Genomic DNA, 57671 nt, shown 5'->3' on the forward strand with positions numbered 1-57671 from the left:
TAGAATATATGCCAAAAACGTATTTATAATTGTTTCTATATTTATGGAGCAATTATGAATTTTAGAAAGTTGGTGTTGTAGTGCTCTATTCTTATCTTGTTTAACGACCCTCTGTTCAACGTTTTGTATCTTGTTGATATTTAATTTATTAAAATTATCTTAATCATATCACATGAAAAAAGCCTCATACAAAATGAACAAGGCCTTTTATTTTACAGTAAAAATTTATTAGTATTTACATCTTATAAAGAGGGAAGCCATGAGTCAATGAAAACACTTCTTTATTCATTTCTTCTACATTCAAATTCTCTTTATTTACAATACATCTATCTATGATGTCTACGATCTTGATCATTTCACTCTCTTTGAAACCTCTAGTAGTGATTGCTGGTGTACCTATTCTTATACCACTTGTAACAAATGGGGATTCGGTATCAAATGGGACCATATTTTTGTTCACCGTTATATGTATTTTACCTAGTAACTCTTCTGCTTCTTTACCTGTGATATTTTTGTTCCTTAAATCAATAAGCATCATATGATTATCTGTCCCTCCAGAAATAAGGTTATAATCTCTTTTTACAAATTCTTCAGCCATTATTTGTGCATTATTTTTGACTTGAATCATGTAGTGCAAAAAGTTTTCTGATAGAGCCTCCTTAAATGCTATGGCTTTGGCTGCTATTATGTGTTCTAAAGGACCTCCTTGATTACCAGGGAAAACACCACTATTTAAAAGTGTTGACATTTTTTTTAACTTTCCATTCTTCAATTTTTGACCAAACGGATTTTCAAAATCTTTACCCATTATGATTAATCCACCACGAGGACCTCGTAGCGTTTTGTGAGTGGTAGTGGTACATATATGTGCATGTGGCACAGCATCTGCCAAAACTCCTTTAGCAATTAGACCGGAGGGATGTGCAATATCTGCCATTAATATAGCGTTGACCTTATCTGCTATCTCTCTAAATCTTTTGTAATTAATTTCACGACTGTAGGCAGACGCTCCTGCTATAATCATTTTAGGCTTTTCTTTTGTAGCTATTGCTTCGATTGTATCATAGTTCAATCGTCCAGTTTCTTTGTCAACTCCATAAAAGCAGTTTTTATATAACTTTCCAGAGAAATTTACAGGTGATCCGTGCGTTAAATGACCACCATGTGACAAATCAAATCCTAGGATCTTATCACCTGGATTCAAGCAAGCATGATAAACAGCAGTATTTGCTTGGCTACCAGAGTGTGGTTGCACATTTACATATTCCGCATTAAATAGTTCCTTTGCTCTTTCAATAGCTATGTTTTCAATCTCATCAACAACTTCACAACCTCCGTAGTATCTTTTACCTGGATACCCTTCAGCATATTTGTTGGTAAGAATTGAGCCAGCAGCTGCCAGAACGTCATCGCTTACATAGTTTTCACTTGCAATAAGTTCTATACCCTTCGTTTGACGTATTCTTTCTTTTTCAATAAGGTCAAATATTTCTTGATCTATATTAGCCATTTGTTTAGATTTAGATCACAAAAATAAGTTACAGATGCATTCATACCATACTATTATGATATATTTGAATATACTTTTTAACAAGAAATCAATACAAGATGCCTAACAAAACAAATGACCCTAAAAGAAATTCATGGATAGGATACAATAGAGATACTCATTTCCCTATTCAAAATATTCCATTTGGTGTTTTTCTAACAAGAGATAACGTTATTACAATCGGTACAAGAATCGGTGATTATGCTATAGATTTAGGTGCGCTTCAAGAAATGGGGTATTTTAGTTCTGTACCATTAACTGATGACATGTTCATGCAGGATACTCTAAACGATTTCATATCAGACGGAAAAAAAACCTGGAAATTAGTTAGAAATAGAATCGGAGATATATTTGATAAAGATAATCCAGAACTACGAGACAATAAAGAACATCGCGATAGGATCATTTTTGCTATGGATGAAGTAGAAATGCAACTGCCAGTTCTTATCGGAGATTATACAGATTTCTATAGCAGTAAAGAACATGCAACAAACGTAGGGACGATGTTTAGAGATCCAGATAATGCACTTCTTCCTAACTGGTTACATATGCCAGTGGCTTATCATGGTAGATCCAGTTCAATAATTCCTTCCAATATTCCTATTCATAGACCGCAAGGACAGACTTTTCCTGCGGGAGCAGAAAAACCTTCTTTTGGACCTTCAAAATTAGTCGACTTTGAGTTGGAAATGGCTTTCATTACAACAGACGCAAATAAATTAGGTCAACCTATTCCAGTAAATGATGCAGAAAAATACATTTTTGGTATGGTAATGCTTAACGACTGGAGTGCAAGAGATATACAAAAGTGGGAATATGTGCCGCTAGGCCCTTTTCTTGCAAAAAACTTTGCAAGTTCTATTTCTCCATGGATTGTAACTTTAGATGCTCTAGAACCGTTTAGAACTCAAAGCCCTAAAAGAGAAAAGCCAGTATTAGAATATTTAAATTCTAAACCAGACAGTAGCTTTGATATCAATCTTGAAGTAGATATTACACCACAACAAGGAAGACCTACAACTGTTTGTAAGTCAAATTTTAAGTATTTATATTGGAATATTTCGCAGCAATTAGCTCACCATACTGTGAATGGTTGCTCTGTGAACAGCGGTGACTTAATGGGTAGCGGTACGATTTCAGGTCCCACACCAGACTCCTACGGTTCTATGCTAGAATTAAGTTGGAGAGGTGAGAAGCCTGTAAAACTTAATGACGGGACAGAACGTAAATTTATAGAAGACTTTGATACGGTAACAATGAGGGGTTATTGTCATAAAGGAGACTTGAGAATCGGATTTGGTGAAGTTTCCAATAAGCTCTTACCGTTTTATCAACCTAAGAATAAATAAATGAAACAATTCTCTATAGTTCTATTATTTTTATTGTTCTTAACCTCTTCCTGTAGTAGCCTTAAGAAAACAGAATCGGCTATTAATCAAGGAGACTTTGATCAGGCTATTAATATTGCTATAGAGAATTTAATAGATGGTAAAGATTCTAAAAGAAACCAAGAATACATTCCATTATTAGAAGATGCTTATAAAAAAGCAATGGAACAAGATCAAATGCTCTTACAGAAATGGAAATTAGATCCTAACCCTGCAGTATTAGAACCTATCTATGAGACCTATGTAAGGATGGATGCTAGGCAAAACAAAATTAGACCTCTTCTACCTCTTACAATTAGAAATGAAAATAGAAAAGCACGCTTTAATTTTAATGATTACAATTCTAGGATTATACAATCAAGAACCACTCTAAGTGATTACTTACTTGTCAACTCGGTAAATGCGCTATCTACTTCTAACAAAATTGAATCTAGAAAAATTTACAATGATCTTAATTATTTAGAAGAAATCAATCCTAATTTTAAAAACACTAGATCATTAATTCAAGAGGCGGTAGAAAAAGGAACAAATTATATATATGTTAATTTGCAAAATCAGTCTCAAACTATATTACCTGCAAGACTAGAAGAAGAACTTCTTAATTTTTCAACCTACGGCATTAATGACCAGTGGACTCAATATCATAATAATAAATTGAGCACGTTAGACTATGATTACGACTTGAGTATTATAATAGACAGGATTGTTATTTCTCCAGAACAGGTTGCTCAAAAAGAATTAATTCGTGAAAAACAGATTAAAGATGGTTTTATATATGAATACGATACTAACGGGAATGTAAAAAAAGACAGTCTAGGAAATGATATAAAGCAGGATAAATTCATTACTATAACAGCAAACGTGATTCAAAACACGCAATTAAAGGAATCTAATGTAGGGGCCACTGTTCAATTAAAAGATAATAGGAGTTCACAGACCGTCGACCGTTTTCCGGTTAACAGTAGCTTTGTGTTTTCTTACATTTATGGTTCGGTTTATGGAGATAGAAGGGCTTTAGATGCTACTTACTTAGAAACCTTAAATCCACAAGCGATTGTTTTTCCTACTAATGAACAAATGATCTATGATACAGGAGAAGATCTTAAGTTGAAAATAAAACAAATTCTCAATAACTTGAGATACAAGTAGGTGGTACGTTACGCTTTCGCGAAAGCGGTATAATTAGAGTCTTATTTCATATTTAAAATCTTAGGAAATACTTCACAATTCAACTCCTATCTTTGAGCAGATATAAAATCAATGAGTTTCAATCTTAAGCCTTATCAATCCATTAGACATTTTTCAAATTTAATGTCAGATTATTTAGATGAGAAAGAGCACCTTAAAACATTGTATCATCGATTTCCGAGGTTAGAAAACTTCAAAGATCAAGTAGAAGAGAAGCAATTAGAATGGTCTGCAAGTCAGTATAAACGCGATGTGCTAGCAGATGTTATTGAGCATCAATATCGTAATGTAGATGATAAAACAGAAAGTCTAAAGAACATTAAAATACTTAAAGATTCAAATACTTTTACAGTAACGACTGGACACCAACTCAATCTTTTTACTGGACCACTGTATTTTTTATATAAGATAATATCAACCATTAACTTGTGTAAACAGTTACAAAATAACTATCCAGATTTTAACTTTGTTCCTGTTTACTGGATGGCGACTGAGGATCACGATTTTGAAGAGATTCAATACTTCAATTATGAAGATAAGAAAGTTGTTTACAATAGAAAAGCATCTGGTGGTGTTGGAAGATTATCTACTCAAGGATTAGATAAAGTTTTAGAGGTTTTTAAAAGTTTTTTAGGTAAACATGACAATGCATTAGAAGTCATGAGTCTTTTTAAGAAGGGCTATTTAGAAAATAAGAACCTCGCAGATGCTACGAGAGCAATCGCCCATGAATTATTTAAAGTCCATGGGTTAGTCATTATAGACGCAGATGATCATCGCTTAAAGTCACTGGCTGTTCCTTATTTTAAAGAAGAGTTAGTTTCAAAAGATAGTTTTACTGCGGTAAGTAAAACCCTTGAGAACTGGCCAGATCACTATAAGGTGCAAGTAAACCCTCGAGAAATCAATCTATTTTATCTTACTGACGATTATCGCAAGCGCATTATTGAAAAAAATGGTACTTACTTTATTGATGAAATCGATCAATCATTTACTCAAAAAGAAATATTACAAGAATTAGAAAATCATCCAGAGCGATTTTCTCCTAATGTAATTATGCGACCACTTTATCAAGAAGTGATATTACCTAATTTATGTTATATAGGTGGTGGTGGTGAGATGGCTTACTGGTTAGAATTAAAGGATTATTTTGATTCTCAAAAAGTAACTTTTCCTATTTTGTTGCTGCGCAACTCTGCTTTATTAGCCACTACAAAACAATTAAATAAGGTTGGTAACCTAGAATTAGAGATTTGGGATTTATTTAAAAAAGACCATGAGCTTACAACACAATTGACTCATAAAATAAGTGAGATAGAAATTGACTTTTCCAGTCAAAAGGAACATCTTACAAAGCAATTTCAAGAATTACATGAACTAGCAATGCAAACAGATCTTTCTTTTGAAAATGCGGTCCATGCTCAAGAACGCAAACAAATCAAAGGATTGGAACACCTTGAAAAGAGATTGTTAAAAGCACAAAAGCGCAAGCATGACGATTTTCTGGAAAGAGCTTTATTGCTTCAAAAAGAGCTTTTTCCTAAAGGTAGTCTACAAGAAAGGCAGGCAAACTTTTCTTATTTCTATCAAGAACATGGTTCCACCTTTATTGAAAAAATTATGGACAGTCTAGACCCTTTAGATTTAAGATTCACAATTATTGAATTATAAGAGAATTTCTTTTTAATTCAAATTTTATATTGAAAACACGTTAACAAAAGTGTTTTTTATCCACCTTCGTTAGATTTTAAAAAAGTAAATTTGCTCATGCAACACGATAAGATATTAATACTAGATTTTGGATCCCAATACACGCAATTAATAGCGCGTAGAGTAAGAGAGTTAAACATTTACTCTGAAATCCATCCATTCAATAAAGTACCATCTAACCTAGATTCTTTCAAAGCGATTATTCTTTCTGGGAGTCCAATGTCTGTGAGATCTGAAGAAGCTTTTCATATAGATTTAAAAGAAATACGTGGTAAAAAACCATTATTGGGTGTATGCTATGGTGCTCAATATTTGGCACATTTTCACGGTGGTGAAGTAGGTGCTTCAAGTACAAGAGAATATGGTAGGGCTAATCTTTCATTTATTGAAGAAGATCCTTTTCTAGAAGGTATAGAAATAGGTAGTCAGGTATGGATGAGTCATAGTGATACTATAAAAAAATTGCCAGATAACAGTACTTTATTAGCTAGTACTAACGATGTGCAAAACGCAGCCTATAAAATAAAAGGAGAACTAACCTATGCTATCCAGTTTCATCCAGAGGTGTATCATTCTACAGATGGTAAAAAACTATTAGAAAACTTTCTAATAAAAATTGCAAATGTAACAGCAGACTGGACTCCTGACAGTTTTGTAGAAGAAACAGTAGAAAAGCTTCAAAAGCAGATAGGCGATGATCGTGTTGTTTTAGGGCTTTCTGGTGGTGTAGATTCTTCTGTTGCAGCAATGTTATTACACAAAGCCATCGGTAAAAATCTGTATTGCATTTTTGTAAATAACGGTTTGTTGCGTAAAAATGAATTTACCCAAGTATTGAAACAATATGAAGGTATGGGATTGAATGTTAAAGGTGTCGATGCTTCGGCACGATTTATGGAAGCTCTTGCTGGTGAGAGTGATCCAGAATTAAAACGTAAGGCAATAGGTCGTGTGTTTATTGAAGTTTTTGATGACGAGGCTCATGAGGTTAAAAACGTGAGTTGGCTTGCTCAAGGAACTATTTATCCTGATGTTATAGAAAGTGTAAGCGCAACTGGTGGCCCTAGCGCAACCATTAAATCACATCACAATGTAGGTGGATTGCCTGATTTCATGAAACTTAAAATAGTAGAGCCTTTAAGACTATTATTTAAGGATGAAGTGAGAAGAGTAGGGAAGTCTATGGGAATGGCTGCAGAGCTTTTGGGTAGACATCCTTTTCCAGGTCCAGGTCTAGCAATTAGAATTTTGGGCGATATTACTCCTGAAAAAGTAGCGATCCTACAAGAAGTAGATGCTGTTTTTATCAATAATCTCAAAAAATGGGACTTATATGATAAGGTGTGGCAAGCAGGAGCAATCCTGTTACCAGTAAATAGTGTAGGAGTTATGGGTGATGAACGCACTTACGAAAAATGTGTAGCTTTAAGAGCTGTAGAAAGTACAGATGGTATGACGGCAGATTGGGTAAATTTACCTTATGAATTTTTACAGGCGACTAGTAATGAAATAATAAATAAGGTAAAAGGCGTTAATAGAGTAGTTTATGACATCAGTTCAAAACCGCCAGCAACCATTGAATGGGAATAAAAGAATATGAAAAATATATTATTTATAGTTTGTATTTGTCTCGCTTTCGCGAAAGCGGAAGCTAAATACATGCAAAACTACAGACAGCATATTGTAGAACAAGGTGAGACTGTTTATACACTCACCCAAAAATACAATGTCACTTCTGAACAATTACTTGAACTCAATCCAGATTTAAAATCAGGTTTGAAATTTGGTCAGGTACTTCTCATTCCCGCAGAAAACAAGGTTCTTACGCAGCGCAAAATAACGGAATATAAAAAACACAGAGTCCGTCGTAAAGAAACACTTTACAGTCTTTCTAAAGAGTATGAAGTGACCGAGTTAGACATAAAGGAAGCTAATAAAGAACTGTATTCAAACCCATTAAAAAAAGGTGATCGCATATTGATTCCTGTTTTTGAAGAAGTAGAAATTGAGGTTCCTAATGCAAGCGTTAAAGAAATATTTATAGAGCAAAAAGAACTTTCAGATGGTAAGTACCGTGTAAAACAATCAGAAGGAATGTATGGTATCGCTACAAAATACGGTATCAAGGTCAAAGAACTTCAAAAGCTCAATCCTAGTGTAAAAGAGTTAAAGCCTGGAATGATTCTTAATGTTCCCAAGCTAGGTAAAGAGTTTGCATTAACCGATATTAAAGAGCCTAAAATTGATAACAATAAATTTATAGAACTTACTGTTCCTCAAAAAATGGGAATGTATTCTTTAAAGAAGCTAGCAGGAATTAGTGAAGACTCTTTACTTGCTTTAAATCCTAGATTAAAGGATGGACTTAAAGAAGGAATGAAGATCAACTTCCCTAATCCTGATTATGGTAAAGCGGTTTTGACTTCTAGTAATAAAGTAAAAACAGCTACTACAGCCCGACTGATTGATAGTTTGAAAAATTTTCAAAGACAACGATTAGCGATTATGTTACCTTTTTCTCTTCAAAATATTAACGAGACAACTACAGATCGTGATAATTTAAAAAATGATAAAATCATGCGCATTGCGTTGGATTTTTATAGTGGTGTAAAAATTGCAATTGATAGTGCTAACGTTTTAGGTATTCCTGTGGATTATGATGTTTATGATACTCAAAATAACTTACAGACTACAAAAAACATTCTTGATGCAACCGATTTTACTGATTACAATAGTGTTATAGGGCCATTAATGTCAAAAAATGTAGTTGAAGCTGCAAAAGAATTGAAGCCAGTTGATATTCCTATAGTTTCTCCACTTACTAATACAGATGTAAGGTTGTACCGCAATTTATTTCAAGCTAGACCTGATAATAATTTACTTAAATCTAAATTAAAAGAATATTTAGCAAAGTATGCAACTGGTAAAAATGTGATTATAGTCACAGATAATAAGAATCCAGATTTGAAGAATGAATTCACTTCTATTCTACCATCTGCTACGGTGTTGATTCCTGATACTAAGAAAAATTATATTTATAAAAATGATTACATTAATAAGTTAAAACCAGATGTAGAGAATATAGTTGTGCTTGCAGTGGATAATGTTGGTTTTATAACTGACGCAATAGTTCATTACTCTTCAAAAACAAGTACTCATCAAATTACCATGTTTGGATTAGAGAACTATGAAGAGATGGATATATCAAATACTAAATTAGCACAGTTAAATTATGTGTTTCCTAGAATGTTTAAAGAAAACAATGATAATAACTCCTTTATCAATACGTATTATGGGATACATAATATAACTCCTAACTCATATGCGACTAGAGGCTTTGATGTAGCTTTTGACATAATTTTACGTCAGGCGAGTGCATCAGATTTATATGAAAGCGCAATGAAAAATGGCGCAACAGAAATGACAGAGAACAAGTTTGACTATTCTAAAAAGTTTCTTGCTGGTTTTTATAATGAGGCTGTGTTTATTTTACAATATCAAGAAGATTTGAGCATTAAAGAGTTGGATGTCAATACAATTAATATTAAGGAATAATTAGATGACATCGATTGTAGAATATAAAGGCAACTTAAGATGTGAATCGACTCATTTAAAAAGTAGTAATTCTTTTCTTACAGATGCGCCTACAGATAACAATGGGAAAGGAGAGGCGTTTTCTCCTACAGATACCGTTGCAACGGCTCTTGCTAGTTGCATGTTGACTGTAATGGGTATAAAAGCAGCAGAAATGCAAAACGACATTACTGGAAGCGTAGCACAAATAACTAAAACCATGTCTGCAAGCCCACGTCGTATCTCAAAAATAGAAGTGCAATTAGATATGAAAGGTAATTGCGATAAAAGAGCGCAGCTTATTTTAGAGCGAGTAGGGTTGACATGCCCAGTCCACAACAGTTTACATCCAGATATTGAAAACAATATTGTTTTTAACTGGAACTAAATGAAGTTATTTACTGCTGTGTTTTTCATTTATTTATGCATTGGTAATTCACTTACTAATCTGCATAGCGATCCAGTAGAGCGATTTACTTATCAAGAACATTCAAAATTAAATTGGAGTGATTTCAAAGGAGTACCTCCTAAAAATGCTATTTATTTTGCGAGTGTAAATAGTAGTTTAGGTTATACATTTACTAGTAAAACTGTTGACGGTAAAATTAATGTAGAGATCAAAGTAGAATGTTATTTTTATCCACAATTAAGCTGGAAGAGGAATTTGAATGAAAATAATCCTGATCTCTTAGATCATGAACAATTGCATTGGGATATTTCAGAGTTATACGCTCGTAAATTAAGAGCTGCATTTCAAAAATATGTTCCCCAAAAAGATCCTAAAAAGGAAATAGATTTTATCTTTAGGAAGTTTGAAAAAGATCGTCAACAGGCTCAAAAATCTTATGATCGTGAAACACGACATGGTGTTATTAAAGAAACTCAAAAAAGTTGGGAATCTAAAATAAAAGAAGCGCTTTTTATTACTAGTGAATTTGCTGTAGATCCTTAAATTTTGAAAGTTTCTTGAATTGAGGTGATCACCTGTGGTGTTTCATCAATAACAAAGTCTAATTTTAAATGATACTTTTCGTTTGATTTAAACAGTTGTAACCTTCCTTTTTTTACAGGATATGTTCCAGTTGCTCCACGACAAAAACACATTCTGGTAAAGCTGACTTTGGCATTCTTTAAATTTTCATCTTTTAAATCTAGGTTGGTAGTAGATTTATCAATTTGTATAAAAATGCTTTCAGAATAAGCATCATCTACTAGTCTGCTATTATCATTTCTTTGATACTTAAACAAAAGCACTAGTTTTCCATCTGCTTGATTTATCTGGTGATAAGTATGATTAAATTTATCCTTCATTATTTGAACTTCTTTGTTTTTGAGTACATCAAAACTACATTTCCCATCTATTGGACAACTTATGGAATCAGTTGATTTTCTTGTAACTTCAGTTTTTGTTTTACAAGATGCAGATATGATAAATAACAAAATGAACAAAGACGTTTTATACATGGTAATCTAATTAGAGGTATTCTTAAATTGTAAGATACCGCTTTCGCGAAAGCGTAACAAATAACAGAATACTAAATAGAATTTATAGGATTCTTTAAATTTCAAACTTTATAGTACTAATAGCTGCAACTATAGAATTAATACAAATTTGTGATCTATTTCACTTATTATTGTAAAATAAAATTTTCAGTATGTTACGATATTACAAGTTTTGCGTGATAGCAATATTATTCAGTTTAACTTTTGCGCTACCTGCGAGCGCTCAGAAAAATAAATCTCTATGGAGTGCTACCTCGGTTTCAAAACTTCAAAATGAATTACAGTGGTCTAGAAAAATAGATCCAGTAGTTGCATCCTATTATACAATTGATATAAATTCTTTAAAGCAGCAGCTAGTTAATGCACCACAACGAGGTGTGTCATCAAATATATCTAATACGATTATTGAGTACCCAACATCAAGCGGTGTGATGCTTTTTAGAGTAAAAGAGGCTAGTGTAATGGCAGATCAATTACAAACTAAATATTCAGATTTTAGATCTTATGTAGGTCAAGGTGTGAATGATCCTAGTAGTCAAATACGATTTTCATTAACATCTCAAGGTTTTCATGGAATGATGTTCTCTCCTAAGATGGGAACCCAATTTGTAGATTCTTATACCATGGATAATAAAGCAGTAATAGTTTATAAGAAGAGTGATGTTATAGATGGCGGAGAACGATGGGAATGTCATGTAGACGATAATTTAGGTTTGAGTCAGCGTTTTGTAGGTCCTACCTCGCCTGTCCAAATTATGAATGCTAATGATGGTGTTTTGAGAAACTTTAGACTGGCCATTTCTACTACTGTAGAGTATTCTGACTTTCATTGGAACAGAGCAGGAATTGCAGCAGGTGCTTCAGATGCAGATAAAAGAATGGCAGTTATGGCTGCTATGGTAGTAACTATGACTAGAAATAACTTTATTTACGAGCGTGATTTAAGTATAACCATGACTTTTGTTGCTAATAATGATATTCTAATATCCTTAGGAACAGATAATTTTTCAAATACTAATGCTGGAGCTATTTTAGGTGAGAATCAAGCTGCTATTGATGCAGCGATTGGTTTTACTAACTATGACATAGGACACATATTTTCTACAGGTGGTGGTGGGTTAGCATCTCTTGCTTCTCCATGTACAAATAGAAAAGCACAAGGAGTAACGGGAAGAGGAGCTCCAGTAGGAGATCCATTTGACATTGATTTTGTAGCTCATGAAATTGGGCATCAGATGGGTGCTCCTCATACATTTAATGGAGACGCTTCTAATTGTCAAGGTGGTAATAGGTCCTCAAATAATGCATTTGAGCCAGGTAGTGGTACTACTATTATGGCTTATGCTGGTATTTGTCCTCCTCAAAATGTTCAAAATAATAGTGATGCTTATTTTCATGTAGGAAGTTTGGTAGATATTTTTAATAATGTTTCCAATGGATTGAGTACATGTGCACAGCAAATGATTACAGGTAATACTGCACCTGTTGCAATCGCTGACGGTACATCTTATACTATTCCTAGAAACACGCCATATAAATTATCTGGTGATTCAACAGATCCAGATGGTACTGTTTCTCATACGTATACATGGGAACAGTATGATTTAAGTTCTATTACTGGTCTCCCACAAGAATCAAACGTGACTGGTCCTATGGTTAGATCTTTTGAAGGTTCGTCTTCAAAAGATAGATATATTCCTAGGTTAGAAGATGTTATTGCTTTTGGAGGGAATTCTACTACTTGGGAAAAACTTGCATCAGTTTCTCGTTCACACAATTTTAGACTTACTGTAAGAGATAATGATACACGAGGTGGACAAACTAATTTTGATGAGTTAACCGTAAATGTAAATGCTAACGCGGGACCTTTCAGTGTTACTTCTCAAGGCAATTCTGGAATAGTATGGTTACCTAACTCTTTACAAACTATTACATGGGATGTTGCTGGTACAACTGGTAATGGTATTAATGCTAGTAATGTAAATATTTTACTGTCCACTGATGGTGGTCGTAACTTTGATACAACCTTAGCTTCAAATGTCCCTAACAATGGAAGTTATGTTTTAACGGTTCCAAGTGGCATTGTATCTCCTAATTGCAGATTAATGGTGCAAGGAGCAGGTAATATTTTTTATGCAGTTAACGGTATTAATTTTAACATAAATGCAAATGTTCAAGAGGTTTGTACAACATATACGTCTGGCGCATTAGGTACTGCCATTCCTGATAATGATAACAGTGGTGTTGCGTTTAATTTAAATGTACCAACAACTGAAAATGTTTCAAGGATTAAGTTAGGAGTAGATATTTCTCATACCTACATACAAGATTTAGTTATAGGAGTTGCTGATCCAGCAAGTAATAATTTAGCTCTCGCTTGGAATAGATTGTGTGCAAATCAAAATGACCTTAACGCTACATTTGAAGATGGAGGAAGTTTTGTGTTATGTAGACAACCAACAGTAGGGAATTTTGATCCATCAACATCATTCTCGGTATTTAATGGATTACCAGCAAATGGAAACTGGACATTATTAGTCGCAGACAACGCTGCTGGTGATCTTGGGACACTTAACAGTTGGACGTTAGAAGTATGTGTGGAAATGATAACTCCTTTAAGTAATGAGTCATTTGAACTAGATAATTTATCTATATATCCTAATCCTAATAAAGGCCAGTTCAATATCGTATTTGACAATGCAGCTTCTGAGCAAGTAGGGATTCAAATTTTTGATCTAAGCGGTAGATCTGTTTTTAATCAATCTTATGAAACAGCTTCTTCTTTTAATCAAAATATAAACTTGAATAATGTTTCTTCAGGGATGTATTTAGTGAATATTGTAGATGGTGACCGTACAATAACTAAAAAGATTATCATCGAATAATAATTAGAATAATAAGGAATAGTAGTTAGAATAACATATTGTAATAGTTGATAAACAAAAGCCAGTAAATACTTACTGGCTTTTGTTGTTTACTAGATTTGACTTTTCGATTAGAAAGTAGTCGTTTCTCTTATTCAAAATACCTACTTTTGCAGCTGTTTTTAAAACTCTTAAAACAGAACTATGGCACATGCAAAATACATATTTGTAACCGGCGGAGTTACCTCTTCTTTAGGAAAAGGTATTATCGCAGCGTCATTAGCTAAATTATTACAAGCGAGAGGTTTAAGAGTGACTATTCAAAAACTAGATCCTTATATAAATGTAGATCCAGGTACGCTCAACCCTTATGAACATGGTGAATGTTATGTTACAGAAGATGGAGCAGAAACAGATTTAGATTTGGGCCATTATGAGCGATTCCTAAATGTGAATACTTCTCAAGCAAATAATGTAACTACTGGTAGGATATACCAAAGTGTTATTAATAAAGAAAGAAAAGGCGAGTTTCTAGGTAAAACAGTTCAGGTAATACCTCATATTACTGACGAGATCAAAGAGCGCATTCAGATTTTAGGAAAATCTGGTGATTATGATGTAGTCATCACAGAAATAGGCGGAACAGTAGGAGATATTGAATCTTTACCTTACATAGAAAGTGTACGACAGTTACAATGGGAATTAGGTGAAAAAAACTCACTGGTAATTCATTTAACTCTTATTCCTTACTTAAGCGCTGCCGGAGAATTAAAAACAAAACCCACACAACACAGCGTCAAGACATTGATGGAAAGCGGTGTGCAGGCAGATATTTTGGTATGCCGTACAGAGCACGAACTGTCTGACGAGATACGTACAAAACTGGCTCGTTTTTGTAATGTAAAGCAAGAAGCAGTAATTCAATCTATTGATGTAGAAACCATTTACGACGTTCCTAACAAAATGCTGTTAGAAGGTTTAGATCGCGTGGTTATTAAAAATTTAGAAATAGATACCAAAGATCAACCAGATTTAAGAAGCTGGAATGAATTTGTACAACGGCACAAAAACCCTAAAAGCACCGTAACTATTGGTTTGATAGGCAAGTATGTAGAATTACAAGACTCTTATAAATCTATTCTTGAAGCATTTATTCATGCTGGTGCGGCTAATGAAGTAAAAGTGAAAATAGAATCTATTCATAGTGGTTATCTAGAAGTAGATAACATTAAGAAAAAGCTTTCTCATTTAGATGGTGTTCTAGTAGCACCAGGTTTTGGAGAGCGTGGAATAGAAGGAAAGATAGAAGCTGTGCGTTACGCCAGAGAAAATAAATTACCTTTTTTTGGTATTTGTTTAGGGATGCAAATGGCAGTAATTGAATATTCTCGTAACGTTTTAGGAATTGCAGACTCTAATTCCGTAGAAATGGATGAGAATACAGCAAATCCTGTGATTTCTTTAATGGAAGATCAAAAGAACATCATGAACATGGGTGGAACCATGCGATTAGGAGCTTGGGATTGTGAGTTAGTAGGTGGAAAGATCAAAGATATTTATTCCAGTAAAAAAATAAGTGAGCGCCATAGACATCGTTATGAATATAACAATGAATATAGAGAACAACTTGAAAACGCAGGTTTAAAAACAACAGGTGTCAATCCTAAATCAAACCTAGTAGAAACTGTTGAGGTAGAAAATCATCCTTGGTTTATTGGAGTTCAGTATCATCCAGAATACAAAAGTACCGTTGCAGCGCCACATCCTTTGTTTACATCGTTTGTAAAAGCTGCAGCAGATTTTAAATTAAATAAGAACAAAGTTTAAGATTCTGCTTTCACGAAAGCGAGATCAATAACAAATAATTACCTAGTAAATTAAACGCCCCAGTGGGCATAAGTATGGAAGAGAATAAGACGGACTGGAAAAGTATGCTAGGATTAGCATTAATTTTTGCTATTGTAGCATTTATGCTTTTCAGAAATCAAGACGAAACGAAAGAAGTTGAAGCTGCGGAAACTACAACAGAGAAAACTTCTGAAGTTGCTACAGCACCGGTTATAGTAACAAATGATTCAATAGCAACACCAGTACAAGCGCAAGGTCAAGTGATCGAGTTTAACAATGAATTGATTGATTTTAAAATCAATACTAAAGGTGCATTAATCGACGAGGCTTTATTGAAAAACTATAAAACTTATGATTCTTTACCAGTTTACCTTGTCAAAGGAGGCGACCATAAGTTTGATTTAGAGTTCATGACTAAAGATGGACGTAAACTGCGTACTAGAGACATGGTTTTTACGGCTCAAGAATCGATGAATGGTAAGAATAAAGTTTTAAGTCTTACTGCAAATCCGGCTAATGGCGCATCTATAGAGTTTCGTTATGAGTTGCAGCCTACAGATTACATGATGGATTTTAATATTCGTACGCAAGGTCTTTCACAAATAGCAGATACTTCTGAAGAAGTAGCGTTGAATTGGGAATTACAAGGTTACCGTCGCTCTAAAGGTATGGATAATGAAAGCCGCTACACTGAGGCTAAATTTGAATATGATGGCGGTAGTGACGACTATACAGGTCAAGGAGAGCAAGCAGAGGAAGAAGCAGAAAAGATTACATATATCGCTTATAAGCAGCATTTTTTCTCGTCCATCTTATTAACAGATACGCCTTTCAAAAGTGGATTGATTCAATCGTACAACAATTATTCTGCAAATGATGAGCAAACTGTTTTAACTAAAAAGTTTACTACAAAAGCACAACTAGAATATAATGGTGGCGAGCTGGCGTACAATATGGACTGGTATTTTGGTCCTACAGATTATGAAATTCTAACTAAATACGAACGCAATCTAGATGAGGTTGTAGATTTAGGCTGGGGAATTTTTGGTGTTATTAATGAATGGGCTATTCGTCCTTTATTTACCTTATTGAGTAGTCCAGAAAAAGGAGCTGGTATCCCTTATGGAATTGCGATCATCTTACTAACTGTCTGTGTAAGACTGGTTTTATCTCCTGTATTATATAAGAGTTACTTGACTCAGGCAAAGATGAAAATCCTACGTCCAGAGATCAATAAAATTGCAGAGAAGTACAAAGACAATGCAATGAAAAAGCAGCAGGAAACCATGAAAATCCAAAGTGAGGCTGGCGCCAGCCCGTTGAGTGGTTGTTTGCCCGCCTTACTTCAAATGCCTGTGTTCTTTGCGCTCTTTAAGTTCTTTCCAACTGCTTTTGAGTTGAGGCAGAAAAGTTTCCTTTGGGCAGATGATTTATCAAGTTATGATGAGATTTTTAGCTTACCATTTAAGATTCCATTCTATGGTGATCACGTGAGTTTATTCCCGATTTTAGCGTCTATATCGATCTTTTTCTACATGCAAATGACGACAGGTCAGAATATGCAAGCGACACAGCAACCAGGAATGCCTAACATGAAATTTATCATGTATTTATCTCCATTGTTCATGCTGGTATTCTTCAACAACTATGCAAGTGGATTATCACTGTATTATTTTGTGTCTAACTTAATTACTATAGGTATTATGTTAGTCATTAAACACGTGATTATTGATAAGGATAAAGTTCTTGCTAAAATTGAAAAAGCAAAAGCAAAACCTAAGAAGAAGAAAGGTAAATTTGCTAGCAAAATGGCAGAGATCATGGAGCAAGCACAAGCACAACAAGAAGAACAGAAGAAAAAGAAGAAGTAATGTTCTTTTAAGTTCTAGTTTAAAATCCTCAGTCTTTTGATTGGGGATTTTTTGATATAATATGTTTTGAAAAAGGAAGTAATTTTTAGTTTGTATTCTAGCACTGCATCAACCATTCCTGATTGCCTCGCCGCTATAGCTGTGAGGCCAATCTGTCCAGTGCATTCCTCTCGCAAAAAAGCTCGTCGGATGCAAGATCTAAGGCGAGGAGTTTTAAAAAATCTCCTTTCCTCAGTCCCTGATATTTGTCCAGGCAAATTTCTGGGATGGGAAAGGTGGGCAAAGTGAGCGGTAGCGAGCTTTGGTCAGAAAGGTTGAAAATGTTAGTTCTAGTTCAAAATATCGATTCTGATCTAAACTTCACAACTAAACAGACAATGACAACACAAATAGGCGCATATTAAATTCAAAAAAAAAATAAAAAAAGAAAAACAACTTAGCTACTGTCAACGGACAACTACCTACTTACTTCAACTCCTTCTTCAAAAACCTAGCCGTATGACTCGTCTTATGTGTAGCAACTTGTTCAGGTGTTCCTTTTGCGACTATGTTACCGCCGCCGCGGCCACCTTCAGGACCTACATCGATAAGGTAATCGCATATTTTTATCACGTCCATGTTGTGCTCTATAACGAGTACGGTATTTCCTTTATCGACCAATTTATTCAAAACATCCATAAGAACACGCACGTCTTCAAAATGTAGACCTGTGGTAGGTTCATCTAGAATGTAAAAAGTATTTCCTGTATCACGTTTTGAAAGTTCGCTGGCCAGTTTGATACGTTGTGCCTCGCCTCCAGATAGAGTAGTAGACTGTTGTCCTAAAGTAATGTATCCAAGACCTACATCCTTTATAGTTTTTAGTTTACGGTATATTTTTGGAATGGGTTCAAAAAAGTCTGTAGCTTCATTAATCGTCATATTAAGCACATCACTTATCGACTTTCCTTTATATCGTATTTCTAGTGTTTCTCTATTAAATCGTTTTCCTTGACAGGTTTCACAAGTCACATAAACATCTGGTAGGAAATTCATTTCTATAACTCTTAATCCGCCACCTTTACAGGTTTCACAACGTCCACCGACAACATTAAAACTAAAACGACCTGGCTTATAGCCTCTAATTAAGGCTTCTGGCGTTTTAGCAAATAGTGACCTTACTTCGTCAAAGGTTTTTGTATAAGTTGCAGGGTTAGATCGCGGTGTTCTACCTATGGGACTTTGATTGATATCAATTACTTTGTCACAATGATCCAGTCCTTTAATGCTTTTATATGGCATTGGTACTTTCACACCGTTAAAAAAGTGCGCGTTCATAATAGGGTAAAGTGTCTCGTTAATCAAGGTAGATTTTCCACTACCAGAAACACCGGTTACACCTATCATCTGTCCTAATGGCAAATCAATAGAAACGTCTTTTAAGTTATTTCCTGTACAACCTTTCAATGCTATTTTCTTTCCGTTTCCTTTACGTCGTTTTTTAGGAACCGCTATTTCACGCTTACCATTTAAGTATTGAGCAGTTAAAGTATCGTGTTTTAAAATCTCTTTAGGTGATCCTTCACTTATGATTTCACCACCATATTTTCCAGCTCGTGGTCCTATATCTATTACATGATCTGCACGTTCAATCATATCCTTATCGTGCTCTACAACAATAACAGAATTTCCTGTATCGCGCAAAGAAACCAGCGAATTGATCAATTTTTCATTGTCGCGCTGGTGCAATCCTATACTTGGTTCATCTAATATATATAAAACACCTACTAATTGTGATCCTATTTGTGTGGCTAGTCGTATACGTTGTGCTTCTCCACCAGAAAGTGTTTTGGCGCTTCTGTTTAAGGATAAATAATCCAACCCTACATCTAGCAAAAACTGCAATCGTTCTCTGATTTCTTTTAATAGTTCTGTAGCTATTTGTTGTTGCTTTCGCGAAAGCGTGCTATCCAGACCATCAAACCATTCTACCAGCTGTACGATATCCATATTTGCTAGCTGGGCAATGTTTTTCTCGTTCACACGGAAATACATAGACTCTTTGCGCAATCTAGATCCTTCACATTGAGAACATTCCACTTTATCCATGAATTCCTTAGCCCAACGAGTTAGACTAGTGCTATCGGCATTCTTGAATGTTTGCTCAATAAAATTAGCAAGACCTTCAAAATCAATTTTGTAATTACGTTTTATACCTAGATTCTTACTATCTATTTCTAGACTTTCCTTACCGCCATAAAGAATCATTTCTATAGCTGCTGCAGGAACTTTTTCTAAAGGATCTGTCAGTTTAAAATCAAATTTTTGAGAGATCAATTCTAGTTGCTTGTAAATCCAGTTTTTCTTATTGTCAGGATAGGGCGCAAGTCCACCTTTAGAAATCGACAGACTGCGATCAGGAATGATTTTGTGCTCGTTAACCTGATAAACAGTACCGATTCCATTACATTTAGGACAAGCACCTTTAGGACTATTAAATGAGAAGTTGTTAGGTTCTGGCTCTGGATAAGAGATTCCAGACTCTGGACACATTAATGTACGAGAGAAAAAGCGACCGTCTTTCTCGCCATGAGGAACAATCATTGTGATATCATTTCCATGATACATAGCCGTTCTGATAGATTCGTCCAGGCGTTTGATATCTTCTTCACTATCGCCCACTTGAATGCGATCGATAACCATTTCTATATCATGAACCTTGTATCGATCCAGTTTCATACCTTTCATGATATCGATTATCACGTTGTCACAGCGCACTTTTACAAAACCTTGTTTGGCAATTTGTTCAAAAAGCTCTCGATAATGACCTTTTCTTCCTCTTACAACAGGTGCAAGTATATTAATGCGTTGTCCTTTATATTCTTCAATAATTAGATCACGTATTTGCTCATCGCTATAACTCACCATTTTCTTGCCAGTGTTGTAAGAATAGGCATCACTGGCACGCGCATAAAGTAGTCTTAAGAAATCGTAAATCTCGGTAATTGTTCCCACCGTACTACGCGGACTTTTACTCGTTGTTTTTTGTTCTATAGCAATAACTGGAGAAAGACCATCAATTTTATCCACATCTGGTCGTTCCATACCGCCTAGAAACTGCCTTGCATAAGCGCTGAAGGTTTCAATGTAACGACGTTGTCCTTCGGCATAAATGGTATCAAATGCAAGCGATGATTTTCCTGATCCAGAAAGACCAGTGATCACCACCAGTTTCTCACGTGGAATATTTACATCAATGTCCTTAAGATTATGAACGCGAGCGCCTTTAACTTCAATAATTTCGTCTGAGTATGCCATAGATTTTTTGCAATCCTGCGAAGTTACTTCTAAAGCATTAGAAATAGAATTAAAGGTTACTTAAAAGATGTAAATTTAAAAACAAAAGTAAAATCAAAATCAAAACGAAAATCAAGACTAAAATGAAAATCAAAAACAATTTTGATAACCTCTGATTAAAAATACTTAGAAAAGTATCTGATTTTAAAGAATTCAACCTAACATGCCCAGAGAAATACTTTGCATGTTGGTTTTGATTTCTGTTTTTGAAAGTGCTGACAAGATTTGACATGCAACTATTTGTGCTGGGTGGTCTAAATCTGTTATCGATGATGGTTTTAGAATAGTATTTGATTTAACGGACCTCCATCAAATATGCTAAGAGAAATACTTTACATGTTGGTTGATAAAAATAGTTGATAAAAACTAGTGTACTTTCCTTAATGTAAAGTATATTTGTCATTATGATATAAATACTTTACGTTATGAAAGGTTCGATTTTAAAAAAGTTTTGTGAATATGAGAAAAAAGGTGGTTCTTTTCCTTTATTGCCTTACCAATACAGATGGGTAGGATTAGGAATATGTCTAATCGCTATTGTTGGCTTATTGTTTATAGCCACGCAAGAGATAGAGCCAGCTTCTTTTTACAAAGACCTTTCTATGCATATTGTTTTAATAGGTTTGTTTTTACTAGTTATTTCTCGAGATAAAAATGAAGATGAGCGTACTAAACAATTAAGGTATCGAGCATTTGCATTTTCTTTTGTTCTAGGAACTGTGATGTTGCTCATACTACCTTTTATTGTCATTCTTAAGTACAGTATTATAGGCAAGGCGCTAGAATGGGAATTTCAAGGTTTCTTTTTTATAATGTCTTCTTATTTGTTTTATTTTCTAATGTATTTTGAAATCTTTAAAAGACAGTTATAATGAACAATAAACAGCTAGAAAAAATTAGAAAAGGAGATTACTTACTATTACCACATTATATGAAATGGGTAGGTATTGTCCCTATAGTTTTGGGTGTAATTTTGTTTTTCACTCAACATGAATATGACTTTTTGAGTGAAGAGGTTTTGGTAGGTTGGAGCGCAAATTTGATTTTGCTAGGGTTAATGTTGATAATTTTAAGTAAAGATAGATTTCCAGATGAGCGATTATTGCAGTTAAGACATAAAGCAATGGCTTATGCTTTTATGAATGGTATGTTAGTTGTCGTCCTTGTACCACTTATCAACTTTACATCGTCCAGTTTATTACAATGGAATCTGGTCCCATATTTTACGGACTTTGGTTTGTTATCCGTATTTATTTTTCAAGTAATGTATTTAATTAATTACTGGCGTTTTAAACAAGAGTTATAATGAAAAACACCGTCCACGTGCAGCGTGCTATTCATAAGATGACACAAGCAGATCTTTCTGAAGCAATAGGTGTTTCTAGACAGACGATAAATTCTATAGAGAAGAATAGATATGTACCGTCTACGGTGCTGGCTTTAAAAATAGCGCAGCATTTTAAAGTAAGTGTAGAAGAGCTTTTTGAATTAGAAGAAGAAGATTAGTTTGCAATTAAGGAATCACCTTTAAATCTGTAACGGGTACTTCTAGACCAAAAAATGTACGCTTTCGCGAAAGCGGAAATCCACCAGCAGTCATTTCCCAATCAGACCATTGTGCCTCAATTCCACCTAAAGGAATAATACTTACCCACATTTTAAATCCGGTCGGTTGATAGTTGTCATCTATTTGCCATAAATAAGAATCGCCAGGAGTACTACCACCAGAAGTATAGGTGACTAGAAGTTGCTGTTTTCCATCTTTCTCTATAAGCTGTCTGGTTGTTCCTATGTCCATAATTTTATGGGGTGCAATAACCCAAAAGCTATCGTTATTGAAATTTTGAGCAGCATAGGCAATGGCTTCATCTCTTTCTTCTCCTTTTTCAAGACGTTGCCCGTTTTTAAATGCAATACTAGTTCTGGGATATTGCGTTTGATAAGAAACACGGTAATCATCCCAAAAGACGTCCACCATATTTTGTTGTAATTTCCATTCATAACGATTGACACCTCTAAAAGTCCAATGAATTTCTTTTGCCTCGGTATATTTTTTATGATCGATTGCTTCTAGAATTTTAAAAGCAAGTTCATCTGCAGGTTTGCCAGATGTTCCTTGAGGTATATCTTCATTGTATATAAGTTTGAGCACTAAAAAGGCTCCTAAAAGAATACCTAAAAGGACCAATAAACTTCTTAATAAAAAACGGAATATCTTTTTCAAACTGGCAGAAATTTATCAATTTAGTGCAAAGATAAACGTAGAAGAACACACATAATAAATAATATGAAATTATTAGGAATAGGATCAAGAATCAACCACCCAGAATATGGTTTTGGAGTAGTGACTAACGTTACAGCAAAAATGTATTGGGTTACGTTTCAGAAAGATGGATTAGAAACTATAGAACTAGATTCAGAATTTGAAGTGATAGAAGCTTGTGATGATGATGTCGATACGGTAAGTTTTTATGATGTAGAAAAATCTTTAAGAGAAATCCTAGAAAGATTCAGTGATGTGACACAAGTTGTTGCTCTAGCTGATAAATACAAAAACGGAACCATGATTTTAAGACCTGCAGATTCTAATCTGGCAGATAAGGAAATACCTATCAACACCTTTTGGCATAAAATTGTAATGCTGCGTGATCGATTAAGAGTGATGGAACAAAAAATTAATAGTTCTAAAGATCTAGATGATTCTCTTAAAATAGACCTGCAACAATACATTACTCGCATTTACGGTAGTCTAACGACCTTTAATGTGTTGTTTGCTAGCAAGGATCAGCAGTTTAAAGGAAGTGGGAAGTAGTTTACATTCACAGTAACGGTTTCCAGTCGGCAGTAGGCAGGCTTAGTTCATCGCTGCGTTCTGAAGTGCTAGTAGGCAATTGAGTAAATCCTAGAAATCTGGCTATGCAAATTTTCTGGGATCTCATAAAATCTTTTTAAGTAGTTTGAAGTTGGTTATCGCAACAGTAAAAGCCACTTTTGTTTCCTCGCCTACCAAAGGCAAGCTCGCTGCCCATACCGATATTTATCGGCACAAGTTTTGTTTTCCCTTTTTAAAAGAAAAATGCCAGTATTGAGTTGAAAAAAATCCCCATTGAAAACCTAGTTTTCAATGGGGATTTTTTCTAAACCGATAACGTATAATAGGAATTATTTATTTCCAAATTTCTTTTTATAATCTTCTATAGATTGTTGTACGATTTGCAAGGCTTTATCACGACCTTGAAATTCTTCCACTTCCACTTCTTTGTTTTCTAATTTTTTGTAATCTTCAAAGAAATTGCGCATTTCCTTTTTCCAGTATTCTGGAAGTTCGCTTACGTCATTAAAGTGAGCAACAGACATATCATTTTTTGCAACAGCAATGATTTTGTCATCCATCTCGCCACCATCTAGCATTTGCATCACACCTATTACTTTACATTCTACCAGGCACATAGGGACAATTTCGATTTGAGAAAGTACTAGAATATCCAGAGGATCATCATCATCACAATAGGTTTGCGGTATGAAACCATAGTTAGTTGGGTAATACATAGAAGAATAAATAACACGATCCAGAATTAACATTCCAGATTCTTTATCTAGTTCGTATTTTGCTCTTGTGTTTTTTGGAATCTCTATAATTCCTGTCACCGTTTCTGGTGCATTATCTCCGTAGCTTACATCGTGCCAAGCGTGTTTTGTCATTTTTAATAGTTTTTTAAGCGGCAGCAAAAATAGTGTGTATTCCGCTTTCGCGAAAGCGAAACACTATTAACTTATAGTAAAATCAATGGTTTAGTACCATATAATCACATAATATCACTTTTGAATCTTACTTTTAAGCATAAACCAATGTTAAATCGATTAAGAATAAGAGGTATTATACTTTTCTACTTTATTTTTAAGATATGGCGCAAGAAAGATTAGGTTTTAAGTTTGAATTTTTTAATCCAGAGGAAAAAGATCCTTTTGATAAATTATTTGATGTTTTTAAGGAATTAATTACACATACTTCTGGAGATTTTGATGAAGCAATCCATTGGTTGCGTGAACTGGATAAAGAGTATCAACTAACTACACCAGAATATACGGTAGATGATTTTATAGAAGATCTTAAAGCAAGAGGTTATATAAGAGAAGAGTTTGACCCCAATGATCAAGATAGAGAAGCAGGCGACGGAGAAGAAGGCGATAGGCCTGGTAGATTTTCTATCACAGCAAAGACCGAGCAATTATTGCGTAAACACGCACTGGATCAAATATTCGGTAATATGCGTAAAGGTGCCAGTGGTAATCATAAAACTGGTAAGTTAGGACAAGGCGACGAGCATAGTGGTGATTACCGTCCGTACAGATTTGGTGATGGACTGGATAGTATATCCATGACAGAAAGTTTGCGCAACGCACAGATCAATAATGGAATGGGTAATTTTAATCTTACTGAAGATGATCTAGTAGTAGAAGATTCTCAATTTAAAGCACAGATGAGTACTGTTTTGATGATTGATATATCTCACTCTATGATTTTATATGGTGAAGATAGAATCACACCAGCAAAGAAAGTTGCCATGGCACTAGCAGAGTTGATCACAACTAGATATCCTAAAGACACACTTGATATTATTGTTTTTGGAAACGATTCCTGGCCTATTAAAATTGCCGATTTACCTTACTTAAAAGTAGGACCTTATCATACAAATACAGTCGCAGGTTTACAGCTGGCAATGGACATTTTGAGAAGAAAGCGTAATACTAATAAGCAAATTTTTATGATTACAGATGGGAAACCCAGCTGTTTGCGTTTAAAGGATGGTACCTACTATAAAAACTCTAATGGACTCGACGAGTATATCGTAGATAAATGTTATACGATGGCTGCTCAAGCCAGAAGGTTGCACATTCCTATTACTACTTTTATGATTGCAAATGATCCTTATTTACAACGTTTTGTAGATAACTTTACTGAAGCAAATCAAGGAAAAGCCTTTTTCACAGGACTCCAAGGACTAGGAGAAATGATTTTTACCGATTATGAAGCAAATAGAAAAAAGAGACTTAAGTAACTGTAGCTTTTAAGTTCTCAAACATATGGGTTGAGAATGAGTAAATAAACAAAAGCAATTTTATATATTTGGATTCTATACCAAAAACGAAATAATGAAAACTAATTATCTTTTTATTGTTGCTCTAATTGTAGCAACTTTTACAACAACGGCACAAGACTTTACTTACGGAGTTATAGGTGGAGTAAACTTTTCTAAAATTGATAACCTAGGTGGTAGCGGTTTTGGTGAAAATAGATTAGGCTTTCACTTAGGTGGTGTTGCCCAATGGTCTTTTGCAGAAAACTGGTCGTATGAAGCGAGTTTACTTTATTCTCAAGAAGGAGAAGAGTTTGAAAGTAATGGAGTAAATACAGATGTAAGATTACAGTACTTAAATATACCAGTTCAATTTAAGTATTATGCTTTTGATAATTTTAGTATTCACTTTGGACCACAGATAGGTTTCTTACTTAAAGGAGATGTTTCTTTAGGAGATGCTGACGCTGTAGAAATAGAAGACACTGTTAATACAAGTTTTGCTGGTACTGCAGGTATAGGTTATGATTTAAAAGAGTATAATTTATATTTTAAAGGCACTTTTACTTATGGTTTCTCTGATGTTTTAGATAATGTTTCTGAAGGAGACGATATGAGTCAACTTCCAGGATCAGTTCACCTATCAGTAGGTTATAAATTTTAAAATATAATTATACATATCGCGATTTTTAAAAAAAAAAAATACGGCCAAAGGCCGTATTTTTTTTGCTTAAATTTAAACCACACCTTTGAAAAACTTAAAAATGAAAAAGCTTGTATTATTAATTGTCATCTTGCCTTTGTTATCTTTTATTTCGGTAAGTGATCAAGATCAATTTATTGGTAAATGGTTAGGAGATGACGGTAGAGATTTGGGTTTTGTCCAATTTGATAAGGAAGGTTATGCTACCTTAGGATTAGGAGATCAAATCATGGGAGGAAAAGAATTCACTCTTAGCGGTGAAAAAGGTAGTATGACATATAAGATAGATGCAAGCAAACAACCTATTGAAATAGATTTAATTGTAACAAAACTAGAAAGTGGTGAGCAAAAGAGATTGTTTTGCATCGCACAATTTATTAATGATAATGAAATGCAATTTGCAATGGATTTTAATAATCAACGACCTTTAGAATTTACAGAAGAAAACTCGATTGTGCTTAAACGAGAGCAATAATTGGTTGTATTGGTGCACTTAAAAGGTTATAGCACTCCAATAGAAAAACCCTATTAACCGATTATGAGTTAATGGTTTTTTAAGTTCTTAGAAAAAAGGGTTTTACACTTCCATTCTTTTTAATTCATTGTAATTGCGTTTTAAGCGTCGCAATAGAATACCGTAAATAAGCATATAGATTAAGTACATAACTACACATAGTACTAGAAATATAACAAAACAGATACCGAAAAACATAAAGTAAAAAGCAGTCTCGTGGCCTACAGCATTAGGAGACTCCATTAAATGAACAACTCTAGGGTCATTAGGAATTAAAATAGCACTCATGATCATTCCTAAAACCATTATGTATATTAAGTTATACCAGATATACCATTTCATAGTACGTCTGGTTTTCAAAATACTTTTCATCAAGCTACGAGTAGGTTGCTCTGTAGAAATATTCTTATAGTTGCTATAAAATAAATAGATGAAAAAGATAATCACCACATAATGAAGTATTAAAGAACCGTAGTATAAAGGTTGGCCCAATAATTCAATAGACTCCTGTTGTTGATCAGAAAAATGAGAGAACAAACCTACAATTGCAAATAAACTAAACTCAATAATTGCGATGATAAACAACCATTTCACAATCCCGGTTGATTTCTTAGCAAGCAAACCAGTAAGTTGGTCTGATGTAAATTGTGGCGTTTCACTAGTTTGTGACTGCCAGTTTTTCTTGAGTATATCTAATTGATCCATGATTTTATGGATTTATAATGTTAGTTAATTTTGTCTTGATCCTGTTCATCTTCACTCTTGCATTTACCTCAGAGATCCCCATAGTTTCTGCTATCTCTCTGTAATTCTTATCTTCTAGATAGAGAAAAACAAGCGCTTTCTCTATATCATTTAATTGTTTTACTGCACCATATAAAAGAGTCAGCTGTTCCATTTGCTCGTCATCTTCCTGTTGGTCTTCTATTTTAAATTGTACCGACTCATAATCTTGTGTCTTTACTCTTCTAGTAGATTTGCGATACAATGTTATAGCTGTGTTCAATGCCACTCTATACATCCATGTGCTAAATTTAGAATCACCTCTAAATTTTGGATATGCTCGCCATAATTGTACCGTTACCTCTTGAAAAAGGTCGTTGTGCGCGTGTTGATCATTAGTATATAGTCTGCATATCTTATGCACTATATTCTGATTCTCGTTAAGCTGTTTTACAAATTCTTGTTCGAGTTTTTTACTCACTTTTTAATGGCTTGGTTACTTTGTAAGTCATTCTTTACTCAAAAACGTTACACGACTAAGAAAAGAATGTTAATGACTCTATAATTTAGGGACTGAAAATTATCTTTGGTAAAACTCTTCCTTATGAATATTCCACAGTCAGATTTGCCACGAGTAATAGTTATAGGCGGTGGTTTTGGTGGTGTTACGCTTTCGCGAAAGCTAGTAAAGCAAAATTTTCAAGTCGTACTTATAGACCGTCACAATTATCATAATTTTCAGCCCTTAATGTATCAGGTGGCGACTAGCGGTTTAGAACCAGATTCTATTGCTTTCCCATTACGAGGTCTGGTGGAAGATCGCAAGAATTTCATATTTAGACTGGCCGAAGTTGAATCTGTAGAGCCCGTAATGAGAACATTGAAAACATCTATAGGTGAGGTTACTTATGATTATCTAGTGATCGCAACGGGAACTAAAACTAACTTTTTTGGGAATAAAGAAATTGAGGAGTCTGCGATGTCTATGAAAACGGTTCCACAGGCATTGAATATAAGAAGTTATATGCTTCAAAACCTTGAGAAAGCCACATTAACAAATGACGTAGAAGAGCGTAAGAAGTTGATGCGTATTGTTCTTTCTGGTGCTGGCCCAACAGGAGTAGAACTTTCTGGCGCTTTTTCTGAATTTAAAAGAGGTGTTTTAATAAATGATTATCCCGATCTTAATCCAGATCACATGGAGATTCATTTACTAGATGGATCAGATCGCGTTCTTGCCAGCATGAGTAAAAAAGCATCTAAGAAAGCAGAAAAGTATCTCAAAGATCTAGGTGTTGAGGTTCATCTCAATACGATGGTAAAGAGTTATGAGAGAGAAAAAGTCATCACTAATACAGATCTTGAAATTGAAGCACTCACATTTATATGGAGCGCTGGTGTTATCGGTAATCCTATTAAAGGAATAAGAGAACAAAGTCTAGATAAAAAATCACAACGTTTTCTAGTAGACAGAATGAATAGAGTAGAAGGTTATGATCACATTTTTGCGATAGGTGATATTGCGTTAATGAAAACAGAAGCATTTCCTAACGGTCATCCACAAGTCGCACAACCAGCCATACAGCAAGGTCAGCTTTTAGTGAATAATTTTAAAAGAATACAAGAAGGAACCACACTTAAAGAATTTAGCTATTTTGATAAAGGAAGTATGGCGACCATAGGAAGAAATAAAGCCGTTGCAGATGTAAAGTCTTTTACCTTAGGAGGTTTTCTTGCTTGGATTACGTGGCTAGGCGTTCATTTATACTTTTTAGTAGGTGTTAGAAATAGGCTGGTTGTATTCTTAAATTGGATTTATAATTATTTCAATTTTGATCGCGCTGCGCGTTTGATTATAAGACCTTATAAGAAGGAATAAGTTTTCAGTCACAATCATAGTTATCTATTAATAATTATCATTAGACTGAGATAATGTAGTTTTGAGCTTTGCTAAAAACTGCTACAGCAAACTGCTACAGCAAACTGCTACAGCAAACTGCTACAGCAAACTGCTACAGCAAACTGCTACAGCAAACTGCTACAGCAAACTGCTACAGCAAACTTCGACAGCAAACTTCGACAGCAAACTGCTACAGCAAACTCCGACACATAATAATACTAAAACGCTCTTATAATAACAACCGCTTTATTACCTTTGTTATTCAAACTAGTATAATAAAAATCAACTCTTATGAGTAAGTACGATGTTGCAGTAATTGGTTCAGGACCTGGTGGCTATGTAGCCGCAATACGCTGTGCGCAACTAGGCATGAAAACTGCCATTATAGAAAAATACAACACACTAGGTGGTACTTGTCTTAATGTAGGCTGTATTCCATCAAAGGCTCTATTAGATTCTTCACACCATTATGATGATGCGATGAAGCATTTTGAAGAACATGGTATCGAGATTCCGGGAGAAATAAAGATCAATTTTGAAAAGATGATCGCTCGTAAGAAACAAGTAGTTGATACAACGTGTTCTGGTATCGATTACTTAATGAAGAAAAATGAAATCGATGTTTTTACAGGGATGGGATCTTTTGTAGATGCTACTCACATAAAAATAGATGGTGAAAAGTCAGAAACGATTGAAGCTACAAATACTATTATCGCAACTGGTTCAAAACCTGGATCACTTCCTTTTATTACATTAGATAAAGAAAGAGTGATCACCTCTACAGAAGCACTTTCCCTTAAAGAAATTCCTAAGCACATGATCGTTATCGGTGGTGGCGTTATAGGATTAGAATTAGGACAGGTGTACAAAAGATTAGGAGCTGAGGTAACGGTTATTGAATACATGGACCGTATCACACCAGCAATGGATAAAGTGCTTTCTAAAGAGTTGATGAAAGTGCTTAAAAAGCAGAAGGTAAAATTTCACCTATCACATGCCGTAAATAAAGTAGAACGTAATGGTGATACAGTCACTGTAACGGCAAAAAATAAAAAAGGTGAAGAAGTAACCTTTGAAGGTGATTATTGTCTGGTATCTGTAGGTAGACGCCCTTATACCGATAAATTAAATGCGACTGCTGCAGGTGTTAAGATCAACGAGCGTGGTCAGGTAGAGGTAAATGATCACATGCAAACTAACATTCCAAATATCTATGCGATAGGTGATGTAGTAAGAGGTATCATGCTGGCTCATAAAGCCGAAGAAGAAGGAGTTTTTGTTGCCGAAACTATAGCAGGTCAAAAACCACATATCAATTACAATCTAATTCCTAATGTTGTTTACACATGGCCAGAAGTAGCCAGTGTTGGGAAAACAGAAGAAGAATTAACAGAAGCAGGAATAGCTTATAAAGCTGGATCTTTTCCTATGAAAGCCTTGGGTAGATCTCGCGCCTCTGGAGATACAGATGGTTTGATAAAAATCCTTGCTGATAAAACTACTGATGAGGTTTTAGGAGTTCATATGATAGGAGCTCGTGCTGCAGACCTAATTGCCGAGGCTGTCACCGCTATGGAATTTAGGGCCAGTGCAGAAGATATTGCTAGAATGTCACATGCACATCCTACTTATTCTGAAGCAGTAAAAGAAGCAGCTCTTGCTGCGACTGAAGATAGAGCTCTTCACGTATAAGAACAAGAATTATAAAGTATAGAAAAGCCGATTCAATAAAATGAATCGGCTTTTCTATACTTATAATCATATGTAAATCAATTATTTGTTGTTTTTATTTATTACTTAACATTTTTTTCAGAACCATGTTTATTGCAGCTGCGTAGGTAGACTAACTAATAACAACTATAATGAAATATACCATTACTTATTCCGCTTTCGCGAAAGCGGTACTCACAACAGCATTCTTTTTTATTTCCCAATTTATTCTAGCTCATAGCATAACTGGATTTGTAAAAGATGATAACGGACAGCCTTTAAAAGATGTTTATGTTTTACACGCTATTTCTGGTAATCATACACATACCAATGCCAAAGGCTTTTTTGCATTAGATAATGTAGAAAGAGGAGACGAATTACGTTTTTCACACCTAGGATATGAGGCAGGATCTGTGATCATCACAGATGAAAATACAGTCCTTCAAATTACTTTAAAAGCTGCTTCTTTAGATCTAGAAGCTGTTACTATTAGTAACGATGTAGAAACGCTTAACGTTCTTGCAAATGTAGATTTACAAATCAATCCGGTAACTTCTTCACAAGAAATATTACAAAAAGTGCCTGGACTTTTTATAGGTCAGCATGCTGGTGGCGGAAAAGCAGAGCAAATTTTCTTACGTGGTTTTGATATCGATCACGGTACTGATATTGCGATAAATGTAGATGGTATGCCAGTAAATATGGTAAGTCACGCACATGGACAAGGTTACTCAGATCTTCATTTTGTAATCCCAGAAACGATCAATAATTTATCTTTTGGAAAAGGTAGTTATGATGAAACGGTTGGGAACTTTGCAACAGCAGGTCATGTAGATTTTAGGACTAAAAATTACTTAAGAGAAAATAAAATTCAATATGAAATAGGTGATTTTAACCATCAAAGATATCTAGGGATGGCTCAATTAGTGGACAATGCTAATACGTCTGCCTATATCGCTACAGAGTTTTTGACCTTTGATGGACCTTTTGATAGCCCTCAAAATTTTGATCGAATTAATTTATTCGGTAAACTTAATTATACCGCAGACAATGGTGATAGATTTAATGTAAGTGTTTCTCATTTTGATAGTAAATGGGACGCAAGTGGACAGATTCCACAACGTGCGGTGGATAGTGGTTTGATAGGAAGATTTGGTGCTATTGATGATACAGAAGGTGGAGAAACTTCTAGAACTAGTGTAGTTGCAAATTATTACAAAGACGTGAGCGATAAAGAAACGATACATGCAAATGTTTTTTACTCACACTATGATTTTCTACTTTTTTCTAATTTCACATTTTTCCTAGAAGATCCTATCAACGGTGATCAAATTAGACAACAAGAATCTAGAGATCTATTTGGTTTTAAAGGAGATTACACCTACAGAACACAGTTAGGAGAGAATAAACTAAATCTAAAAGCAGGTTTGGGATTAAGAAATGATAGAACCGAGGCTTCTGAATTATCAAGAACATTGAATAGAAGAGAAACTTTAGAAAATATTCAATTAGGTGATATCAATGAAACCAACTCATCTGCTTATGTAGGTGCAGAGTTTTTTGTAGATCGCTTACTTATCACGTCAGGTTTACGATTAGAGCATTTTAATTTTAATTATCAAGATGCATTACAAACCACTTTTGAAACGCAATCTCAAACGGCAACAGCGCTATTACCTAAATTAAATTTTGATTATAAGATAAACAATAATGTAAAGGTTTATTTACGCAATGGTATAGGTTTGCATAGTAACGACGCAAGAGTAGTGTTAGAAAATAGTGCAGACAAAATACTTCCTAAATCTTATGGTTCTGATTTAGGTACGATATGGAAAGCATCTGATAACTTAGTCATTAATGGTGCATTGTGGTACTTATTTTTAGAACAAGAATTTGTTTATGTAGGAGATGCAGGAATAGTAGAACCTAGTGGTGAGACAGAGCGTTATGGTTTTGACATAGGATTTACCTATCAGCTTTCAGATTATGTGTTTTTAGATAGTAATTTGAATTATGCACACGCAAGAGCTATTAATGAACCAGATGGCGCAGATTTTATACCGCTTGCACCAGAATTTACTTCTACAGGAGGAATTAGTTTGAAGAACTATAAGAAATTCAATGCAGGATTACGTTACCGCTATATAGGTGATAGAGCTGCAAATGAAGATAATAGTATCGTTGCTGAAGGTTATTTTGTGGCTGATTTGAATGTTAATTACGATTTGACCAACAACCTTAGATTAGGAATGGCGATTCAAAATCTTTTTGATGTAGACTGGAATGAAACACAATTTGCTACAGAGTCTAGACTTGCAAATGAAACACAATCAGTAGATGAAATCCATTTCACTCCTGGAACTCCATTTTTTATTAGAGGTAGTATCCAATATACGTTTTAAGGCAAAACCACGAATTCTTAATTTAAACAAAGACCTATTTTCTCAAGAAAATAGGTCTTTGCTTTATTTACAAATCTTATCTTTGTTTTACCATGAAGCAAAGACAAATCCATACTTTTTCTGTCGAAAAGACTTCTGTTTTCAAAGAGAAATTATTGTCTTATTACAAGGAAGAAAAACACCTTGTTTATTTAGAAAGTAATCACGGAAATCAAAAATATGATAGCTATTCAACGTTAATAGGAGTAAGCGCCCTAGACCGTATTCAATGTAATGCTGGTAATGCTTTTTCTCAATTAGAAGCATTTAGAAAGAAACATCACGATTGGATGTTTGGATTTTTAGGTTATGATCTTAAAAATGAATTAGAAAATTTAGAAAGCCATTATAAAGACCTACTGGATTTTCCAGATTTGTGTTTTTTTGTTCCAGAATTGGTTTTTGAAGTCCAAAAAGAAGGAGTCAAATTACATTCCTTTATGAATTCTCAACAAGCTGCTGACCAGTTAATAAAAAAGATTTCTAATCATCAAATGGAACAAGTAAAAACAGTTTTTACAAAAAAGGCTCTAATAGCAAAAGATCCTAAAATTAAATATCTTGAAAAAGCGCAAACCTTTTTAGATCATATTCATAGAGGTGATATCTATGAAGCTAACTTTTGTACGCAGTTTTATGCAAAAGACGTAAATTTAAATACTCAAAAAGCTTTCAAAGAACTAAATGATATCAGCGAGCCACCATTTGCAGTTTATGCAAGGTTTAATAATAACTATGCGATTTGTGCCAGTCCAGAGCGCTATTTAAAGAAAATAGGAAGCAAATTGATCTCGCAACCTATCAAAGGAACGGCAAAACGCTCACAACATGTACTAGAAGATGATTCTTTAAAAGAACAATTATTGTACGATCCTAAAGAACGTTCAGAAAATGTAATGATTGTAGATCTGGTAAGAAATGACCTTTCTAAAACTGCAGTAAAAGGCAGTGTAGCTGTAGAAGAACTTTTTGGGATTTATACGTTTAAACAAGTGCATCAAATGATCAGTACAGTAGTTTCTCAATTGGATCAAAGATATACAGCGTTAGAAGCTATAAAAACTACATTTCCTATGGGAAGCATGACAGGCGCTCCTAAGATCAGTGCAATGGAGATTATAGAACAAAATGAACGTTTTAAACGTGGTTTGTATAGTGGTGCCATAGGTTATTTTACACCAAATGATGATTTTGATTTTAATGTAATCATAAGAACTATTCTCTATAATGAAAAGAATAAATCCCTTTCTTTCTCGGTAGGAAGCGCTATAACAGCAGCTGCGGTTCCAGAAAAAGAATACGAAGAGTGCTTTCTCAAGGCCAAAGCATTAATCGAGGTGCTGAACCAGCAAGGAATATCCTTTGATTAAATTTACAACATGCTAGAGGCTTTTCAAACACATATCAACAAAGAATTTCCAGAGCTTTTTACCGCGTCTATTGCGATTGCTATTAGTGGTGGAAAGGACAGTACGGTTTTAGCACATCTATTAGGTCATTGCAAAATTAAATTTGATTTGATCCATTGTAATTTTAATTTGCGCGGTATAGAAAGCGATGACGACCAGCGTTTTGTAGAGAAACTAGCCCAGGATTTTGACTGTAACGTACATATAAAATCGTTTCAAACAGAAGCTTATGCTTTGGAGAAAAGTATTTCCATACAGATGGCAGCTAGAGAGTTGCGGTACGATGCTTTTGATCAGATAGCTGTTGAAAATAACTATGATACTATTCTTACAGCCCATCATCTAGAAGATCAATTAGAAACATTTTTGATCAATTTAGGTCGTGGTGCTGGATTGCATGGTCTGACAGGAATTAGAACTCGCAACGGTAAAATTTCAAGACCCTTGTTGCCTTTTACGAGAGAACAATTGGATGATTTTGCTTTGAAAAATAACATTCAATGGCGCGAGGATAGTAGCAATAGCTCTACAAAATACCAGCGCAATAAGTTGCGTCACGATGTGATTCCTTTGTTATACAATGCATTACCTCATTTAAAAAACAACTTTTCAAAAACACTTGATTATCTCAGTAATTCTGAATCTTTGATAGATGTTGAAGTGGCACGCTTTCGCGAAAGCGGAACAAAAACCATCCAGCAAACCATAGAAATAGATATTGCACAACTTAAAGCTACTACAAAACCTAAGATGTATCTTTATGAGCTGCTTAAAGAATATAACTTTAATATTATAGATGCATTATCCTTACTAGACGCAGAGAACGGAAAATACATCCTTTCAGATCAGGTGAAACTGACTAAGGATCGTCAAGTATTGGTTTTAAGTAAAATGAAAATTGTTGAAGATTTTTATTTAGAGATACACGATTTAAACAGTACCGTAGAAGTAGGAAATGCAGTATTAGTATTGAAAAAAATTGAAGTTAACAATGCGTTAGAATATGTAAGCGCTAATGGATCTGCAAATAAAATATTCATAGATCCTGAAGAATTAAAACGGCCTCTTTTGTTAAGGAAATGGAAACAAGGTGATCGTATGCAACCTTATGGAATGAAAGGAAGCAAATTAATTAGTGATATGTTAACTGACAGCAAAATCCCTTCTTTAATACGAGAAAAAACCTTAGTATTGACAAGTGGTAAAGATATCATCTGGTTAGTAGGAATAAGAGCTAGCAAACATTATAAAATTACAAAGACAACAAAAACTATTATTGAAATAACTACAGAATTATGAGAAAGCTTTTTTTTGCTTTAACAGCCCTTATTTCATTACAATTAACTGCTCAAAGTGATCCAACTTCATGGTCTACAGAGGTTAATAAGTTATCAGAAACAGAATACGAACTAGTTACCACTAGTTGGATTGATCCTGGATGGCACTTATACTCACAGACCAGTGGCGCTGACAGCGGTCCAATTCCTACCACATTAAGCTTTTATGAAGTGGACGGTAAAATAGAATTGTTAGGAGTCAATGAAGAAACAGGTTCCTATGCAGAGTATTCAGATGTTTGGGAATTTAATGTATATCAGTTTGCAGATTTGGCTGTTTTCAAACAAAAAATCAAAGTTTTAGATCCAAATTTGAAATATATTATCGCAGAGATTTTTTATCAAGTTTGTGATGACGAACGTTGTTTAAGGCCAGTGGGACAGGTTCTTAATTTTAAGTTAGATCCTAATGCCATTATACCTCAAGATGCTGGTGATATTATTGAGAAATACCTCGATGATGAAATAGATCCAATGGTTGCACAAGCCCCACTAGAGTCTGCTATCCCATTAAAAGAAACTCATAAAACTCTTCAAGAGTCTGGAGCTAAAAAAAAAAGCGATGAAGAAATAGACAAGGAAAAAGCGGAAGAAGGTAGTGATGAAGAAGACCGAAGCCTGTGGGGCATCTTTATAGTAGCATTTCTATCAGGATTTGCTGCGTTGCTGACACCATGTGTGTTTCCTATGATACCATTAACGGTAAGTTTTTTTACTAAACAAAGTAAGAATAGAGCAAAGGGAATATCAAATGCTATCCTTTATGGTATTTTTATAATTGTCATTTACGTTTTATTAGGAACGGTCGTCACAGCAATTTTTGGTTCAGAATCATTGAATGAACTCAGTACAAATGTTTATTTTAATGTAGCTTTCTTTTTAATACTAGTTGTTTTTGCTGTTTCTTTTTTAGGAGCCTTTGAAATTACATTACCACAATCATGGGCAAATAAAGCAGATGAAAAAGCAAATAAAGGCGGCATAGCAGGAATCTTTTTCATGGCTCTTGCGCTTGCTATTGTGTCCTTTTCTTGTACAGGACCGATCGTTGGTTCTCTTATTGTAGAAGCTGCTTCAAAAGGTGGACTAGCACCCATAATAGGAATGTTAGGTTTCTCTCTTGCTATAGCATTGCCATTTGCATTATTTGCCATTTTTCCAGGATGGATGAACTCGCTTCCTAAGTCTGGCGGCTGGTTGAATACCGTAAAAGTAGTCTTAGGGTTTCTAGAGCTTGCTCTAGCATTTAAATTTTTAAGCGCAGCAGATTTAGTTTTCCAGACTCATTTTATTGAAAGAGAGGTTTTCCTGGCGATATGGATAGCTATTTTTGGAGGCTTGGCTTTATATCTTTTAGGTAAGATTAAAATGCCACACGATGGAACAGCATCCAGTATTTCTGTTGGTAGGTTGATTATGGGATTAATTGTTTTGACTTTTACTGTTTATATGATTCCAGGACTTTGGGGCGCGCCTTTAAAAATTATTTCTGGTTTCCCACCGCCCTTAAATTATGCTGAAGCACCTTATGGTGTAGGTTACACAAAATTAGATGCAAATATACAGATTCCAGAAGGTGCTCATCTAGCTGTTCATGATATTATAGCTTTTCATGACTATGAAGAAGGACTGGCATATGCAAAAGAAGTCAACAAACCTATTTTAGTTGACTTTACTGGTTGGGCATGCGTAAACTGTCGAAAGATGGAAGAAAGAGTATGGAGTGATCCTGCCATTTTACATATGCTCAAGAATGATTTTGTATTGATTTCTCTTTATGTTGACGATAAAAATAAATTACCAAAAGAGGAACAATATGTTTCAGAAGATACTGGTAAAAAAGTGAGAACTATAGGCGATAAGTGGATGGCGTTTCAAAAGAATAATTATGAAGCTCTAGCACAACCTTTATATGTTATTAAGGATTCTGATGGAAACGATGTGGGGAAACCTATAGACTATACTCCTAATATAAAGGAGTATGAGGCCTGGTTGAGAAAAGGATTAGAGAGCCAGTAATTTTTTGAATTATTTTACCGCAGATTTACTTTTCCTAATCTGTCTACGTATACGGATGGAAACAATTGCGTATTCAGGCCTGTTTTTTTGTGATCAAGCCAATTGATATTCATTTGTAAATAGTCTATCAAATAATCTATAAAAGTGTTCCTATTTTTAATCGGATCACTTTTACGTAAATCATGAAATTAATTAGCATATATGGAGAGCAAGGTGTTAATGCAACGTTTATTTTCTCTATCTATTCTGATCTATAAATTGAAAGAGCTTTCATTAATTAATGGAGTTAATCATTAGGTGTTCTAATCCTAAAATGAAGAACTTCTAAATATGTTTAGGAAGAATGTGCCAGGAGGTTTAATGACTCTAAACGTCAATGCTACCTATTATCTGTTTGATTCCTTTTGCTAAAAATAACAGAGATACGGATAAGTGACAACAACAAATATAGATGAGAATAATGGATATAAAAAAAGGGTCGCGACAGCGACCCTTTTTTATATTAAAATTTAGAATTAGTTAACTCTAAAAGTAACTCTTCTTACCAATTGTCTCGCTTCAGCACTGCTCTTATCAACAGAAGCATCTTCACCATCACCATTATAGGTTAAGCGACTAGCATCGATTCCTGCAGCTACTAATACATCATTGACCATTTTAGCACGACGTTCTGATAATGTCTTATTGTATTCTGGATTTCCAATTTCATCAGCAAAACCTGTGAGTGTTGCAGAGGCACTTGGATTATCTTTCATGTATTGTACAATAGTATTCATAGCTCCTAGAGAATAGGTAGTTGGTTTAGTACTGTTAAATCTAAAGTACACATTTACATAACCTTCATTGATCAGTTGCTTGATCAAATTCTTATTGTTTCCATTATTTCTTGCGATAATGTTTTTTAAGTCAGAGGAAGATACATAACGTGTATCTAATCCACTTTCCATATCATCTGGAATACCATTTTTATTTAAATCAATAGCTCGACCTTTATTGTCAACTCTTACACCACTTTCTGTAGTATTATCTCTATCTAAATAATTAGGCACACCATCTTGATCATCATCACCATTTTCAGTTGCCATTTTATCCATCGCAGCCGCTATATCATCTAATCTTGCCTCCATATCGTTTGGAGCATAATCAATAGACATAGCTCCTTCTCCTAAGGCAAAAGATATTCCTACTGAGGCATTTACTAACATTCCGTCAAATCCTCTAGTTTCCGAAACCGAAAATCCATCAAAAGCTCTATCTTGTCTAACATGTCCGATCACAGATAAATCTGCAAATACAGAGATGGCATTCGTAATTCTGTATTCAGGTGTTATACCTGCTTGAAAGTTTAACATATGATCTAGGTCGTCGTTAGAACTGCTATAGTCCAATCCGGAAACTCCCATACCACCATGTACTAGTAGCCCAAGTCTTTCACTTATAGCATCAAGACCGATCAAGTTTCTTGCGTTAACAACTCCTTCCAAAGTAACTCTGTAATAATTAGTTTGAAAATCTAGACTTTCTGTATCACCTTCAAATCTATTGTAACCTAGATCTAGATTAAAACCAAATTTTTCATTCACCATATATCTTATACCTAGATCCATTTGAAACAAGTCAGGCGTGTTCGTGAAATACCCTGGTGTAAATAAACTCACTGGCATATGAACTCCACCAGCTAAATCAAGGGACCATTGTTTAAAGGTAGAATTTTCATTAGAATCTGATGACATGGAATCATTTGTCTGTGCAAATGATGCTAGTCCACACATCAGTAACGTTATTGTAAATATTTTTTTCATAATAGTTGTTTACTTGCTTTTAAAATGCAAATATATGCATATAATAAAAACTCTTATCTTTTAAGTCTTTTAAATTTATGATAAATGTTTATTTCTTATAAGTCATATGGTTTCAAGTTACATCTTATTTTATGAGATATAACTTATTGTTTAAGGTAATTTTGTGCTAGTTCTTAGCAATGCGTATTTAGGTGGATGACCACCTTTTAAACTGATTCTATAAATTGTAAGTATGTGTTTATTAAAATTAATTTAGAATCTTAAGATTTTTGTTCATGTCAAAAAGTATTTTAATAACTGGTGGTGCTGGTTTTATAGGTTCTCATGTAGTAAGATGGTTTGTGAAAAAGTATCCTGAATACTCGATATATAATTTGGATGCTCTTACTTACGCAGGTAATTTGGAAAACTTGAAGGATGTAGATACGGCAGCTAATTATTCTTTTTTGAAAGCTGATATTTGTGACGCGGTTGAAATGGATAGGTTGTTTAAGCTTTACAAGTTTGATGCTGTAATTCATTTAGCAGCAGAGTCACATGTGGATAGATCTATAAAAGATCCATTGTCTTTTGCAAAAACAAATATTTTGGGAACTTTAAATTTATTGGAATCTTTTAAAAAATATTCTGATTATCAATCTGGTTTGTTTTATCATATAAGTACGGATGAAGTCTACGGTACTTTAGGAGAAAAAGGTTTATTTACAGAGTCTACTTCTTACGATCCTAATTCTCCTTATTCTGCTTCAAAGGCCAGTTCTGATCATTTTGTACGAGCCTATGGAGAAACATATGGTATGCCATTTGTCATTTCTAATTGTTCTAATAATTATGGTTCTTTCCAGTTTCCAGAAAAATTAATTCCTTTATTTATAAATAACATAGTTAATTCAAAACCATTACCTGTTTATGGTGATGGAAATTATACGCGGGATTGGTTATTTGTTGAAGACCATGCAAATGCTATCGATGTTGTTTTTCATCAAGGAAAAATAGGAGAGACCTATAATATAGGAGGACACAATGAGTGGAAAAACATAGATCTTATAAAACTGCTTTGTTCTAAAATGGATACCTACCTCGATAGACCTAAAGGGGAAAGTGAGAAATTGATCACTTTTGTAAAAGATAGGCCAGGTCATGATCTTAGATACGCTATCGACGCATCAAAAATATCCAAAGAATTGAATTGGCAACCATCCTTAAAGTTCGAAGAAGGCTTAGATAGAACTATCGAGTGGTATTTAAATAATCAAGAGTGGTTGGAAAGTGTAACTTCTGGTGCCTATAAGAATTACTATAACAAACAATATTCATAATATGAAAGGTATAATTCTAGCCGGTGGATCGGGCACAAGATTACATCCATTAACACTTGCCGTAAGTAAGCAATTATTGCCTGTTTATGATAAGCCTATGATTTATTATCCTCTTTCTGTGCTGATGTTAGCAAATATTAGGGAGATATTAATTATTTCTACACCTGTAGATTTGCCTAACTTTAAGAGTCTTCTAGGAGATGGATCTGATTTTGGAGTTCAATTATCCTATAAAGAGCAACCTAGTCCTGATGGATTAGCCCAAGCATTTATTTTAGGCGAAGAGTTTATAGGGAATGATCCGGTCGCTTTAGTGCTAGGAGATAATATTTTTTATGGTTCAGGATTTCAAAATAAACTTAAAGATGCTGTAGAACAAGTATCCAAGAACAATAAAGCTGTAGTTTTTGGTAATTATGTAAAGGATCCAGAAAGGTATGGTGTGGCCGATTTTGATAAAGAAGGAAAAGTGACATCAATTGAAGAAAAGCCTGAACATCCAAAATCAAATTATGCAGTGGTAGGATTGTACTTTTATCCTAATTCAGTTATTGAGGTAGCAAAAAAATTAAATCCTTCAAAAAGAGGAGAATTAGAAATTACTTCTGTAAATCAATTCTATTTAGAGAAAGACGCTCTAGAAATGCAAATCTTGAGTAGAGGTTTTGCATGGTTAGATACAGGTACTCATGAAGCCTTAACAGAGGCCACAGAATTTGTAAAAGCAGTAGAAAAGAGAACTGGTCTAAAGATCGCATGTATTGAAGAAATTGCGCTAAATAACAAATGGATTGAAGAAGAGGTGTTGAGAAAGAAAATAGCTCATTTAAAAGGTGATTATTACCATTACCTCAAAAATATCATTTCAAAAAGCTAATGTACTTAATGGAACAGGATTGGTAAGACCTTAGAAATACAAAATCAGTTGATGTCATTAGAGACTTAATGGAGTATGGGATGAACGTTACTGTGCACGATCCTATTGCAAAACCAGAAGAGGTTTTTCGTGAATATGGTTTGAAATGCGATAATAAATTAAAGAAACAAAAATACGATGCCATTGTTCTTACGGTTAGTCATTCTCTATATACTTCACTGGATCTAAAAGAATGTAGGAATAATAATGCTGTAGTGTATGATGTTAAGAGTATTTTAGGTAACTTTGTTAACCAAAGTTTATAGTATGAAAATTAAAAACATTTGCTGCATAGGTGCAGGTTACGTGGGTGGTCCTACCATGACTATGATCGCTGCAAAATGTCCAGATATAAAAGTAAATGTGGTGGATATCAATAAAAGCAGGATTGCTGCCTGGAACGATCCTAATGTTGAAAATATTCCGATCTATGAGCCTGGTTTGTCCGATTTAGTGGCTCAAACTAGAGATCACAACCTATTTTTTTCTACAGACGTAGATGCCGCTATTGCTGCTGCTGATATGATTTTTATTTCTGTCAATACGCCTACAAAAACCTATGGGGTAGGCAAAGGAATGGCTGCAGATCTTAAATATATAGAGCTTTGCGCTAGACAAATAGCATCAGTAGCTACTAGTGATAAAATAATTGTAGAAAAATCTACATTACCAGTTAGAACGGCCGAAGCATTGAGAAGTATCCTGGATAACACCGGTAATGGAGTGCATTTTGACATTTTATCTAATCCAGAATTTCTGGCAGAAGGAACTGCTGTTTCAGATTTGTTGAATCCAGATCGTGTTTTAATAGGAGGAGAAGATACAGAGAGAGGTAAAAAGGCGCAACAGGCTTTAGTGGATGTTTATGCCAATTGGGTTCCTAAAGAGCAAATATTAACTACAAATGTGTGGTCTTCAGAGCTTTCTAAGCTAACTGCAAATGCGTTTTTAGCGCAACGAGTAAGCAGTATTAACGCACTTTCAGAGCTTTGTGAAGTGACCGAGGCAGATATCGGTGAGGTAGCAAGAGCTATAGGAACCGATTCTAGAATAGGTCCTAAGTTTTTAAAAGCCTCTGTAGGTTTTGGTGGATCTTGTTTTCAGAAAGATATACTGAACTTGGTTTATATAGCGCAAACCTATGGATTGCAAGAAGTGGCCGATTATTGGGAACAGGTGATTATCATGAACGATCATCAAAAACGTAGATTTGCTAAGAAAATAGTAAAAACACTTTTTAATACGGTTTCTGGTAAAAAGATTGCCATCTTAGGCTGGGCGTTTAAGAAAGATACCAACGATACTAGAGAGTCGGCTGCTATTTATGTAGCTGATTATTTATTAAATGAGCAGGCAGAAATTACCGTTTACGATCCTAAAGTTACGGCCCAGCAAATTTATAACGATCTAGATTACTTAGGGACCAGATCCGGTGAAGAAAACAGAAGGCTTTTAAAAGTGGTTGAAACACCTTTACAGGCTGTTGAAGATGCACACGCAACAGCTATCCTAACGGAGTGGAATGAATTCATAAATTACGACTGGAAAGAAGTCTATGACCTTATGCTAAAGCCAGCATTTTTATTTGATGGTCGTATGATTTTAAATCAACAGGATGTAGAAAAAATAGGCTTTGATGTGTATACTATAGGTAAAGGTTAATTTTAAACAAAAAAATATAAAGGACTTGAGTAAAACAAAAGTATTAGTAACAGGCGCAGCAGGATTTATAGGTAGTAATTTATCTGAGCATTTAGTAAATAATGGTTACGATGTTGTTGCCTTAGATAATCTAGCAACTGGTCATAAAAAAAATATCGAGCATCTGCTAGAATGTTCAAATTTTGAATTTATTCAAGGAGATATTAGAAATATTGATGATTGTAAAAAGTCAGTAAAAGGCTGTGATTATGTGTTGCATCAGGCAGCTTTGGGTAGTGTTCCTAGGTCCATTAAAGATCCAGTGACCAGTAACGATGTCAATGTAGGCGGATTTCTTAATATGCTGGTAGCTTGTAAAGAAGAAGGTGTGAATAAAATGGTTTATGCAGCAAGCTCCTCTACTTATGGAGACTCAAAAGCTTTGCCTAAAGTAGAAGATAATATAGGTAAACCACTTTCTCCTTATGCGATTACCAAATATGTAAATGAGTTGTATGCAGATGTTTTTTATAAAACATATGGACTGAATACGGTAGGGCTGCGTTACTTTAATGTCTTTGGACGCAAACAAGACCCTAATGGAGCTTATGCTGCGGTTATTCCTTTGTTTACTAAACAATTAATGAACAAACAATCACCTACGATCAATGGAGATGGCACCTACTCTAGAGATTTTACTTATATTGATAATGTCATTCAGGCAAACGTTAAAGCCATGCTATCAGAAAATCCAGATGCAGAGAATGCGGTGTTCAATGTGGCTTATGGAGATCGCACTGATTTAAACATGCTCGTTAGCTTGCTTAAAGAATCATTGTCTGTAAAAGATAAAGACATTGAAAAAGTAGAAATAAACTACGGTCCATTGCGTGCTGGTGATGTTCCTCATTCCTTAGCATCTATTGATAAAGCAAAAACACTATTGGGTTATGATCCTCAATTTGATTTAAAAGCAGGATTAGATCAAGCCGTAGACTGGTATTGGACTAACTTATAATATAAAGTAAACGCTTTCGCGAAAGCGGACTAATTAAAGAACATTAATAATGAATAAAAAAATAGCAATTATAGGGCTAGGCTACGTGGGTTTGCCATTAGCTAGATTGTTTGCAACTAAATACGATGTAGTTGGTTTTGATATCAATCAATCTAGAGTGGATGAGTTGATGACTGGAGTGGACAGTACTCTAGAGGTTGAGAATGATGTTCTAAAAGCAGTTCTTAAAACAAGCAACGATTCTCGTCTAGGTTTGTACTGCACTACTGATGTTGAGGATATTGAAAAAGCAAATGTTTATATTGTTACTGTTCCTACACCAGTAGATAAAAATAACAGACCTATTCTAACACCTCTGTATAAAGCGAGTGAGACAGTAGCAAAAGTTCTTAAAAAGGGAGATATTGTTGTATATGAATCAACCGTTTATCCAGGAGCAACGGAAGAGGAATGTGTTCCTGTACTTGAAAAAGTAAGCGGCTTGGTATATAATGAAGATTTTTATGTAGGATATTCTCCAGAACGAATCAATCCAGGAGATAAAAAACATACGGTAGAAAAAATATTGAAAGTGACCTCTGGAAGTACTCCAGAAATAGGAAAACAGGTAGATGCTTTATACAAGGAGGTAATAACTGCTGGTACGCATTTAGCGCCAACCATAAAAGTTGCTGAAGCCGCTAAAGTTATAGAAAATGCTCAAAGAGACATTAATATAGCCTTTGTAAACGAGTTAGCAAAAATCTTTAATAAGTTGGACATTAATACGCATGACGTTTTAGAAGCTGCCGGTACAAAGTGGAACTTTTTACCATTTACTCCAGGATTAGTTGGTGGGCATTGTATAGGAGTGGATCCGTATTATTTGGCTCAAAAGGCTCAAGAAGTAGGTTATCATCCAGAAATTATACTTGCTGGAAGACGTATGAATGATAGTATGGGGTCATACGTAGCAAGCGAAGTTGTGAAATTAATGCTTGCAAAAGATATTCCAGTAAAAGGTTCAAAAATATTAATGCTTGGTATTACTTTTAAGGAAAATTGTCCTGACGTGCGTAATACCAAAGTTGTAGATGTAATTTCAAATTTAAAGGATTATGGAATTGATGTTTCCGTTTACGATCCATTAGCAAACCCTGAAGAAGTGATGTATGAATATCAAGTTACTTCGGTTAATGAATTACCAAAAGACAGGTTTGATGGAGTAGTTCATGCCGTTTCTCACAAAGAATTTAATCACTTAAATTTTGAATCTATTTCAAAACAGAATAGTATTATTTATGATGTTAAAGGGTCGTTAAAATTAAATGTTGATGGTAAATTATAATAATGAAAAAGAATATTCTTGTTACTGGTGCAGCTGGATTTATAGGTTATCATCTTTGTAAAAGGTTGGTGAAAGAAGGATACTTTGTACTAGGTCTTGATAATATAAATGATTATTACGATACTAATTTAAAGTATGATAGGTTACTTCAGTTGGGTATTTCAACAAAAAAAGCTACAGTGTTCAATGAAATAACGGGAAGCACCTTATTTGCTGATATGTTTTTTATTAGAATGAACTTAGAAGATAAAATAGAATTACCTAAGCTTTTTAAAAATCATGAATTTGAAGTTGTATGTAATTTAGCAGCTCAAGCTGGAGTGCGATATTCTTTAGAGAATCCTATGGCTTATATAGATAGTAATATTATAGGCTTTATGAATCTTTTAGAATGTTGTAGACACGCTAAAATAAAACGATTAGTTTACGCTAGTAGTTCTAGCGTATATGGTAATACAAAAAATGTTCCATTTAATGAAAATCATATTGTAGATCATCCTGTAAGTTTATATGCCGCCACTAAAAAATCTAATGAATTAATGGCGCATACCTATAGTAACTTATATCATATTGAAACTATTGGTTTAAGATTTTTTACGGTTTATGGTCCCTGGGGACGTCCAGACATGGCTATGTTTCTATTTACAGAGGCTATTTTAAATAACAAACCTATTAAAGTATTTAATAATGGAAATCTATCAAGAGACTTTACATATATAGATGATATTATTGATGGAGTTTACAAAACACTTCATACGCCGCTCAAGGTTAATTATAACATTTTAAATATAGGTAACAGTAGACCTGTTAAATTAATGGAGTTTATTAAAACCATTGAAGATAATATAGGAAAGAAAGCAATTAAAAAAATGATGCCCATGCAGCCAGGAGATGTAAATAAAACATGGGCAGATACGGATGATATTAATGAGTTAGTTGGATACAAGCCAAAAACTAACGTGAATGAAGGAGTATCCAGTTTTATCAAATGGTATTTAGAATATTTTAATTTTAATCAGGAACTCATAAATCATGATGTTTAATCAATTAAGAAATAATGTGATTTTAATAACTGGTGGTGCTGGTTTTATAGGGTCACATGTGGTACGCAGATTTGTAAATCAGTATCCAAATAAACATATTTATAATCTAGATTCTTTGACGTACGCAGGAAATTTAGAGAACCTAAAAGACATAGAAACTGCTCCCAATTATACATTTGTAAAAGGAGATATTACAGACGTTGCGTTCATAGAAGATTTATTTAAAAGTTATCGGTTTACTGGAGTAGTGCATCTTGCAGCAGAATCTCATGTCGATCGCTCTATTACTGATCCAGTAAGCTTTGTGATGACTAATGTGGTAGGAACAGTCAACTTATTGAATGCTTTTAAATCTATTTGGAAAGACGATTTTAAAGGTAAACGTTTTTATCATGTAAGTACAGATGAGGTTTATGGAAGTCTGGGAGAATCTGGCTTATTTACAGAAACAACATCGTATGATCCTAATTCACCTTACTCTGCTTCTAAAGCAAGTTCAGACCATTTTGTTAGAGCTTATGGAGAAACATACGGGATGCCTTATGTAATTTCTAATTGCTCAAACAACTATGGGCCTAACCATTTTCCAGAAAAGTTAATTCCATTATTTATAAATAACATCATCAATGAAAAGCCATTGCCTGTTTATGGTGATGGTAATTATACAAGAGATTGGTTATACGTCATCGATCATGCAGTAGCTATCGATCTAGCTTTTCATACAGGAAAAAACGGCGAAACTTACAATATAGGCGGCTTTAATGAGTGGAAAAACATTGATTTGGTTCAATTACTTTGTTCCCTCATGGATAAAAAACTGAATCGACCGACTGGTAAATCTGCCCATTTAATTACCTATGTAAAAGATAGACCAGGTCACGATTTGCGCTATGCGATTGATGCCAGCAAAATAAATCAAGAATTGGGTTGGAAACCATCCGTTACTTTTGAAGAAGGGCTGGAAAAAACCATTGACTGGTATTTAGGCAATCAAGAATGGCTGGACCAGGTCACTAGTGGTGATTACCAAGAGTATTATATAAAGCAATATACGTAACAACTACGCTTTTTTATTTATTTTGCTTTCGCGAAAGCGTAACAAAAAAGTTGTTGTAATAAAAAGAACTAGTACAAAAAATAATAGTCGCACTGAGCTTGTCAAAGTGTTGCTTTATTTATTAGTAGAAACATTAAAAAATGAATGTCCATAAAACGAAGATCAAAGATTGTTTTTTACTAGAGCCTCAACTTTTTAAGGATGATCGTGGTTTTTTCATGGAAAGTTTTAATGCAAGAACATTTAAAAAGCTTACTAGATTAGAAGTTAATTTTGTTCAGGATAATATGTCCCAATCAAATTACGGAGTAATACGCGGTTTGCACGCACAACGTGGTGAACACGCACAGGCAAAATTAGTAAGTGTTTTAGAGGGAGAAGTGTTAGATGTAGCAGTAGATTTGCGTGCAGATTCAAATACTTATGGAAATGTGGTGACTGCAATTTTAAATACAGAAAACAGGCACCAGCTTTTTGTACCTCGTGGTTGTTTTCACGGATTTGCAGTATTAAGTAAAACAGCTACATTTTTTTATAAATGCGATAATTTTTACAACAAAGAGGCAGATTATGGCGTTCGTCATGATGAAACGTCATTTCAAATAGACTGGAAAATACCAGTGGACCAAAGAGTTTTATCAGAAAAAGACCTAAATTTACCTACTTTGGTACAATTAAAATAGGATTATGAAAGGAATTATACTTGCCGGTGGTTCAGGTACACGATTGCATCCTCTTACTCATGTAGTGTCTAAGCAGTTACTACCCATATATGATAAACCGATGATTTATTATCCCTTAAGTGTTTTGATGCTTGCTGGTATCAAAGAGGTTTTGATTATATCTACACCCCTAGACTTACCTAATTTTGAACGTCTTTTTGGTGATGGGTCATATTTAGGCATGAAAATATCCTATGCCGTGCAGCCATCTCCAGATGGACTAGCGCAAGCCTTTATTATAGGAGAAGAATTTATTGCAGATGACGATGTTTGTTTGGTTTTAGGAGATAATATTTTTTATGGTGCAGGTCTACAACGCATGTTACAGCGTTCCATAGAGAATACTAAGGAAGAAAAGGCAACCGTTTTTGGCTATTATGTAGAAGATCCAGAACGCTATGGAGTGGCAGATTTTGATGCAGATGGAAATGTTATAAGTATTGAAGAGAAACCAGAAGCTCCTAAAAGCAATTATGCTGTGGTAGGATTGTATTTTTACCCTAATTCTGTTATTAAGGTGGCTAAAAATGTAAAACCATCACATCGTGGTGAGCTAGAAATTACCAGTGTAAACGCTACTTATCTGGAACAGAATAACTTAAAACTAGAGATCATGAGTCGTGGATTTGCCTGGTTAGATACAGGAACACATGAAGCACTTACTGAGGCGACAGAATTTGTTAAAGCCATAGAAAAACGTACCTCTTTAAAAATCGCCTGTATAGAAGAGATTGCTTATCGCATGAACTTTATAAATAAAGAACAATTACGTCAACTGGCTGAGCCTTTAGTGAAGAGTGGTTATGGAGGATATTTGAATAATTTAATTAATTAATAGAATTTTAGAAATGAATCTAAAAGATAAATCGATACTTATAACTGGAGGAACAGGCTCTTTAGGTAAAGCACTTACTTCACATATTTTGAAGCATTATGATGATGTGAAAAAAATTATAATATTCTCACGCGACGAGCAAAAACAATTTGTAATGGCTCAAGAATATCCTGTGTCGCAATATCCGCAGTTGAGATTTTTCATTGGAGATATAAGGGATATTGATCGTTTAAAAAGAGCATTTAAAGGTGTTGATTATATCATCCATGCAGCTGCTATGAAACATGTTCCTATAGCTGAGTACAATCCTATGGAATGTGTGAAGACGAATATTATGGGTGCAGAAAATGTGATAAACGCAGCTTTGGAAACTGAAGTTACTAGAGTAGTAGCATTATCTACCGATAAGGCTGCAGCTCCTGTAAATTTATACGGAGCTACTAAATTGGCGTCAGACAAATTATTTGTAGCTGCAAATAATATTGCTGGCTGGAATCCTATTAAATTCAGTGTGGTACGTTATGGTAACGTGATGGGAAGTAATGGATCTGTAATCCCATTTTTTCTCAATAAGAAAAAAGAAGGAGTTTTACCTATCACCTCTACAGACATGACACGTTTTAATATTTCACTACAAGGTGGAGTAGATATGGTTATGCATGCATTGGAACACGCTTGGGGCGGTGAGATATTTGTTCCTAAAATTCCGTCTTACCGCATCACTGATGTTGCTGAAGCGATAGGTCCAGAATGTGAGCATCCAGTAGTAGGAATACGTCCAGGAGAAAAAATTCATGAAGAAATGATCACTTCTTCAGATAGTTATTATACGTATGATTTAGGTCGATATTACACGATTTTACCTGCAACTCATAAGTGGAAACTGGAAGAGTTTATAGAGAAACACAACGCAAAACAAGTAGCACCAGAATTTAAGTATAATAGTGGTGAAAATGACGATTGGGATACGGTAGATACGTTACGTAAATTAATCGTAGAGCACGTTGACGCAGATTTCAAAGTATAAATTTCAAATATGTCCACAGCAATTCCCTACGGAAGACAAAATATTACTCAAGAAGATATTCTTGCGGTTACTGAAGCCTTACAGGCAGACTATCTTACTCAAGGACCTAGAATTCTAAAATTTGAAGAAGAATTTGCTGAATATGTAGGTTCAAAATATGCAGTTGCAGTGTCTAATGGTACAGCTGCATTACATTTAAATGCAATTGCGCTAGATGTGCAACCTGGAGATAAAGTAATCACAACACCACTGACATTTGCAGCATCTGCAAATTGTGTGAGATATTGTGGTGGAGAAGTGGTATTTGCAGACATAGATCCAGCAACTTATTTACTAGATATCAATGCAGTAAGAAAATTATTGAAAAATGCTCCCAGAGGCACTTATAAAGGAATAATTCCAGTGGACTTTGCTGGTAGAGCGGTAGATTTAGAAGAATTTAGAAAATTAGCTGATGAATATAACCTCTGGATTATAGAAGATAGTTGTCATTCACCAGGAGGTTTTTTTACAGATAGTAAAGGAACACAACAAAATTGTGGGAATGGAAAATTTGCAGACTTGGCAATATTTTCCTTTCATCCAGTTAAACATATTGCTTGTGGTGAAGGTGGAATGATCACTACAAATGATGCGGCTTTGTATCATAAACTTCTAGCACTTAGAACTCATGGAATCGTCAAGAATGATCAATTATATACAAATAGTATAGAGTTCGCTTCCGCGAAAGCGAGTACAGAACAATACCCTGCCTGGTATATGGAAATGCAAGATCTAGGATATAATTACCGCATTACAGATTTTCAGGCAGCTCTAGGTTCTAGCCAATTATTAAGAGCAAATGACGGACTGAAAAGAAGAAGAGAAATCGCATCAAATTATTTTGAGGCTTTTAAAGGTAAAAGTTACATAAAAGGACAAAGTAGCGTGATTGTAGGTCATGCTTATCATTTATATGTAGTAGAAGTAGAGGATAGATTAGGTTTGTATAATCACTTAAGAGAGCAAAAAATATATGCTCAAATCCATTACATACCATGTCATTTAATGCCTTATTATAGAGAACTAGGCTGGAAAGAAGGTGATTTACCTATGGCTGAGACGTACTATGAAAAATGTATCAGCTTGCCAATGTTTCCTACATTAAGCAATGAAGAACAGCAGTTTGTAGTGAATACTATACATAATTATTATAATGGGTAATTTGTGCATAATAACCGCACGTGGTGGTAGTAAGAGGATTCCAAGAAAAAACATAAAACCTTTTCTTGGTAAACCTATTATCGCCTATTCTATTGAAGCTGCGTTAAATTCTAAGTTATTTGATGAAGTCATGGTTTCAACAGATGATGATGAAATTGCTGAAATTGCTCATGAATATGGAGCGAACATACCTTTTAAAAGATCTAGTGAAAACTCTGATGATTATGCGACAACTTTTGACGTAATAGAAGAGGTGCTGAATCAATATAAAGTTGAACTAAACCAAACCTTTGAATTTGCTTGCTGCATTTATCCAACAGCTCCATTTGTAAATGCTGAAATTTTGAGTTCAGCGTTTTCTTTATTGGGAGAAAATCGTTTTGATTCTGTTTTTCCTGTTATGCCTTTTAGTTTTCCGGTTCAACGCGCGTTAAAACTCAGCGATGCTGGAAATATAACTTTTTTTAACCAAGAATTTGCAACTACAAGAAGTCAAGATTTAGAAAAATCCTATCATGATGCAGGACAATTTTACTGGATAAATGTGGAAGAATGTTTGAAGTCCAAAAAATTGATTACTGAGAATAGTGGTAGTATCGTGATTAGTGAATTACAAGGTCAGGATATTGATAACGAAACAGACTGGAAATTAGCTGAATTGAAATATGAACTCTTATAAATGTCTTGCTCAACAAGAATTCTCTTCTGGAGAATTTAAAATTGTGCCTATACGATTTGAAGACCGTATGGATATCATGAAATGGCGTAATGAGCAAATGTACCATTTACGACAAGCTGAGCCTTTGACAATTGAATCACAAAATCATTATTTTAACTCAGTAGTCAAGTCATTATTTGAACAAGAAAAACCCAGTCAAATTTTATTCTCGTTCTTACAAAACGATATCTGTATAGGATATGGTGGATTGGTGCATATCAATTGGATAGATAAAAATGTCGAGATATCATTTATCATGAATACGGATTACGAAAAAGAAAATTTTGAAACATTGTGGAGTGAATATTTGAATTTAATTGAACAAGTAGCATTTAATGAACTGCAACTCTATAAACTTTATGTTTATGCATTTGATTTGCGACCACATCTTTACACAACACTTTTAAATAATAATTATTTTTTTGATGCTCGATTAAAGGAACATTGCTTTTTTGAAAATAGTTACAAGGATGTTATTATTCACTCTAAAATCACTAATTTATGATTTTAGGTGTATTGGCAAGTGGGAATCTTGGACTAAAGATTTTAAGAGAATTGTTTTCAAATTATGAAATCGATTTCATTTTGACAGATTCAAATTCCTCTGAAATTATTGAATTTGCGGAAAAAGAAAACATCTTTTTATTTAAAGGAAATCCACGTAATGGTGAAGCATTCAATTCGGTTGGTAAAAGAACCATCGATGTTTTATTATCTATCAACTATTTGTTTCTAATTGAGGAGGATTTGATTGGTTTACCAAGGAAAATAGCGATAAATATTCATGGATCATTATTGCCTAAATACAGAGGAAGAACACCTCATGTGTGGGCTATTATCAATGGTGAACAAGAAGCTGGGATAACTTTACATGAAATAACATCTGGATGTGATGAAGGTAAAATAATAAAACAAATCAGAATTCCTATTGACGAAGAGATGACAGGCGCAGATTTATTAAGTATTTATAATGATGAATATTTAGTCAATATTTTAAATGTTTTACAAGAGGTTGAGGAAAACTCCATTGAGCTTACTGAGCAAAATGAAGATAATGCTACTTATTTTGGTAAAAGAACACCTGAAGATGGGAGAATCAATTGGGAATGGAGTGCTAAAAGGATAACTAATTGGGTTAGAGCTCAAGCTCATCCTTATCCTGGCGCTTTTACATATATAGGTGAAGAAAAAGTCATAATTGACAAGGTGAAAAAATCAGATTTTGGATTTCACTATAAAACAGCTAATGGTACTATAATAAACGATAATCCTGTTATTGTAAAAACAGCAGATGGATCATTAGAATTAGTTGAAGTAAGAAATAATTTTAAGTTTAAAATAAATCAAGTTTTTGATATATGAATATAGATGGAAAGGAAATAGGAAATAATAATCCTTGTTTTATAATTGCAGAATTGTCTGCAAATCATAATGGTAATCTAGAGGTAGCTTTAGAAACAGTAAGAGCTGCAAAAAGGGCAGGAGCTGACTGTATCAAATTGCAAACATACACTCCAGATACTCTAACAATTGATTGTAATAAGGATGACTTTATTATAAAAGGAACTCTATGGGAAGGACAAAATCTCTACAGCTTATATGAAAAAGCATATACTCCTTGGGATTGGCACAAAGAAATTATGGATTTAGCTAAGGAACTTGGCTTAGTATGTTTTTCCTCTCCTTTTGATTTTACAGCCGTAGATTTTTTAGAAGAGTTAAAAGTCCCAGCATATAAAATTGCTTCATTTGAAATTACTGATATTCCTTTAATAGAATATGTGGCGAGCAAAGGTAAACCTGTGATTATTTCAACTGGTATTGCAACTATTCCAGATATAGAGCTAGCATTAGAAACCTGTAGAAAAGTTGGAAATAATAATATTTCCTTGTTAAAATGTACATCATCTTATCCTGCACCTATTGATGAGGCAAATATGATGATGATTAAAGATCTACAAGAGCGTTTTGATGTAATACCTGGCCTTTCTGATCATACCATGGGATCAATTGTTCCAGTGGTTGCAACTAGTTTAGGAGCTAAGATTATTGAAAAACATTTTATTTTAGATAAATCTATAGGTGGACCAGATGCCTCATTTTCGATGGATGAAGCAGAGTTTAAAGAAATGGTTGATCAAGTAAGGTTAGCAGAAAGTGCTTTAGGTTCCGTAAACTACGAGTTAACCGAAAAACAGGAAAAAGGTAAGTTTTTTTCTCGATCCTTATATGTCGTTAAAGATATCAAGAAAGGAGAACTCTTTACTTCTGAAAATGTACGTTCTATACGTCCAGGTTTCGGTCTTCATCCTAAGTATTATTACGACATGCTGGGTACTGAGGCAAAAGAAGACTTTTTAAAAGGTGATAGACTAGAAAAATGAGTTTAAAAAAAACGACTGCTACTAATATAACGTGGTCTTTTATTGAGTCTGTAAGTTTAAAAGCAGTATCCTTTGTTCTTAGTATTATATTAGCACGCTTATTAGACCCTAAAGTATTTGGGGTTTTAGCGATAGTCAATGTATTTTACTTACTTACTATGCTTTTTATTGATTCAGGTTTAAAAGAGGCGATCATTCAAAAGAAAGATGTAAGTGATGAAGATTACTCATCAGTCTTTTGGTTAAACATTTGTAAGTCGTGTTTATTGTATTTAGTTCTGTTTATAGCCGCTCCTGTTATACAGAATGCTTATCCAGAATATGAAAACTTATCTTTCTATATCAGATTACAATCTCTCACCTTAATTATTGAGGCTTTTGGGCTCATTCAGATTGTAAAGGCCACTAAAGAATTAAACCTAAAAAAAATAACTGTCTCTAGAATACCTGCTTCACTAATTAGCCTGTTAGTAGGTGTGACACTAGCCTATCTAGGGTTTGGGATACTGTCTTTGATTATACAACAATTAGTAAATGCTTTGATATACACCGCTTTATTGGTTTATAATGTTAAATACAAACCCCAATTAGTACTGAATTTTAAGGCTATATTGCCCCTATATAAATTCGGTGTAAGGTTGTTAGGTGTGAGTTTAATTTCTAGGTTTTATACCCAATCATTAAATTTAATATATGGTAAGGTATATTCACCATCAACCCTAGGACTTTATACAAAATCGATTAGCTTACTTAATGCACCCATTGATATTATTAATAGTCCTTTTTTAAAAGGTTTGTATCCAACTCTGGTAAAATTGCAAGACGACACCAGTCAACTAAAAAAGATAATTCTACAAAATATTAAGCTAGTCACTTTTTTAATTGCTTTAGTTAGTGGTGTGTTTTTTTTTCAAACAGAACAAGTAATTACAATATTATTAGGCGATAAGTGGTTAGGGTCTGTGATTTATTTAAAAATAGCTGCCATGGGCGGCCTTTTTATTCCTATGAATGGACAGTGCCAAAGCATTTTTAAAGTAAAAAATAAGGTGAATCTTTTTTTTAAAATAGAACTGATTTTAAAAATAGTAGGACTAGCTATCGTTTTTTCTTTAGCCTATTTGTATGATTTATATATTGTTCTAATAGCCTTATCAATTATATATATCATTACATCATTTATTAATTTTTATTTCATTAGTAGTATGTTGCATTTTTCATTTTGGATTGAATGGTGTAAAATGATGTTGTTTTTAATTAATGTATCTACCTTCGGTTTTTTTATTAATTATTTAGTTACGTATTTGTTTGAAAATATGTATTACAGTGTTATTATATTTACAGTGTTTTATTTTGTACTAACTACATTATTATATTACATTACAAGTAAGGATGAAGTAAAAAAAATACTAAGAATGAAATAATACATAACTTTTATGTTAACGCTACCTAGCGCTTATTTTTAACCATTTTATTATAGTTTATGATAATAAACTATAATAATCCCATAACTATTGTTTTTTCGCTTTCGCGAAAGCGAAATACGTATATGTTAATGAATTTAATAAATATGTTATAATCTAGTTTACTTATTTAGTATATGTTAAACAACTTAACTGTTTTAAGATTTTACGCTGCTTTTTGGTTTTTTTGTTTCATTTACCTATTGAGTGCATAGGATTAAATTAAATTGATTTTTTTTTTAAAAAAAAAAGGTTATTTAGGCGTTGATGTGTTTTTTATCTTAAGCGGATTTATTAACATATGTTTATTTTTAAAAATTTTTCAATAAAAAATTTTCATTTTCGGATTTTTATTATTTTCTAATAAAAAGAATTGCTAAAATTTATCCATTACATTTTTTTAATTGCAGCACCTTTGGTTATAGGATTAATAAGAATAGGTGAGTCTATTCCAGTCGACTATTCCAAGAGTGTGTTGCAAAATCTTTTATTGTTAAATGGATGGGGAACCACAAACAAATTAACTTGGTAT

General features: G+C 34.1%; 47 protein-coding genes and 1 pseudogene. 40 read left to right on the top strand and 8 right to left on the bottom strand.

The window, feature by feature from the left end; genetic code table 11:
* Positions 1–235 precede the first annotated feature (235 nt).
* A complete protein-coding gene (gene glyA / locus ACTF54_RS12100) occupies positions 236–1510 on the bottom strand; it encodes a serine hydroxymethyltransferase (RefSeq protein WP_347203175.1) in 1275 nt (424 codons plus the stop codon).
* 98 nt (positions 1511–1608) lie between these two features.
* Between glyA and fahA the strand changes: the two genes are divergently transcribed.
* The 7 genes from fahA to ACTF54_RS12135 all read left to right on the top strand — a co-directional run bounded on the left by fahA (position 1609) and on the right by ACTF54_RS12135 (position 10360).
* On the top strand, positions 1609–2898 hold the full coding sequence (gene fahA, locus ACTF54_RS12105; RefSeq protein WP_347197303.1) for a fumarylacetoacetase: 1290 nt from the start codon (positions 1609–1611) through the stop codon (positions 2896–2898).
* The gene (locus ACTF54_RS12110; protein ID WP_347202143.1) at positions 2899–4086 is read left to right on the top strand and encodes a hypothetical protein; all 1188 of its coding nucleotides are present in this window, start codon (positions 2899–2901) and stop codon (positions 4084–4086) included. It begins immediately after the preceding gene.
* A gap of 111 nt (positions 4087–4197) precedes the next feature.
* Entirely contained in the window at positions 4198–5796 is a 1599-nt protein-coding gene (gene bshC, locus ACTF54_RS12115; protein WP_347197301.1) for a bacillithiol biosynthesis cysteine-adding enzyme BshC, read from the top strand.
* Between the two features lie 96 nt (positions 5797–5892).
* On the top strand, positions 5893–7425 hold the full coding sequence (gene guaA / locus ACTF54_RS12120; protein ID WP_347197300.1) for a glutamine-hydrolyzing GMP synthase: 1533 nt from the start codon (positions 5893–5895) through the stop codon (positions 7423–7425).
* A 6-nt stretch (positions 7426–7431) separates the two neighbouring features.
* Positions 7432–9390, top strand: coding sequence for a LysM peptidoglycan-binding domain-containing protein (locus tag ACTF54_RS12125; RefSeq protein WP_438969455.1), 1959 nt, complete (start codon positions 7432–7434; stop codon positions 9388–9390).
* 4 nt (positions 9391–9394) lie between these two features.
* The gene (locus ACTF54_RS12130; protein ID WP_347197298.1) at positions 9395–9796 is read left to right on the top strand and encodes an OsmC family protein; all 402 of its coding nucleotides are present in this window, start codon (positions 9395–9397) and stop codon (positions 9794–9796) included.
* A complete protein-coding gene (locus ACTF54_RS12135) occupies positions 9797–10360 on the top strand; it encodes a DUF922 domain-containing protein (RefSeq protein ID WP_347197297.1) in 564 nt (187 codons plus the stop codon). It abuts the gene before it with no gap.
* On the opposite strand, the gene ACTF54_RS12140 is transcribed toward ACTF54_RS12135, so the two are convergent.
* Positions 10357–10872 (bottom strand): hypothetical protein, encoded by a 516-nt coding sequence (locus ACTF54_RS12140; RefSeq protein WP_438969456.1) that lies wholly within the window; start codon positions 10870–10872, stop codon positions 10357–10359. The two genes, ACTF54_RS12135 and ACTF54_RS12140, sit on opposite strands and share 4 nt — an antisense overlap.
* Positions 10873–11087: 215 nt before the next feature.
* On the opposite strand from ACTF54_RS12140, the gene ACTF54_RS12145 reads away from it, so the two are divergent.
* From ACTF54_RS12145 to yidC, 3 genes are all read left to right on the top strand, one after another.
* Entirely contained in the window at positions 11088–13796 is a 2709-nt protein-coding gene (locus ACTF54_RS12145) for a zinc-dependent metalloprotease family protein (protein WP_438969457.1), read from the top strand.
* Positions 13797–13979: 183 nt separating this feature from the next.
* Entirely contained in the window at positions 13980–15602 is a 1623-nt protein-coding gene (locus ACTF54_RS12150) for a CTP synthase (RefSeq protein ID WP_438969458.1), read from the top strand.
* Between the two features lie 74 nt (positions 15603–15676).
* Positions 15677–17494: a membrane protein insertase YidC gene (gene yidC, locus ACTF54_RS12155; RefSeq protein WP_347197293.1), complete on the top strand. Its 1818-nt coding sequence runs from the start codon at positions 15677–15679 to the stop codon at positions 17492–17494.
* A 465-nt stretch (positions 17495–17959) separates the two neighbouring features.
* Here the strand turns inward: yidC and uvrA are convergent, their stop codons facing one another.
* On the bottom strand, positions 17960–20791 hold the full coding sequence (uvrA, locus tag ACTF54_RS12160) for an excinuclease ABC subunit UvrA (RefSeq protein ID WP_347202231.1): 2832 nt from the start codon (positions 20789–20791) through the stop codon (positions 17960–17962).
* Between the two features lie 464 nt (positions 20792–21255).
* Here uvrA and ACTF54_RS12165 point away from each other — a divergent pair, with 464 nt between their 5' ends.
* From ACTF54_RS12165 to ACTF54_RS12175, 3 genes are read left to right on the top strand one after another with little or no spacing between them, the layout of a single operon-like run.
* Complete coding sequence (locus ACTF54_RS12165) at positions 21256–21702, top strand: hypothetical protein (RefSeq protein ID WP_347197291.1); 447 nt, start codon at positions 21256–21258, stop codon at positions 21700–21702.
* Positions 21702–22136 carry a hypothetical protein gene (locus ACTF54_RS12170; RefSeq protein ID WP_438969459.1) on the top strand — a complete coding sequence of 145 codons (435 nt, stop codon included), beginning with the start codon at positions 21702–21704 and terminating at the stop codon, positions 22134–22136. Before ACTF54_RS12165 ends, ACTF54_RS12170 begins: the two co-directional genes overlap by 1 nt.
* A complete protein-coding gene (locus ACTF54_RS12175; protein WP_347197289.1) occupies positions 22136–22336 on the top strand; it encodes a helix-turn-helix transcriptional regulator in 201 nt (66 codons plus the stop codon). The genes ACTF54_RS12170 and ACTF54_RS12175 overlap by 1 nt, the downstream gene beginning before the upstream one ends.
* Before the next feature lie 7 nt (positions 22337–22343).
* Here ACTF54_RS12175 and ACTF54_RS12180 read toward each other — a convergent pair whose 3' ends face one another.
* Positions 22344–23054 (bottom strand): hypothetical protein, encoded by a 711-nt coding sequence (locus tag ACTF54_RS12180; RefSeq protein ID WP_347197288.1) that lies wholly within the window; start codon positions 23052–23054, stop codon positions 22344–22346.
* Between the two features lie 63 nt (positions 23055–23117).
* On the opposite strand from ACTF54_RS12180, the gene ACTF54_RS12185 reads away from it, so the two are divergent.
* Positions 23118–23642, top strand: a complete 525-nt coding sequence (locus ACTF54_RS12185) for a hypothetical protein (RefSeq protein WP_347197287.1) — start codon at positions 23118–23120, stop codon at positions 23640–23642.
* A 350-nt stretch (positions 23643–23992) separates the two neighbouring features.
* Here ACTF54_RS12185 and ACTF54_RS12190 read toward each other — a convergent pair whose 3' ends face one another.
* On the bottom strand, positions 23993–24532 hold the full coding sequence (locus tag ACTF54_RS12190; protein WP_347197286.1) for an inorganic diphosphatase: 540 nt from the start codon (positions 24530–24532) through the stop codon (positions 23993–23995).
* A gap of 203 nt (positions 24533–24735) precedes the next feature.
* On the opposite strand from ACTF54_RS12190, the gene ACTF54_RS12195 reads away from it, so the two are divergent.
* The 3 genes from ACTF54_RS12195 (at position 24736) to ACTF54_RS12205 (ending at position 27086) form a co-directional block, all read left to right on the top strand.
* On the top strand, positions 24736–25890 hold the full coding sequence (locus tag ACTF54_RS12195; RefSeq protein WP_347197285.1) for a vWA domain-containing protein: 1155 nt from the start codon (positions 24736–24738) through the stop codon (positions 25888–25890).
* A 94-nt stretch (positions 25891–25984) separates the two neighbouring features.
* Positions 25985–26572, top strand: a complete 588-nt coding sequence (locus ACTF54_RS12200; RefSeq protein WP_438969460.1) for a porin family protein — start codon at positions 25985–25987, stop codon at positions 26570–26572.
* Positions 26573–26672: 100 nt separating this feature from the next.
* Positions 26673–27086: a hypothetical protein gene (locus ACTF54_RS12205; RefSeq protein ID WP_347197283.1), complete on the top strand. Its 414-nt coding sequence runs from the start codon at positions 26673–26675 to the stop codon at positions 27084–27086.
* A 102-nt stretch (positions 27087–27188) separates the two neighbouring features.
* Here ACTF54_RS12205 and ACTF54_RS12210 read toward each other — a convergent pair whose 3' ends face one another.
* Positions 27189–27830 (bottom strand): hypothetical protein, encoded by a 642-nt coding sequence (locus ACTF54_RS12210; protein ID WP_347197282.1) that lies wholly within the window; start codon positions 27828–27830, stop codon positions 27189–27191.
* A 4-nt stretch (positions 27831–27834) separates the two neighbouring features.
* Complete coding sequence (locus tag ACTF54_RS12215) at positions 27835–28329, bottom strand: RNA polymerase sigma factor (RefSeq protein ID WP_347197281.1); 495 nt, start codon at positions 28327–28329, stop codon at positions 27835–27837.
* A 123-nt stretch (positions 28330–28452) separates the two neighbouring features.
* Here ACTF54_RS12215 and ACTF54_RS12220 point away from each other — a divergent pair, with 123 nt between their 5' ends.
* The 6 genes from ACTF54_RS12220 to ACTF54_RS12245 all read left to right on the top strand — a co-directional run bounded on the left by ACTF54_RS12220 (position 28453) and on the right by ACTF54_RS12245 (position 38664).
* Positions 28453–29727 (top strand): NAD(P)/FAD-dependent oxidoreductase, encoded by a 1275-nt coding sequence (locus ACTF54_RS12220; protein ID WP_347197280.1) that lies wholly within the window; start codon positions 28453–28455, stop codon positions 29725–29727.
* A gap of 312 nt (positions 29728–30039) precedes the next feature.
* A complete protein-coding gene (lpdA, locus tag ACTF54_RS12225; RefSeq protein ID WP_347197402.1) occupies positions 30040–31440 on the top strand; it encodes a dihydrolipoyl dehydrogenase in 1401 nt (466 codons plus the stop codon).
* 170 nt (positions 31441–31610) lie between these two features.
* Positions 31611–33860 carry a TonB-dependent receptor gene (locus ACTF54_RS12230; RefSeq protein WP_438969461.1) on the top strand — a complete coding sequence of 750 codons (2250 nt, stop codon included), beginning with the start codon at positions 31611–31613 and terminating at the stop codon, positions 33858–33860.
* A gap of 92 nt (positions 33861–33952) precedes the next feature.
* Entirely contained in the window at positions 33953–35269 is a 1317-nt protein-coding gene (locus ACTF54_RS12235; RefSeq protein ID WP_347197404.1) for an anthranilate synthase component I family protein, read from the top strand.
* A gap of 9 nt (positions 35270–35278) precedes the next feature.
* A complete protein-coding gene (gene tilS, locus ACTF54_RS12240; RefSeq protein WP_438969462.1) occupies positions 35279–36607 on the top strand; it encodes a tRNA lysidine(34) synthetase TilS in 1329 nt (442 codons plus the stop codon).
* Positions 36604–38664, top strand: coding sequence for a protein-disulfide reductase DsbD family protein (locus ACTF54_RS12245; protein WP_438969463.1), 2061 nt, complete (start codon positions 36604–36606; stop codon positions 38662–38664). Before tilS ends, ACTF54_RS12245 begins: the two co-directional genes overlap by 4 nt.
* A gap of 515 nt (positions 38665–39179) precedes the next feature.
* Here ACTF54_RS12245 and ACTF54_RS12250 read toward each other — a convergent pair.
* The gene (locus ACTF54_RS12250) at positions 39180–40466 is read right to left on the bottom strand and encodes an OmpA family protein (RefSeq protein ID WP_438969464.1); all 1287 of its coding nucleotides are present in this window, start codon (positions 40464–40466) and stop codon (positions 39180–39182) included.
* A gap of 275 nt (positions 40467–40741) precedes the next feature.
* Between ACTF54_RS12250 and rfbB (ACTF54_RS12255) the strand changes: the two genes are divergently transcribed.
* From rfbB (ACTF54_RS12255) to ACTF54_RS12335, 17 genes and pseudogenes are all read left to right on the top strand, one after another.
* Positions 40742–41785, top strand: coding sequence for a dTDP-glucose 4,6-dehydratase (rfbB, locus tag ACTF54_RS12255; RefSeq protein ID WP_347197408.1), 1044 nt, complete (start codon positions 40742–40744; stop codon positions 41783–41785).
* Position 41786: 1 nt separating this feature from the next.
* Positions 41787–42662 (top strand): glucose-1-phosphate thymidylyltransferase RfbA, encoded by an 876-nt coding sequence (gene rfbA, locus ACTF54_RS12260; RefSeq protein WP_438969465.1) that lies wholly within the window; start codon positions 41787–41789, stop codon positions 42660–42662.
* 38 nt (positions 42663–42700) lie between these two features.
* A pseudogene (locus ACTF54_RS12265) lies at positions 42701–42967 on the top strand (UDP binding domain-containing protein); the annotation flags it as partial.
* Position 42968: 1 nt separating this feature from the next.
* On the top strand, positions 42969–44363 hold the full coding sequence (locus ACTF54_RS12270) for a nucleotide sugar dehydrogenase (protein ID WP_438969466.1): 1395 nt from the start codon (positions 42969–42971) through the stop codon (positions 44361–44363).
* Positions 44364–44379: 16 nt separating this feature from the next.
* Entirely contained in the window at positions 44380–45360 is a 981-nt protein-coding gene (locus ACTF54_RS12275) for an SDR family oxidoreductase (RefSeq protein ID WP_438969489.1), read from the top strand.
* Between the two features lie 49 nt (positions 45361–45409).
* Positions 45410–46687 (top strand): nucleotide sugar dehydrogenase, encoded by a 1278-nt coding sequence (locus tag ACTF54_RS12280; RefSeq protein WP_438969467.1) that lies wholly within the window; start codon positions 45410–45412, stop codon positions 46685–46687.
* A 2-nt stretch (positions 46688–46689) separates the two neighbouring features.
* A complete protein-coding gene (locus ACTF54_RS12285) occupies positions 46690–47730 on the top strand; it encodes an NAD-dependent epimerase (RefSeq protein WP_438969468.1) in 1041 nt (346 codons plus the stop codon).
* The gene (gene rfbB, locus ACTF54_RS12290) at positions 47720–48787 is read left to right on the top strand and encodes a dTDP-glucose 4,6-dehydratase (RefSeq protein ID WP_438969469.1); all 1068 of its coding nucleotides are present in this window, start codon (positions 47720–47722) and stop codon (positions 48785–48787) included. The genes ACTF54_RS12285 and rfbB (ACTF54_RS12290) overlap by 11 nt, the downstream gene beginning before the upstream one ends.
* Before the next feature lie 140 nt (positions 48788–48927).
* A complete protein-coding gene (gene rfbC, locus ACTF54_RS12295) occupies positions 48928–49470 on the top strand; it encodes a dTDP-4-dehydrorhamnose 3,5-epimerase (RefSeq protein ID WP_438969470.1) in 543 nt (180 codons plus the stop codon).
* A 4-nt stretch (positions 49471–49474) separates the two neighbouring features.
* Entirely contained in the window at positions 49475–50344 is an 870-nt protein-coding gene (rfbA, locus tag ACTF54_RS12300) for a glucose-1-phosphate thymidylyltransferase RfbA (RefSeq protein ID WP_438969471.1), read from the top strand.
* A 13-nt stretch (positions 50345–50357) separates the two neighbouring features.
* Positions 50358–51371 (top strand): UDP-N-acetylglucosamine 4,6-dehydratase (inverting), encoded by a 1014-nt coding sequence (gene pseB, locus ACTF54_RS12305; RefSeq protein WP_438969472.1) that lies wholly within the window; start codon positions 50358–50360, stop codon positions 51369–51371.
* Between the two features lie 9 nt (positions 51372–51380).
* Positions 51381–52574 carry a UDP-4-amino-4,6-dideoxy-N-acetyl-beta-L-altrosamine transaminase gene (gene pseC / locus ACTF54_RS12310; protein WP_438969473.1) on the top strand — a complete coding sequence of 398 codons (1194 nt, stop codon included), beginning with the start codon at positions 51381–51383 and terminating at the stop codon, positions 52572–52574.
* Positions 52567–53253 (top strand): pseudaminic acid cytidylyltransferase, encoded by a 687-nt coding sequence (gene pseF / locus ACTF54_RS12315; RefSeq protein WP_438969474.1) that lies wholly within the window; start codon positions 52567–52569, stop codon positions 53251–53253. The genes pseC and pseF overlap by 8 nt, the downstream gene beginning before the upstream one ends.
* Positions 53240–53797, top strand: coding sequence for a GNAT family N-acetyltransferase (locus tag ACTF54_RS12320; protein ID WP_438969475.1), 558 nt, complete (start codon positions 53240–53242; stop codon positions 53795–53797). Before pseF ends, ACTF54_RS12320 begins: the two co-directional genes overlap by 14 nt.
* Positions 53794–54654: a methionyl-tRNA formyltransferase gene (locus ACTF54_RS12325; RefSeq protein WP_438969476.1), complete on the top strand. Its 861-nt coding sequence runs from the start codon at positions 53794–53796 to the stop codon at positions 54652–54654. The genes ACTF54_RS12320 and ACTF54_RS12325 overlap by 4 nt, the downstream gene beginning before the upstream one ends.
* Complete coding sequence (gene pseI, locus ACTF54_RS12330) at positions 54651–55676, top strand: pseudaminic acid synthase (RefSeq protein WP_438969477.1); 1026 nt, start codon at positions 54651–54653, stop codon at positions 55674–55676. The genes ACTF54_RS12325 and pseI overlap by 4 nt, the downstream gene beginning before the upstream one ends.
* Positions 55673–57100, top strand: a complete 1428-nt coding sequence (locus tag ACTF54_RS12335) for a lipopolysaccharide biosynthesis protein (protein ID WP_438969478.1) — start codon at positions 55673–55675, stop codon at positions 57098–57100. The genes pseI and ACTF54_RS12335 overlap by 4 nt, the downstream gene beginning before the upstream one ends.
* The last annotated feature ends 571 nt before the right edge of the window (positions 57101–57671 follow it).

The sequence above is a fragment of the Nonlabens sp. genome, from assembly GCF_965657255.1.
In the GTDB taxonomy this organism is placed as follows: domain Bacteria; phylum Bacteroidota; class Bacteroidia; order Flavobacteriales; family Flavobacteriaceae; genus Nonlabens.

Bases quoted from the DNA above. Each gene is read 5' to 3' on its own strand.
- pseC (WP_438969473.1), top strand. From the start codon at position 51,381: ATGTCCACAGCAATTCCCTACGGAAGACAAAATATTACTCAAGAAGAT.
- ACTF54_RS12185 (WP_347197287.1), top strand. From the start codon at position 23,118: ATGAAATTATTAGGAATAGGATCAAGAATCAACCACCCAGAATATGGT.
- ACTF54_RS12125 (WP_438969455.1), top strand. From the start codon at position 7,432: ATGAAAAATATATTATTTATAGTTTGTATTTGTCTCGCTTTCGCGAAA.
- ACTF54_RS12195 (WP_347197285.1), top strand. From the start codon at position 24,736: ATGGCGCAAGAAAGATTAGGTTTTAAGTTTGAATTTTTTAATCCAGAG.
- ACTF54_RS12175 (WP_347197289.1), top strand. From the start codon at position 22,136: ATGAAAAACACCGTCCACGTGCAGCGTGCTATTCATAAGATGACACAA.
- pseF (WP_438969474.1), top strand. From the start codon at position 52,567: ATGGGTAATTTGTGCATAATAACCGCACGTGGTGGTAGTAAGAGGATT.
- lpdA (WP_347197402.1), top strand. From the start codon at position 30,040: ATGAGTAAGTACGATGTTGCAGTAATTGGTTCAGGACCTGGTGGCTAT.
- ACTF54_RS12220 (WP_347197280.1), top strand. From the start codon at position 28,453: ATGAATATTCCACAGTCAGATTTGCCACGAGTAATAGTTATAGGCGGT.
- ACTF54_RS12245 (WP_438969463.1), top strand. From the start codon at position 36,604: ATGAGAAAGCTTTTTTTTGCTTTAACAGCCCTTATTTCATTACAATTA.
- pseI (WP_438969477.1), top strand. From the start codon at position 54,651: ATGAATATAGATGGAAAGGAAATAGGAAATAATAATCCTTGTTTTATA.
- ACTF54_RS12325 (WP_438969476.1), top strand. From the start codon at position 53,794: ATGATTTTAGGTGTATTGGCAAGTGGGAATCTTGGACTAAAGATTTTA.
- ACTF54_RS12230 (WP_438969461.1), top strand. From the start codon at position 31,611: ATGAAATATACCATTACTTATTCCGCTTTCGCGAAAGCGGTACTCACA.
- rfbB (WP_347197408.1), top strand. From the start codon at position 40,742: ATGTCAAAAAGTATTTTAATAACTGGTGGTGCTGGTTTTATAGGTTCT.
- ACTF54_RS12110 (WP_347202143.1), top strand. From the start codon at position 2,899: ATGAAACAATTCTCTATAGTTCTATTATTTTTATTGTTCTTAACCTCT.
- rfbC (WP_438969470.1), top strand. From the start codon at position 48,928: ATGAATGTCCATAAAACGAAGATCAAAGATTGTTTTTTACTAGAGCCT.
- uvrA (WP_347202231.1), bottom strand. From the start codon at position 20,791: ATGGCATACTCAGACGAAATTATTGAAGTTAAAGGCGCTCGCGTTCAT.
- ACTF54_RS12150 (WP_438969458.1), top strand. From the start codon at position 13,980: ATGGCACATGCAAAATACATATTTGTAACCGGCGGAGTTACCTCTTCT.
- glyA (WP_347203175.1), bottom strand. From the start codon at position 1,510: ATGGCTAATATAGATCAAGAAATATTTGACCTTATTGAAAAAGAAAGA.
- rfbA (WP_438969465.1), top strand. From the start codon at position 41,787: ATGAAAGGTATAATTCTAGCCGGTGGATCGGGCACAAGATTACATCCA.
- ACTF54_RS12130 (WP_347197298.1), top strand. From the start codon at position 9,395: ATGACATCGATTGTAGAATATAAAGGCAACTTAAGATGTGAATCGACT.
- yidC (WP_347197293.1), top strand. From the start codon at position 15,677: ATGGAAGAGAATAAGACGGACTGGAAAAGTATGCTAGGATTAGCATTA.
- tilS (WP_438969462.1), top strand. From the start codon at position 35,279: ATGCTAGAGGCTTTTCAAACACATATCAACAAAGAATTTCCAGAGCTT.
- ACTF54_RS12170 (WP_438969459.1), top strand. From the start codon at position 21,702: ATGAACAATAAACAGCTAGAAAAAATTAGAAAAGGAGATTACTTACTA.
- rfbA (WP_438969471.1), top strand. From the start codon at position 49,475: ATGAAAGGAATTATACTTGCCGGTGGTTCAGGTACACGATTGCATCCT.
- rfbB (WP_438969469.1), top strand. From the start codon at position 47,720: ATGATGTTTAATCAATTAAGAAATAATGTGATTTTAATAACTGGTGGT.
- ACTF54_RS12320 (WP_438969475.1), top strand. From the start codon at position 53,240: ATGAACTCTTATAAATGTCTTGCTCAACAAGAATTCTCTTCTGGAGAA.
- ACTF54_RS12250 (WP_438969464.1), bottom strand. From the start codon at position 40,466: ATGAAAAAAATATTTACAATAACGTTACTGATGTGTGGACTAGCATCA.
- ACTF54_RS12210 (WP_347197282.1), bottom strand. From the start codon at position 27,830: ATGGATCAATTAGATATACTCAAGAAAAACTGGCAGTCACAAACTAGT.
- ACTF54_RS12200 (WP_438969460.1), top strand. From the start codon at position 25,985: ATGAAAACTAATTATCTTTTTATTGTTGCTCTAATTGTAGCAACTTTT.
- ACTF54_RS12140 (WP_438969456.1), bottom strand. From the start codon at position 10,872: ATGTATAAAACGTCTTTGTTCATTTTGTTATTTATCATATCTGCATCT.
- bshC (WP_347197301.1), top strand. From the start codon at position 4,198: ATGAGTTTCAATCTTAAGCCTTATCAATCCATTAGACATTTTTCAAAT.
- pseB (WP_438969472.1), top strand. From the start codon at position 50,358: ATGAATCTAAAAGATAAATCGATACTTATAACTGGAGGAACAGGCTCT.
- fahA (WP_347197303.1), top strand. From the start codon at position 1,609: ATGCCTAACAAAACAAATGACCCTAAAAGAAATTCATGGATAGGATAC.
- ACTF54_RS12190 (WP_347197286.1), bottom strand. From the start codon at position 24,532: ATGACAAAACACGCTTGGCACGATGTAAGCTACGGAGATAATGCACCA.
- ACTF54_RS12205 (WP_347197283.1), top strand. From the start codon at position 26,673: ATGAAAAAGCTTGTATTATTAATTGTCATCTTGCCTTTGTTATCTTTT.
- ACTF54_RS12165 (WP_347197291.1), top strand. From the start codon at position 21,256: ATGAAAGGTTCGATTTTAAAAAAGTTTTGTGAATATGAGAAAAAAGGT.
- guaA (WP_347197300.1), top strand. From the start codon at position 5,893: ATGCAACACGATAAGATATTAATACTAGATTTTGGATCCCAATACACG.
- ACTF54_RS12285 (WP_438969468.1), top strand. From the start codon at position 46,690: ATGAAAAAGAATATTCTTGTTACTGGTGCAGCTGGATTTATAGGTTAT.
- ACTF54_RS12135 (WP_347197297.1), top strand. From the start codon at position 9,797: ATGAAGTTATTTACTGCTGTGTTTTTCATTTATTTATGCATTGGTAAT.
- ACTF54_RS12335 (WP_438969478.1), top strand. From the start codon at position 55,673: ATGAGTTTAAAAAAAACGACTGCTACTAATATAACGTGGTCTTTTATT.
- ACTF54_RS12280 (WP_438969467.1), top strand. From the start codon at position 45,410: ATGAATAAAAAAATAGCAATTATAGGGCTAGGCTACGTGGGTTTGCCA.
- ACTF54_RS12270 (WP_438969466.1), top strand. From the start codon at position 42,969: ATGAAAATTAAAAACATTTGCTGCATAGGTGCAGGTTACGTGGGTGGT.
- ACTF54_RS12235 (WP_347197404.1), top strand. From the start codon at position 33,953: ATGAAGCAAAGACAAATCCATACTTTTTCTGTCGAAAAGACTTCTGTT.